The organism is Desulfuribacillus alkaliarsenatis, assembly GCF_001730225.1.
Classification (GTDB): Bacteria; Bacillota; Bacilli; order Desulfuribacillales; family Desulfuribacillaceae; genus Desulfuribacillus; species Desulfuribacillus alkaliarsenatis.
The window spans coordinates 173,014-230,684 of the sequence record NZ_MIJE01000032.1 but is presented as its reverse complement, the minus strand read 5'-3'; the positions used below and the strand labels follow the sequence as shown (position 1 = coordinate 230,684).

Below are 57,671 nucleotides of genomic sequence, written 5' to 3'. Positions count from 1 at the left end.
TGGGTGCGTAGCGCCACAAGGTAGTATTATCTGAGGGTACAGTTCAGAAACATCGCATGTACTGGAACGTTCGAATAAAGCTCCGTCCATGGCTCGATAATATAGAGGTTATTGCAAGTTGTAGTGTTATAGCTAAAGGGATAGGCATGAAACAAACTTCTTCAAAGGAGAATTTTAAAAATAATAGAGAGATATATATAAACATAGTATAGAGCAATTAGAAGAAGTGTGTAAATTTAATAGAGTAATATATAATTAACAAATCAACTAGCTTAGGAGAAACTAATGGAACCTTTAGACCTAATTATTAATGAATTTTTAAAAAGATTTTATATCATATACATAATATTCGGACTATCCATACTTCTTATGGTAGTAACATTTATAATGGTTAGATTAAAACAAACTAATACAAAAATAATAGAAACAAGCACTTCATATAATGAAAAAACATGTCCACAATGTGGTGGAAAGTTAATTCAGAAGAATGGAAAATATGGAGCGTTCATGGGATGTAGTTCGTATCCAAGATGCAAACATACAGCAAGTATCGACTAAAGGAGGCTGAGCACTGTGGATATTGAAAAACATCTTATACTAGTTAAGGGTGAGGACAAAACTGAAGCTATTAGTCATTGTGAAAAGCGAGACGGTCAATGGCATATTCAGTTTCAGAAAGGTAAGACATATACCTATAATTATAATAATGTTCAATGGTTTTCTAATCCACAATTGTTAGATACTACTTCGACACTTGTATATGAAAATGAGCAACCGTTATCTGGTATCCAGAAAATAATAAACTTTGTTGAATATATTAGGATTTGTTTCATATCAGGTTATAAAAAACTATATACCAAAGACGAAATTACAATCGAAAGAAGTCTAAATGATTCAGAAGCCCTTAAAATATTGGAATATCTAAAAAAAGCAGCAGAAAAAATTAGCGTAGGGGATGAAGAAGAGAATAGCTTTCTGTACAAGCAGTATAATAGTTTACAATCTATTAGTCCAAGGTCTGTACTAGCTACCTACTTAAAGCCTAAAGAGCTAAAACGTTCATCTAATCCCCAAACACCGATATTTCCTTTTGGCTTCAATCTAAGTCAGAAGGAGGCAACAGAAAAAGCAATAAACGAGCATATTAGTATCATCGAGGGGCCTCCAGGTACGGGCAAAACGCAGACGATATTAAATATATTAGCAAATGCAGTTATGAATGATAAAACAGTAGCAATTGTATCGAATAACAACGCAGCGACAGCTAACGTAATTGAGAAGCTACACAAATACGGTGTGGACTTTATAGCAGCTTACTTAGGAAATAATGAAAACAAAACAAAGTTTATTACAGGTCAATCGGGAGCGTACCCAGATATGCGTTCTTGGGCAATGGATGACGAGTATTACCAATCACTACAAATGGAAATTGAAGAAAATAGTAAAGAGCTTAATGAAATGCTAGCCATCAAAAACAACGTTGCAAAACTTAAACATGAATTATCGGTTATAACTGTGGAAAAAGAATATTTCGACAAGTATTTTAACGATATGAATGAACTTAAACCTTACCGTAGCTTATATGAGCACACTTCCGACAAAGTCTTAGCCCTATGTATGAATTATCTGCAGCTTGAAAAGCAAGGAGTTCCACTACATCTGCTGCAAAAGATTAAGTATTTCTTTAGCTTTGGTATATTTAATTTCTCGTTCTTTAATAATCAAACGGAAGATATTATAGGATTCTTGCAGAACTATTTTTATGAATTGAAAATATTAGAATTGAAAAAGCAAATTAGTAAGTTTGAAGAACGTCTTGAACGGTACCATTTCAATAAGGCTATGAAGAAATATAGCGAAGATTCGATGAGGCTTTTCAAGGCAAAGCTGGCAAAGATGTACGCTAATATTAAAGAACGACCGATGTTTACTTCTAACTTCACTTGGAAAGGATTTGAAGCATTTATCGATGAATACCCAGTCATAATGAGCACAACCCATTCTTTAAGAAATTGTGCTAATAAGAATTACTTATTTGACTATGTTATCATGGATGAAGCATCGCAGGTTGATATAGTCTCGGGCGCCTTGGCGCTATCATGTGCTAAGAATGCCGTGATTGTTGGTGATTTAATGCAGTTACCCAATGTAGTTCCTAACGAAGTTGCTGAGGAAACCGATCGCATATTTAATACATATAATTTGAACGAGGTGTATCGTTACTCTAACCATAGCATGCTATCTTCCGTTGCAAACTTAATAGAAGATGTTCCAAAGACTCTATTGAGAGAGCACTACCGCTGTCACCCAAAGATAATTGGATTTTGCAATCAAAAGTATTACAATAATGGGCTTGTTATCTTAACGGAAGAAGCTAATCAGGATAAGCCATTAGTGGTATACAAAACAGTAAAGGGAAACCATGCTCGCGGAACGTATAATCAGCGTCAAATCGATGTCATAGTAGAAGAAATCATCCCTGAGCAAATAGGAGATGATACGAATCAGTCGATTGGTATTATTTCGCCATATCGTATGCAAGTCACTAAGCTCTCTGAGCATTTTGATAGCAAAAATATTGAAATTGACACGGTTCATAAATATCAAGGGCGTGAGAAAGATACAATCATCATTTCTACTGTAGTTAATGAAATTAACGACTTTGTTGATAATCCTAATCTGGTAAACGTTGCAATCTCAAGAGCAGTCAAGAAATTAATTATTGTTGTTTCGGATAATGACAAAAATGATAATAGTAATATTGGTGATTTAATAAAATATATTAAATACAACAATTTTGAAATCATTAACAGCAAAGTATACTCCGTATTTGATTTGCTATACCATTGTTACTCTGAGCAACTAAGAGCCATTATGAAAACTAGGAAGAACGTATCAAAGTATCAATCAGAGATATTAATAGATATGCTTATAGAAAAAGTCTTAAGTCAAGATAAGTATAGAAGTCTTGAATATGTTATGCATGTACCGCTAAAAATGCTTTTACGAGATACGAATTTGTTGAACGAAAGAGAACGTCATTTTGCATCGAATGTTTTAACTCATACCGATTTTGTTATTTTCAATAGACTAGACAAAATGCCTGTATTGGTAGTAGAAGTAGATGGGTACAAGTTCCACGATCAAAACCCGGAGCAATTAAAGCGCGATCAAATGAAAGACACAATCTTGGAGAAATATGGTATACCTATTCTAAGGTTAAAGACAAATGAAAGCCAAGAAGAAGTTAGATTAGAAAACAAACTCCATACAATCCATGTTGGGTGAAAAAAGAAAGTCAGGATTTAGATTTTTATTTTGCTAGAGTAGAGAGGAAGTAGACAATGAGTTTTGTTGGTAATATTATATGGCTAGTATTTGGCGGGTTAATAGCATTTATCTTATGGTCTATAGCAGGGCTGATTTTGTGTATAACGATTATTGGGATACCCTTTGGCATTCAATGTTTTAAGATTGCAACATTTGTGCTGTGGCCATTTGGAAAAGAAATAGAGCTTGGCCACTTTGGAGCAGGTGGATTACTTTTAAATATAATATGGTTAATTTTTTTAGGATGGGAACTAGCTCTAGCTCATCTTATAATAGGCGTACTGTTATGCCTAACAATTATAGGTATACCATTTGGACTGCAGCATTTTAAGTTTGCGCAGCTTGGTCTCATACCATTTGGAGCTAGGATACACTATTCTAATATATGAATTTCAGAGGAGAATCGAAGCAAATGAGAGCATCTGTTAGTTTGATAATGGTATTATTTTTGTTATTTTTGACAGCTTGTAATTCAAATAGTGCTATAACAACTATAAAAGACGGAAACTATATACTTGAAAAAACAGATTCAGAGGCAGCTATATCTCCGCAGGTTACCATTTCTGGGAACGATATTTCTTTCAGTTATGATCCGTTAAATAGTTATTTACCAGTTGGTGTTTATACTATAGAGGAGAAAATGTTAACAATGATGACACATGATGGGTTGTATAAGTATGTATTTAATATAGATGGAGATAAGCTTGTTTTTCAGAAAAACATATCATCAGAAGTGAATTTGACAGATTACAGACTTGGAATTAGCATAGCAGATAAAGCAGAATTTAAATTGAAAGAAAATTAAGTTCCATAGGAGTGGGGTATTTTGGCGGGAAAGACAATAGTAATTACGGGAGCTACAAGTGGCATAGGATTAGAGATGACAAAACAGCTTGCAATGAAAGGTCATAAACTAATTATGGCTTGCAGGAATCTAGATAAAGCTAATCAAGTCAAAGAGAAGATTCTTAAAGAATACTCAGAAGCTGATATTGAAATCCTAGAGATTGATATGTCATCCTTTGCATCAATTAGTAGCTTTGCTCAGAATTTCACTGCTAAGTATAATCAACTAGATGTTTTAATTAATAATGCTGGTGTTTTCTGTGATAAACTAGCAACCACTAAGGATGGTTTTGAAATGACTATGGGTGTGAACTATTTGGGCCCTATAGTATTGACTAGGATGCTGCTTCCGACGATTACTAAAACTCCAAATGCCCTTATTATCAATATAACTTCTAAGTCAGCGTTTTATGGTAAAATCAAATTAAATTCGAACATGTTTTCGAGTAAAACCCATGGGTTCAAAGCATATTCGGCATCTAAGCTGGCACAAATACATTTTACCATCGACTTAGCTGAGGAATTAAAAGATACAGGTGTTACTGTCAACGCGGCTTATCCAGGGCGTGTAGCAACTAACATATGGAATGGCGAAACATTTATGATGAAACTTGTTGCACCTATAATGAATCGCAGAAGTATTTCTGCTGAGCAAGGAGCAAAGACTGGTGTGTACTTAGCAATTTCCCCTGAAGTAGCTGGAATTACGGGTAAAATGTTTGATCAAGAACAAAAAGTTGTAGAATACCCACCAATATGTCTGGATAAGGAAATTAGAAAGGAATTAATGATAATAAGTCAAAATGCAATTCAAACTAAAGTATTTAAGTAAAAAAGCCTATTTTTTTTACGAGTATTATTCTATAAAATTAACATGAAAAGTACGGAAGCTTAGCTATCGTACTTTTTTTGAATAAGAATATTACATTGGATGTGTTTTCATATGATTTATACTACGATAGATAATGTAAGATACGGGCAAGTCCTAGGGCGTAATCTGTACACAAAGGATGGCAACGTTTTATTAAGAAGCGGTGTTGTTTTATCGGTGGGATTAATTAGTCGCTTGAAAGAAATTGGTGTTAGTGCAATCTACATAAAAGATGAACGATTTAATGATATTGAAGTGAAAGACTTAGTATCAGAAGAAACTCGCAGAGAAGCAATGAGCAATTTATCGATTGCGGTAGAGAGAGTACAAGCAGGGAAGGATTTTGACATCAATTCATTTAAAAAAACAACGGACAATATAGTTTCTGAGATTATGCAAAATAACAATATATTAGTAAATTTAACTGATATTCGTACAAAGGATAATAAGTTATTCGTACATTCTCTAAACACCTGCATGATATCTGTGCTCATGGGTATACACTTGAAAGTTAGCAATATACAATTAGCGGAACTAGCAATTGGCTCGCTTCTGCACGACATTGGTAAAAGCCTACCTGATATACCAGAAAATGATCACCCTGTCCAAGGTTTTAATATTTTAAGAAAAAAATACGATTTCAATATCGTTACAGCTCATATAGCTCTTCAGCACCATGAACATGTTGATGGTAGCGGTTATCCTAGGGGAGTAAAAGGTGATGAAATACCGTTATTTGCAAAAATTGTTGCTGTTGCTGATTATTTTGATACTCTGCTAGCTAGGGAAGACTTGAAACCATACGAAGCATGCGAAAAAATTATGGCCGAAGCTAATAGTAAATTTGATTTAAATATCATAAACGTGTTCCTGAAATCGGTTTCTATATATCCTACTGGTAGCTGGGTAACACTCACTAACGGAGATATAGGAGTTGTCGTTAAACAGCATAAAGGTTTACCTTCAAGACCTGTGGTGAGAGTATTTAGCGCATCTAGTAAAGAAGGAGATTTAAATTTAGATGATACGGAATTAAAAGACATTGACTTAGCAAATGAAAAAACTATATTTATTAAACACGCAATTACTGAGTAAAATATTTTGTGATGTGGTAAAATTAAGAAGAATAATATAATTATAGATATTGAACGAAGGAGTTGAACTGGAAAATGAAAAAGTATGAGTGTGAAATATGTGGTTATATTTATGATCCAGCAGAAGGGGACCCTGATAACGGGGTTGCACCTGGAACGGCTTTCGAGGATGTTCCTGATGAGTGGTTATGTCCGCTATGTGGCGTGCCAAAATCAGACTTCGAACCAGTGGATGAGTAATTAAGAATTTTAAATATAGTTAAAAGCGCTCGAGTGCGATAGTTTGCTTGAGCGCTTTTGTATGGTAAAAACATGCTCAGTATAGTAAACTGTTGAATAATAATGTTTATCAGTTGAAAGGATATACTGGCTCATGAGTTTTATCGAAAAATACCAAACACTTATTATACTACTCGCGGTTGTAGTTGGTTTATTGTTAGGACAATTAGAGGTGATTACATACTTTTCTCAGCATCTAATAGTACCTGCACTTTTTTTATTATTTTATGGGATGTTTCTATCAATTTCCTTAAGCGATGTAAGGCAAGGGTTCACAAACTCTAAGTTTGTAAAAGTTAGCTTAGCTATTAATTTCCTGTGGACACCGCTCCTAGCTTGGTTACTCGGAGCAATGTTTTTATCTGATCATCCATATCTATGGCTCGGATTTATCATGTTAATGGTGACTCCGTGCACGGATTGGTATGTAATTTTTACGGGAATCGCTAAGGGCAATGTTAATCAGTCATTAGCTATTTTACCGATAAACTTCATATTACAGCTGATACTACTGCCAGTATATTTATATATCTTTACAGGGGTAATGGGTGGCATTGTTTATACTGATTTGATAAAGAGTATAGTAATTGTTTTGCTGATACCATTATTATCTGCGAACATTACACGTAAGCTTTTACATGCAAAAAACAAAAGCGATATTTTAGAAGATAAGCTAATTCCTTTTTTTAGCAAAACAAACATTATTTTTCTGTCATTAGCAATTGCAGCAATGTTTGCATCTCAAGGTTATCAGTTGCTAGAAAATGTAGAAATTTTACTCTTAATGATAATACCGATTCTCTTATTCTTTATTATTAACTTTACAATTGGTCAATTTGTTGGTAGAGCAATGTACCTTGCTCGTGCAGATATAGTTAGCTTAAACTTTACTACTTTGGCGCGTAATTCTCCAGTTGCATTAGGTATTGCAGTAGTTGCATTTCCAGATCAACCATTGGTGGCACTTGCTTTAATCATAGGGCCTTTGTTAGAACTACCAATACTCGCTGTTATAGCGAAGGTTTTATTGCTAATGAATAATTCTAAAAAGCAAGATTTGGCAGCAGATAACAAAAAAGATTAGTAGTATATTAGTTTAAGATAGGGGTAATGAAACTTGGACTGTAGAGAAAACTGTGGCGCTTGCTGCATAGCAATAACTATATCTTCTCCTATGCCTGGTCTGCCAGAAGGTAAAGAAGCGGGGGTGCGATGTCCGCACTTAACAATAGATAAGAAGTGTAAAATATTCAATCTGCCTGAGAGACCAAAAGTATGTAACGACTTAAAGCCTTCGGAAGAAATGTGTGGAGAGTCGTTCGAGGACGCTTTGGCATATTTGAGATATCTTGAACAGGAAACAATGCCAGTTCGATTGAAAAAATGACTTAGCAAATAATTTGTCGTTAACACTAGAAGGGGGCTTGCATATATGAACGACAAAAGGATAATTATTTTACTAGTAACGGTAATGGCCTTGCAGTTATTTACATGGAACAATACTAGAGGCTTAGAAACACAAATTAGGAACTTACAAAATCAAGTACAGAATATCCAAAGCGATGTGTCTCATGAAGTATCGAACATTCGCTATACAGTCCAACAGATGCGTGAAGATGCTAACTGGTGGACCAATCCAGATTTTCAATTTGAAACCCTAGACTCTGGGGAAACTGTTGCAATCGTTAGCTGGCAGCTTAAAGAATATACTGAGGCTGATGAAGTTTACTTTAACTATTCATTTGGCAATGATCAGTCTTTTACTCAAATCAAAGCAGATGAAATTGCTAACGGATATTTTTCAGTTAATATAGAAATTGATGTGCCTAAAGAACCAATCGTAGATATATATATATCACGAATCCTCAATAACGGTTCGCGTGGCACGTCGAATTATCAGGAAGAAGTTATGGAAGAAGCAAAAACGGTAGCATTTACAGAAAATTCTATTATGCAGTATTACGTTTCGTTAGATGATGGACAGAGAATGCTGACGAGTGATGCAGGGCGTTTTGAAATGAGAGATTTACAATATAAGTTATTTGGTTATAAGAATTTGATTATTAGAGAACATAGAAATGTTTTGAGTGCGAATATGTATTTAGACCGATTTGGTTACCAAACAGTTGAGTATAAGATAGAAAGAGCGTATTTAGAGAATCGCAGCGTTACAAATGAAGCTTTAGCACAATGGGAATTTGAGCTACCTTCAGAAACTGATAGATATGGCAGCGCACATAGATATTTTTATTTGCACGATATACCAACTGAAGATTTACAAAGGTTATACCTAGTTTTGGAATACTCTGGTGGCTATGTATTTGAAGAGCAAATAAAGCTTATAGATTAAAGGTAAAATGTAATCTAGTAAATATGTTTTTGCGAGGTGGACAACATCGACAATACAAATCAACTCGTGTTTGTATATGGAACACTGTTAGAGGGAGAGAGTAACCATCACTATATAGCAAACGCAAAAAAAATTGCTAGCAATTCTTGGACGTTTGGCATGCTATATGATACTTGCATGGGTTATCCAGGAATGGTGGCAGATAAAAATCATAAGGTCTATGGTGAACTTTATCAGCTAACAGCACACGAATTAATAAATATAGATGGGCTAGAAGGTTATAGTCCGAATATCGACCCAAAAGAAAATGAGTACCTGCGAGTGATCCAAGACGTATACACAGAACAAGGTATTGTACAGGCCTATGTGTATATTTATAATCAGCCAATTACTGAAAATAAACGCTTAATTCCCTCTGGTAAATGGAAAGAGCGTAAAACAATTATAGATGAAGACCAGGCGTTGCATTACTGTGATATTGAGTATGATAGGAATTTAGAACGAGATTCATATAAGGAATATTATGAAAAAGAATACGAGGAACTACATGAGCGACGAAGATTTATGATTCGTTTTCTTGTGGTCACGGTAATAGTTTTTGCCATTGTAATGATTTTAGGTCCATGGGCACGTGTTTTTCAACTTCCGTCACTAGATTTATTGACAAAGTCAAGGGAGCTAGAAAGAGACCCAGTTGTCCGTGAATGGATGAAGCCTGTTGTTACCATAAATACGCAGAGTAGTAAAGCTACGGGCTTTAATATTGCTGCTGATGGATTGATTGTAACTAATTATCATGTGGTTGAGAATGCTGGCTCTTTGTTTATTACCTTTGACAGTGGACCTATGTATAAGGGTCAAGTGGTGGCAGAATATCCTGACATTGATTTAGCAATAGTGGATATTGATGGACGAGATTTACCAGTTGCTAATCTTTCTTCAGTATTTGAAATTGATACAACCCAGAGAATGATAGTTATAGGGAATCCATTAGGTTTGACACAAATTATTAAAGAAGGACAAGCAATCGGATTATCTAATATAAGGGATTGGGATAGGCCAGTGTTAGTTATTGAAAGTCCAATTTTGCAAGGCAGCAGCGGCAGTCCAGTATTTAACCACAAAGGTGATGTAGTAGCGGTAGTATTTGCTAATGCTGGCATAGTTGAGCGCAGTGGTACAGAAATAATACTAGGCTTAGCAGTACCGATAGATTATTTAAAAGAGCAGGATTACCTGGCAGCTTTGTCGAATGGTGACAGATAGTGAAGTGTGATTAAAAACAATTCTATACAAAAACAGAAAAATGGGGAGATTGACATCATGGGGAATAGAAAACATTTTATAATAACTTGTATTCTAGTTATGAGTCTATTAATTAGTTCGTGGCAGGCTACTTTGGTAGAGGCAGGAGAAACTGTACATGACCGTATAATTAGGGTAGGTTTGCTTTTTGATGAAGGAAGTCATCGTGAGGATGTACCCTATGTAACATTATCTTCTCCTACTGGGCTAGAAATTCAAGAGCTTGCGTCGGGAGAGGTTATGATTAATGCTGCTCCTACGGAGGAGATGATATTTCATTTAAATCAGCATTATGTATTAGTGGCAGAGACTAATAATCTAGATGAAGCTAAATCTATTGATGCTAATTTACAAGCTAGTAATTATAAATCTCTAATTATTGAAGAGAGTTTACTAGGTCAGACTCGCTATCAAGTAGTTGTAGGCTATTATTTTAGCTTTAGTGATGCAGATTCAATTCGAGCAAAAATTAGTAATGAGACAAACTATACCCCAACTGTAAAAGCTGGATATCGTGTTCAGGCTGGATCTTTCATAGAGAAAGAATCTGCCTTAGCACTAATTAATGATTTTAGAAAAGTTGGATTTGTAGCTTACATAGCAATTGTGCCAACTGAGAATAGTGGAGTCAATGGAACTGCTGACTCTAATGGAACTGTAGACTCTGTTGTAGATGCGGAGCCTAATGGGGATATAGAATCCAATGGAGACGTAGAATCTAACGGAAATGTAGAATCTAACGGAAATGTAGAATCCAATGGGAGCAATAACAACGGTGAGATTGCAAATAATAATAAAAACGTAAGATATAAAGTGTTAGTAGGCAATGAAGTAAGTGAAGTAGCTCAGCATAATTTGCGACAAGAATTGACGAGTGCTTTTCCTGGAAGAGAGTTTATATTTCCAAAAAGCACAGACTATATATTGCTAAAACAGGCAGTTGTTAATGGAAATAGGATTAATATTGGAATTATTCCTCAGAGTCGGACGAAATTAAACATAAAGGCGATGTCTGGTAATAGCGTCCCAGTAGTAAAGGTTAATGAACGCTTTAACCGTACTTATCGTGGTAATATTGAGCTATCAACTCTTAATCATAAACTGGCAGTAGTTAATATCTTGCCTATGGATGAATATTTATATGGTGTTGTACCAAGAGAGATGGCAAGTGGTTGGCCTATGGAAGCCCTGAAGGCTCAAGCTGTTATCGCTAGAACATTCGCATTAGGTAGGAGTGGCTGGTCAATTGCCCATGTTGTAGATGATGTCAAGGATCAAGCATACTGGGGGTACTCAATGGAAGCCGCTGATACAAACCAAGCGGTAGATGCAACAAGAGGACAATTATTAAGAACAAACGATGGCAGATTAGTACAAACCTTTTACTCTTCTAATTCAGGGGGAATGACTGCGGAAGGTACTGAGGTTTGGGGTAATGGGATTTCTTATTTAACGGCAAAGGAAAGTCCTTATGATGCGGCAGTATTAGATCGAGTATCAAAATGGTATCATGTAATGCTACAGGATGGCACCTTTGGATATATACATTCTAACTTTGTTAATCCTACCGGTGAATTTAATCAAATAGGTCTAGAGCATGCAGTTATAGAAGGTACAAATGTAAATGTTCGTGCTAACGCTGATATTTATCATACATCTTTGACAAGGGTTAATACTGGAGATAAAGTTGTTATTATTGAGGAATTACATGAAAACAATGCTTACAAATGGAGTAGGGGTCCTTATACGGCTGTTCAAATTAGAGATATGATTAATGCGAATCAACGTTCAACAAATCCAATGATTAATGCACCAGTACTATCGTTGAAGGTTACACAAAGGGGTGACTCAGGCAGGGTAATGCAGGTTCGAGCAAATGGTAATGTCGTAACTGTATCAAGCCCAGACGCCCATAGGTCGTTGTTCCGCGATGGGTCAAGCTTGAGAAGTACTAGGTTTGAGATTGAAGCCCGAGGCGAATATACTATACTCGGTGCTAATGGCAATAAAGTAGATTATCCTCAGTCAGATACTCCTGCTAGTTTATATGTTATAGGCTCGTCGTCTACTACTGGTAGTATGCCTGCTACAGTGAATGGTAGCTCAAATGAATTTGTAATTATTAATCAAAAGGATGAGCTTAGAGTTGCTTCGAAAAGACAAGAGTATGTATTTAATGGCTATGGTTTTGGTCATGGATTTGGTCTTTCTCAATGGGGTGCCTATGGTATGGCAATAGCTCGTGATTCATCGGACAATTTGAAGTATAATTATAAAGATATCCTGTACTATTATTACTCTAATGATGTATACTTAACTCCGATTGAGTAAAAGATTAGAAATATATAGCTATAAATTTAAGAACGGAGAAGTAAAGTGAAAGTACAAGATTTTGATTTTTATCTACCAGAAGAATTAATCGCACAGTCACCGTTATCTGATAGAGCTGGTTCGAGATTAATGGTAGTGGATACAGAAGCAAATAAGATATACGATAAACAGTTTGCAGATTTATACGATTCTATAAAATCGGGAGATACCCTGGTGCTTAATGACACCAGGGTTATTCCTGCTAGATTATTAGGTAGAAGTATAGATACGGGCAGTAAGATTGAATTTCTATTGCTTAAACCATTAGAAGATGACCGTTGGGAGATACTGGTTAAGCCAGGAAAGAAAGCAAAGGTTGGTCGTGTGTTTGAGTTTGGAAACGGGAGCTTAAAGGCAGAAATAATTGACATAACCCCAGCGGGGGGGCGAATTGTACATTTTCAGTACAATGGGATTTTTAACGAGATTTTAGATGAACTTGGAAGCATGCCGTTACCTCCGTACATAACTGAGCAGCTTGAAGACAAGGAGCGCTATCAAACAGTTTACTCGAAATATCGTGGTTCGGTAGCCGCTCCTACAGCTGGGTTACATTTTACTAAGGAAATGCTTGATAGTTTGCAGGATAAAGGGGTTAATATTGCATACGTGACCTTGCATGTAGGATTAGGAACTTTTCGTCCCGTACAGGTAGATGATGTCGAGGAACATGTAATGCACTCTGAATATTACGAAATATCCAAAGACACAGCAGATATAATTAACCGAACCAAAGCCTCTGGAGGGAGGGTTATATCCGTTGGTACAACTAGTACTCGGGTGCTTGAAACAGTAGGACAGTTCGATGGTATAGTAACTGAAACATCGGGCTGGACAGATATTTTTATATATCCTGGCTATAAGTTCAAGGTTGTCGATGGACTATTGACAAATTTTCATTTACCAAAGTCAACTTTAATCATGCTGGTGTCAGCATTTGCAAACCAAGATTTGATATTAAAGGCATATGAACACGCTGTTAGTGAAAGATATAGATTTTTTAGCTTTGGGGACGCTATGCTACTTATGAAAGGAGCGGGTAAGAATGGCCGTAACATATGAATTAGTAAAGACTTGTAAACAGACTGGGGCAAGGGCTGGTATTATTCATACACCAAATGGTTCATTTGAAACACCGATGTTTATGCCAGTAGGCACACTTGCAACGGTGAAAGCTATGAGTCCAGAAGAGCTTAAGGAGATTGGCGCAGGTATTATATTAAGTAATACCTATCATTTGTTCCTGCGTCCAGGACACGATATCGTTAAAGAAGCTGGTGGCTTACATAAATTTATGAATTGGGACCAAGCAATTTTAACTGATAGTGGTGGATTTCAGGTATTTAGTTTAAGTAACTTGCGTAAGATTAAAGAAGAGGGTGTAGAGTTCCGTTCTCACTTAAATGGCGAAAAGTTATTCCTAAGTCCAGAAAAGGCAACTGAGATTCAAAATGCATTGGGCGCAGATATCATTATGGCCTTCGATGAATGTCCGCCATATCCAGCAGACTATGAATATGTCAAGGATTCCTTAGAACGTACAACCCGTTGGGCAAAACGTTGTCTAGATGCCCATAGAAATACTGACAAGCAGGCGCTGTTTGGAATTGTACAAGGTGGCATGTATAAAGACTTAAGAATAGAGAGTGCTAAGCAGCTAGTTGATCTCGACTTCCCAGGTTACGCTATTGGTGGCTTGAGTGTTGGTGAAGAAGCTGATATCATGTATGAAGTGCTAGAATATACTACTCCTGAGCTTCCTAAAGATAAAGCAAGATATTTAATGGGAGTTGGTGCCCCAGAGAATCTAGTAGAGGGTGTAATCAGGGGTATTGATATGTTTGATTGTGTTCTACCTACAAGGATTGCACGTAATGGAACAGTATTTACTAGTAAAGGCAAATTAGTAATCAGGAACGCGCAATATGCAAGAGATTTTCAACCAATAGATAGCGACTGTGCTTGCTATGTATGTAGGAATTATACGAGAGCATATATTAGACACTTAATTAAATGCAATGAAATTTTTGGAATGCGTTTGACAACCTATCATAATTTATATTACCTAATAAACATGATGAAACAAGTCAGACAAGCTATTTTAGAAGACAGATTGGGAGACTTTCAAAAACATTTTTATGCTATTAGGCAGTAGCTTTTAAAAATTTTTATTGATAGTATAAGAATGTTATAATATTATATTTTCTGAAAGGAGGCTATACATATGGAGACATTAATTGGATTATTACCTCTTATAGTGATGTTTGCAATCTTTTACTTCTTGTTAATTCGTCCTCAACAAAAGAGACAGAAGGAACGTAATGCAATGCTTGATGCGTTGAAAAAAGGGGACAAGATTGTTACTTTAGGTGGAATGCATGGGACAATCGTTGAATTAGACGAAGAGTCTATGGTTGTAAAAGTTGCTGAAAATACTAAATTAAAGTTTGAGCGCTCAGCAGCATCGTACGTAAAAAGTGAAGACTAATACGTAAAAACGAAGACTAATATAAAAGGTATAGCATCCATTAATAAGGTGCTATACCTTTTGCTTTAGATTGTATTGTTTTTGACATAAGTAATTATATCATTGAAGTCATTATATGGAATATAGGGGATACCATGCTCTTGGCAGTAAACAGAGAGCTTATCCTTAGCAAAGACAATGTCAGCTACCTCAGAAGCTTGGTAATCGGTATAGCCATCACCGATAAAGGCGACAGGTTGATTTGACTGTTGTTGATATTGTTTAACAATTTGGCTTTTACAAACACCTAAATTAGGTGATTCGTCTGAATGATAGGGAAAGTGTGCTGTCCACCGAGAGTCACAACACACTAGCTGATTAGCAAATATTTTAATTGGCTGATCAATGTATTTACTTAAAATAGTTGTTATTAATAAGAAAAATCCATCACTAACAATAGCATACTCATAATCATTTTGCTTACAAAATTTAATAAATTGTATAAAGCTAGAATCTATTTCCACAGAATTAATTGTTTCAATTAATTCTGGCTCTGTCATGCGCAGCACTTTTAAAATCTCTTTTGTTGCTGCTGGGGTAGATAAGGCTCCGATTTCCCATTGTTCTTCAATTTCATCTGTGCATGAGATTTTGAATTTTTCTATCATAGTTGTGCAGCTGCATTGTTTGCTAATTGTTTTGTCAAAGTCAATTAGGAAGATCATTATAATACCCCTCACTAGCTAGTTAATAAGAGTATTATAACAAAAACTCTGTTAGCGAGCATTAAAGTTGACTCCGACAATTCCGCCAACTGCTCCAATCGATATGCCAATAACAACTTGGATTAATGACTCAACGCTTAAGGTGATACTTGAGAATAACATACTACCAAACAAAACAATCAGTAACATATAAATAAACCCTGTCAATGCGCCTGCATACCAGCCTTTTTGGGATGAACGAAAGCCTGCTTTAAGTGCTCCAATAAGTATGCTAACGATATGGATGGCATATGTTAATGTTGGTAAAGATGACTCTGGTAAGCTTGTAAACTGAACTAATATAATAAGGACTAATAATAAGCTAATAGAAGTCATAAACGCCCAAGTAAAACCAACAAAAATGGGGTTTTTAATAGCCATATACTAAAACCTCCTAAAATATAATGCACTTGTCTATTAATACAAACTATGATGCTGTCCAAAAAATATGATAAAAATTATTGCAAAAACCACTTGCTATGAAAAATTCATGACAAGTGGTTTTTTTTGTTGATTTTATTCATATGTATGTATCGAAGGGGGACGAGAACAGATGATGATACTGGAATTTGCTTTTGCGTTGGCACTTATATTAGCTGGGGCTGAATTATTTACGAACGGTATTGAGTGGTTAGGGAAAAAGCTGAATTTATCTGAAGGTGCAGTTGGTAGTGTTTTGGCTGCCGTGGGTACTGCAATGCCAGAAGCAATTATTCCAATTATTGCTCTGTGGTCATATAGCGGTCAGGCTGCAGTAGAGATAGGAACGGGAGCTATCTTAGGTGCACCTTTTATGTTAAGTACAATCGCTATGTTTGTTGCGGGCATATCTGTATATATATTTTTAAAGAAAAGAAAAAGCGCCCGTCTAAACTTAAATACAGAAATCATGGCTAGAGATTTACGATTTTTTGTTTTTGTATATATGTTTGCAATGCTTGCTGGAGTTGTGCCACATCAAGGCTTTAAATATGGCATCGCTATCTTATTAGTAGCCCTCTATATTTATTATGTTTATCGCACAGTTAGATCAGGGGAGTCGGTTGCCAACCATGAAGTGCCACCTCTGATTTTTGCTAAGAGACAAAGAAACCCACTAACAATTATAGTCTTTTTCCAGGTTATCTTCGCACTCGCAATTATCATTACTGGTGGACATCTATTCGTAGATGCTATTGAAAAAGGAGCGTTATTATTAGGTATTTCCTATTTTGTCCTAGCGACGTTGATTATTCCTATAGCTACTGAACTGCCGGAGAAGTTTAATAGTGTTATCTGGATTAGGCAAGGTAAGGATACGTTAGCGCTAGGCAACATTACTGGGGCTATGGTGTTTCAGAGCTCTTTAATTCCTGCTATTGGAATTGCATTAAGTCCGTGGCAGCTAGAAGGGATTGTATTAATAACTGGATTATTAACTTTAGTCGCAGGTTTTGTGCTGTATGCCCAAATCTCACTGAAAAAGCAATTGACGCCTGGAATCCTAATTTTTAACGGTTTATTTTATCTAGCTTTCATCATTATGGTCTTAACTTATTAGTTATATAGATTAGAAGGGAGTGCAGATATGCTTTCAATTCTGGATTTTGGGGGACTCCAGGTACATATAGCAATTATTATATTTTTACTTACTTATGCGCTAATTATCACAGAAAAACTTAATCGCGCGGTTACAGCTCTAATGGGTGCAGTACTTATGATTATCTTAGGGATAGTTGAGCAGGATAGTGTACTGAAGCATATAGAATGGGGTACAATAGGGCTGCTCATGGGAATGATGATTATTGTTGGGATTACGCAGCAAACAGGTCTGTTCTCGTATATAGCAATAAAGGCAGCCAAGCTTGCTCGTGGCGAACCCGTGTATATATTGTTATCACTTGCAACTTTGACAGCGATATTTTCTGCGTTATTAGACAATGTTACGACGGTACTATTAATCGTACCAGTTACTTTATCCATTACGCGGATATTAAAGATTGACCCAATACCATTTCTAATCACTGAGATAATTGCGTCAAATATAGGAGGTACTGCAACACTAATTGGTGATCCGCCAAATATTATGATTGGGCCAGCAGCTAATTTAGATTTTAATTCTTTTATAATAAATTTAGGCCCTATAAGTTTATTGATCTACATAGTTACAATGACCATCATTTGGTTGATTTATAGAAATAAATTACAGATACCAGATAGTCAAAAGCTTCAAATCACCAGGATAGATGAAAGGAAATATTTAAAGAATATTCCTTTGCTAATAAAGTCTATTAGTGTTTTGTTAATTACAATAACAGGCTTTGTCTTTCATCATACGCTAGGGCTAGAAGCTGCAACTATAGCAATGGCAGGAGCAGTAATACTTATGTGTATAGGTATCGATGACCATGAAGTACATGATATCTTTAACAAAATAGAATGGGTCACAATATTCTTTTTCGTAGGGTTATTTATGCTTGTAGGTACATTAGTTGAAATCGGACTAATTAAGCAATTAGCACTATTAGCCATTGATTATACCCAGGGCGATTTGGAGCGGACAGCAATTCTCCTAATTTGGATGTCTGGTATTTTCTCAGCTACGATTGATAATATTCCTTTTGTGGCTACAATGATTCCATTAATCCAGACAATAGGTGAGCTGGGTGGATTAACCGATATTGAACCACTATGGTGGGCGTTAGCTTTAGGTGCTTGCTTAGGTGGTAATGGTTCGTTAATTGGAGCATCAGCTAATGTTATAGTAGCTGGTATGGCAATGAGGGAAGGAAGAGAAATTACTTACTTAGGATTTCTGAAAATTGGTCTGCCGATTACAATTATCTCATTAGTAATGGCGACTATTTATTTATACTTCGTAATTCTGCCTTAGGTATAAAGTAGTCCTAGGGCTTTTATTATATATCTTTAGTCATGAAGAAAAATGAATCCTTAAGCACATATCAATAACAAACAGCAACGAATACAATAATAGTAACAGAATAGTAAAATTAGGTAATATGATTTTGTGTGAGGGGTGAGAGTATGCTAAGTAAACAACACAAATATGTATTAATACCTGTTGATCTATGCGAAGATGGGAGCATACTAGGTGAAGACGTTTTTACGGAAAGTGGTAAACTTGTACTATCAGAAGGGACAATCCTTACGGCCGAGCTAATAGAAAAATTAATAGCTTTAGGTATATTTACGGTAAGTATTCAAGCCCAGCTTGGGCTTGATGAGAGCAACAACATTTATGTTAACGATAATCATAAGGAAGTTATAGAAAAAGCATATCAAACCTTAGATACGATTATGGGCATGCTTGCGAATCGGAAGCCAGTATCAATAAAAAATCATGAGCAAGAGCTGCAGGATTTACTACAATCTACAATTTCTACGGGAGAAATTATAGATATCCTTAGACAGGTCCAAGCATTTGATGATTATCTTTATAAACATTCCTTGGCTGTTGGTATTTATTCAGTAATGCTGGCGGCATGGCTAAAGCTTGATGATAAAGATATAAAAAACGTTGGGCTAGCTGGTATTTTGCATGACATAGGTAAAACAAAAATTGATAAAGAGCTACTAAGCAAACCCAACTCGTTAACTGGAAGACAACAAGAGATATTAGAGCGGCATGTAAGGTTTAGTCATGATATTGTTAAATTTTGTGGATTTCACGACTCAGGGATGCTAAAAGCCATCCTTCAGCATCATGAACGGATAGATGGAAGTGGATATCCTGAACGGATAAAAGGAAACCTAATTCATCCATTTGCCCATATTGTAGCTGTAGCAGACCGCTATCACAACCTGACAACAGATCAACCAGATAAAAAACGAATTAATCATACTGAGGCATTAAAAGCTCTTAGAAAAGAAGCATTTACATGTTTGGATGCTAAAACTGTACTTACATTCATTGATGGTATGATGGGAAAATATAGCGGTAGATTTTGTAAAATGTCAAATGGTCAATCTGGGAAAGTTGTTTTTATAAATCGAGATGACCCAATTTATCCGATTATTAAAATTGGAAAAGGTGCGGAATCAAAGTATATCGACCTGCGATTTGAAAAAAACTTATCAATACATGAGATATTATAATGCAGGAGCTATTATAAAAAAATTGTGAATCATATCAGTAGTAATTATGAAGCTTTTTTGGTAAACTATCTGTATGAAAAATGGATAGGGAGCTGATAGCTGTGCTGGAGCAATTAAGAGAGATTCCGATTTTTTACAAACTTAGTGATCAAACACTTGAGGAAATTGCGAATAATATCACAATAAAAGATTATCGTGCCGATGAGTTAGTATATTCTGAAGGAGAACCCTCGAATCACATCTATATAGTGGTTAGTGGAAGGGTGAAAATTACTAAAGTAAGTAGTACTGGAAGGGAAAAGATTTTACATATAATACGTGAAAATGAAATGTTTGGTGAGCAAGCATTATTTGAAAATGGCGTAAATCCACATTCAGCAAAGACAATTGAAAAGGCATTACTTTTTCAAATACGCTTGAATACCTTTAAAAAGATTATAGACGAAGACCACGAATGTGCAACAATGCTCCTAGAAGTTATGAATTTAAAGCTCCGCCAAGCTTACAGACAGATAATTAACCTATCATTTAAGGATACATATAGCCGTTTAGCTAGTCGATTATTTAAACTTGCCAGGGATCATGGTATTGAAGAGGAAAAAGGTCTGCTGATAAAAGCAAAATTAACACAGCAGGAGCTAGCAGATTACGTTGGGACGTCAAGAGAAACAATTAGTCGGATTTTATCGGATATGGTCCAAAAGGAAATATTAATAGTAGATCGTCATCGTATATATATCAAGGATTATCAAGCCCTAAAAGAAGTTGCACTTGGCAGTATATAGTACATATACTGTATTGTGGGAATATAACATAAAGTGGATAGACCTCTATTGCATATAGGTTCATTTTGTCGGTCAAAATACCTATAGCTAATGCAGTGGAGGTTTTTATATTATGGAGGATTTATTTGTCAGTGTATATAGAACTTTTTTCATATACTTTTTTATATTGATAATAATGAGGGTTATGGGAAAAAGGGAGGTCGCTAAGTTATCAATTTTTGACTTAGTCGTCTTTATCATGATTGCTGAATTAGCGGCTGTTGGAATAGAGGACACGGATAAACAATTACTAGGAATTATAATTCCAATTACGATGGTCATGTTATTACAAATGCTTTTATCATATATCAGTATGAAAAAAGAGAATGTACGTAATCTGATTGATGGAGAGCCTTCTTTAATAATACAGAACGGTAAAATTAACGATGCAGAAATGAAAAAACAACGTTACGATGTTAACGACTTAATTATGCAATTACATGAAAAACAGATTAAAAACGTCGCTGAAGTAGAGTATGCAATTTTAGAGCCATCTGGTAAGCTGACTGTTTTTCCTAAAGAGACCTCTAGCGGCTCTGGTCAAAATGAACAGGTTAGGGTTATTCGAAGCAAACAGGATGATATGTTAAATATGGAAATCGGCGATATGATGAGCTTATTAAAAGATTCTAACACAATTAAGACTGAAGTCCGCTTTAAAGGGTTGCCGTTAATCCTAGTTTCAGACTGTAAAGTCAAAGAAGAAAACCTTCAACGCATCAACCAGAATCGTTTCTGGTTAAAAAACAAGCTGCAAGAGGCTGGGTTTAAAGAAATTAAAGATGTATATTTCGCAAGTATTGACGAGAATGGTAATTTGTTTGTTGATGGCAAAGATTATTAACGACGTTTTATTAATCGGAAGCGGACAAAATCGTCTAAAGTAATTAGCTTGAATCCAAAAAGCATAATTAAGTACATAATAGAACTGATGCTTATAATAATAACGAGTAAAGCCCACTCTTCGATGTATGAAAAATACCTTGAAATTGCTTGTGAACTAATAAATATAACACCTGCCATGAACAAAAATTTGAGCATGTCTTTTGCAGGATAGGTAAGTGGGTAATACTTACGTGTGCTTCGGATATGTAACAAAGTTACAGTTATAATACCAATACCAATTGCAATTACAGCACCATTGATATTTAAGAGTGGTCTAGTTGCTAAAATATATATGCCAGCAAGTTTGACTATTGCGCCTATTAATGAGTTATACATTGTTTCATTAGCTTTACCAAGTCCTTGTAATATTCCTGCCAATGGTGATTGTAGGTACAAAAAGATGGCGAATGGAGCAAGAATTTGTAAGGAATGTTTTATTTGTGGCTGATTATATAAGACACTACCTAATAGCTCCGCTTGCGTAAATAAAAGTACTGTAAAATAAACACCAATGATTAATGTAAAGTGTATCGATTGCCTAACACGAGTAGCAATTGTCTTTTTGTGTTCTAACGCGTTAGCCTCTGAGATAGACGGTATCAATGTGATCGATAACGAGTATGTAAAAACTGTAGGGAATATTAATAATGGGATAACCATACCAGCAAGCTGACCATAATAAGCCGTTGCGCTATAGGTTGCTATGCCAGCGAGGGCTAAGCTTTTTGCAATAATAATAGGCTCTAAAGCATAAGTTAAAGATCCAATCGCACGGCTAAAGGTAACTGGCACTGCTGTTTGTGCTATGCTATATAATATTTGTCGCCGTGATTGCTTCTGACTTGGAACACTAAAGGTTGACTGAAATGGTTTATTCTTATATTTGAAATAATAAACAAGTAGTACTATAAAACCCATCAATTCACCACATACCATCCCAACCATAGCTCCTGCCGCAGCGTATTCTACACCCATAGGCATCCAGAGGCTAGCAAAATATATAACTGCTGATAGTCGAAATATTTGTTCAAAGACCTGTGAAACTGCCGTTGGATTCATATTCTGTAGACCTTGAAAATATCCGCGCAATATAGAAGAAAGGGCGGCAATGGTAATAATAGGAGCCATGGCTATTAGTGCATAATAGGAGCGTTCGTCCTGTAGAAATGTTTTAGATATATAAGGCGCGTAGATTATTAATAAAATAGTAAATATCGCACTTAAAGTTAAGACAAAAATAATAGATAGGTATAGAATTCGTCTTATTCGTCTTTTGGCATTTATTACCACTGCTTCCGCAACGAGCTTTGATATGGCAATGGGCAACCCGGCTGTAACAATAGTTAGGATAAATACGAGGATAGGAAACGCTAGCTGGAATAATCCCATTCCTTCAGCGCCAATTATTCGGGATAGAAAGATTCTATAAACAAAGCCGAGTACTCTAGCTATTAAGCTGGCAGCAATGAGAATAATTGTCCCTTTTATAAATGTTTGCTTCATAGAAAATACCCCGCTTCAGTTTCGACAGTTTGTACATCATATTCTTGAAACTGATTTGGTATGCTTTTTGTTTACTGACAAAAAACTCTATGCTATACTAAAAATGTTACATATTAGTAGGAGGGAAACAGATGAAGCATATTAAAATTTTAAGTAAGAATTCCTTACAGGATTCTATACATTCAGGCGCCTGTGGTGAATGTCAGACGTCTTGCCAATCAGCTTGTAAAACATCAATGACTGTTGGTAATCAAGTGTGTTTGCAAAAAGATAAAAAATAAGTTAAGACCCATCAATAAAGGGTCTCTTTTTTTGGTTAATTAAGAATTGTTATTTTGGAGGTTACCATGAAGCACTTAGTGCACCAATTTAGATATAAAGATAAATTTCTCGCCTTTGATGTGTGCAGCAATACTTTGTTAGAGCTAGATCTATTGAGCTATAGAGCCTTAGAGTTATATAGCCAGCAGCAATTTTCTATAGATGAGATTGTATTAACTTTGAAAGACCAAGGTTTTACTGAAGGAATAAGTGAAATAAGAGAGACCATAGATGATATTGTTAAACTGCATAAGGACAAAATTTTGTTTTCTGATGAAGCAATACCAGAAGGTTCATTATTTGGTGATGATACTATAATTAAGGCAATGTGTTTACATGTAGCACATGATTGTAATTTGCGCTGTAATTATTGTTTTGCATCAAGTGGCCATTTTGGTGGAACGAGGACAATGTTAGATTTAGAAACTGGGATGGCAGCAATAGATTTTTTAATTAAAAGCTCCAAGGGCCGAAAACACCTTGAAATTGATTTCTTTGGCGGCGAGCCACTAATGAATTTTGATATTGTTAAGCAGCTTGTTGAATATTCGAAGAAGCAAGCAATGCTATATGGTAAAGTTATTAAGCTAACACTTACTACCAATGGCCTGTTACTTACTGACGGTATACGGGAATATTTGAATAATGAGCAGATAAGCTTAGTTTTGAGTCTTGATGGTAGGAAAGAAATAAATGACTCAATGCGACACACCCTAGACGGGAAAAGCTCATATGACGTTATCGTCCCTAACCTGCAAAAGACAGTTGACGGTAGAGACCATGACAATTATTATCTGCGTGGAACATATACGAGTGAAAATCTTGACTTTGCTGAAGACGTTAAGCATATGCGTGACCTAGGTTTTCAATACGTTTCTGTTGAGCCAGTGGTAGCTCCAGAGAACTTGTCATATGCTTTAACAGAAGAGCATGTAGAGCGAATAAAAAAAGAATATGAGCTCTTAGCTGAGGAATATATTAGTAGTCAAGGGACCGCGAAGGAGTTTTCATTCTTCCATTTCCAAGTTGACCTAGATAAAGGGCCCTGTGTTGCAAAACGCCTTTCAGGCTGTGGGGCGGGACATCATTATGTAGCTGTTACACCAGAGGGGGATATTTATCCCTGCCACCAATTCGTTGGGATGAGCGAATTTTTAATGGGTAATGTTAAGCAGGAAGAAGGGATTCAGAGTCCAGAGTTAGTTGCAGAGTTTAAGAATACTAATATCTATGCTAAAGAATTATGTAAAACATGCTGGGCACGATTTATGTGCGCTGGTGGCTGTCATGCTAATGCATATGCATTTAATAAAGATTTGACTAAACCGTATGTAGCTGCCTGTGAAATTACGAAAGCCCGTTTAGAGGCGGCCCTGTATATAAAAGCGATAGAATTATCTAAAGGTTAAAAGGTGATATAATGAAAGAGTTCATGAAAGAGTACATTTATATAATTGTAGACTTTCTTTCGACACTTCCAACAGAGCTAATTGTTATTATTATTGCTGCAATGCCAGTAATTGAACTGCGCGGTGCCATACCAGTTGGTGTTGAACTTGGATTGCCAGTGTTTAAAGCGTGGTATTTAAGCATAATTGGTAATCTATTACCGATTTTGCCGATTCTTTACTTCTTTCAGCCGATTTCTAACATTATGCTACGATTTAAGTGGTATCAAAGCTTTTATAACTGGCTATATAACCGAACTATGCGAAAAAGTGACCGCGTACAGAAATACGGAGCTATTGGACTAATCTTTTTCACAGCAGTTCCATTGCCAACAACAGGTGCTTGGACAGCTTGTCTAGCAGCGATTTTGTTTAGAATACCAATAAAGATGGCATTCGCAGCGATAGCAGCTGGAGTCATATTTGCTGGAGTTATTGTTGCTATACTGAGTGGGATGTTTTTAGGTTAATAAACGTAGGGGGGATTTCTGAATGAATGAGTTTAATGAACAGGAAAGGTTATTGGAAGAAAAAATAGCTGACGATCAGGTAAGTTTAGATGACGAGCCACAAGAGTTAAGTGAAGAAGAACGGAAGTATATTGAAAAGGTTATTGAGGATACCTGCCAGATGAAAGCAGACGAATTGAAATTAATGGGAATCCGCGCCACTGGTAAGCAAGTTTGGCTTTGTGTTTCTAGTAAATATAAAAAAGATTATCCAGAATTTCATCAGGTAGTAAATGACATTTTATCATTAAAATCATCTAAGTTTATGAACTGGTTAATGGTTCAGGCTCAAAAAGGTCTGATTTGACTTTTCTTTTTAAATATAAGTATAATAGTTCTATTGAATTTTTAAGGAGGATACAAAAACAATGGTTAAGTGGAATAAGGTTGTTATCTTTGCAATAGCGACCATTCTCATAATTAGTCTTACTGTAATTGATGCACCAGAAAAGGCGCAGAGAATTACTTTAGGTCTTGATTTACAGGGCGGTTTTGAGGTTTTATATCAAGCTGTTGCCACTGAAGATACTGAGGTAACGAGAGAGATTTTACAAAGTACGGTTCAAGCTATCCAAGAGCGTATAGATAGATTAGGTGTAGCAGAACCAAGCATTGATATTGAAGCTAATAATCGTATACGTGTACAGCTAGCTGGGGTTGAGAACCAGGATGAGGCTCGTGCAATAATTGGAACAACAGCTAAGCTAGAATTTATTGCGCCAGATGGACAGGTTGTAATGACTGGTAATGATATACGCAGTAATGCAAGGTATGTTCCAGATGAAATAGGTAGACCTAACGTTTCAATAACTTTTGAGAATCCTAGATTATTTGCAGAAGTAACTCGCACATATATAGGACAACCAGTTGCTATTGTTCTAGATGGTGAAATAATAAGTAATCCAGTTGTACAAGCTGTTATTACCGATGGTAGTGCAGTTATCACTGGTATGGATACTGTTGCAGAGGCTAATAGATTAGCACTTCTTTTAAACTCAGGGGCACTTCCTTTAGAACTTGAAGAAATTAACTCTACTAGTGTTGGTGCGTCCTTAGGACAGATTGCACTAGAAAAGGGTGTTACATCTGTAACTATTGGTTCTATTTTAATTGTTTTATATATGATTTTCTTTTATAGAATTCCAGGTGTTGTTGCTGTTATATCTTTATTTGCATATATGCTTATTATTGTGAACTTATTTGTAATCTTAGAATTCACGTTAACATTACCAGGGATTGCTGCACTTATTTTAGGTATCGGTATGGCAGTTGATGCTAATATTATTACCTATGAAAGGGTTAAAGAAGAAATCCGAAACGGTAAAACTATTTTATCGTCTGTTATTTCTGGATCTAAGAAGTCCCTATCTACAATATTAGACGCTAATATTACAACGATTTTAGCAGCATCTATTTTATTTGTATTTGGTACAGGTCCAATTAAAGGGTTTGCAGTAACTTTAATTATGAGTATTGTTGTTAGTTTATTGACGGCAGTTTTAGCGTCTAGATGGTTGTTATTGCTCCTTGCCCAGAGTAACTTGATTAAGAAGACAGAGCTTTTTGGGGCGAAAGGAGGAGAATTGAAATAATGCGTTGGGAATGGAATTATGACCTCGTTTCACATCGGAAAAAGTACTTTATTGTTGCATTGGTGATTGTTCTTATTGGCTTTGCTTCGTTAATGATACAAGGGTTAAACCTTGGTGTTGACTTTGTTAGTGGATCTCGTATAGCTGCATATCTAGGTGAGAGCTTTGATAGTCAAGAGATATATGATATATATAATCAGCTTGGCTTAGAGCCAAGTGTGGTTCGGGCTGCAGGAGAAGCTAATGACATAGCCATTGCCAGGTTTGATACAACGGTAGACCATGCGATGCTACCAGAAATTAGAGCAGCATTTAATGAACGCTTTCCTAATTTTTATGATATAGAAGAGAGTAGTGTTTCTCCGCAGGTAGGAGAAGAGTTAGCTCAGAAGGCTATATATTCAGTTATTATTGCATCGCTATTTATCATATTGTACGTATCATTTAGGTTTGAATATCGCTTTGCAGTTGCTGGTATTTTGGCTTTACTGCACGATGCTTTCTTCGTTATTACGTTATTCTCAATCCTTCAGCTAGAGGTGAACTTACCGTTCATAGCTGCTGTACTTACAATTATAGGTTATTCTATCAATGACACGATTGTTGTATTTGACCGTATTCGTGAAAATATGAAGTTTGCAAAAATTAAGTCTGAAAGTGATTTAGAAAAAGTAGCTAACGATAGCTTAATGCAGACAATGACACGTTCAATTAATACTGTATTAACAGTATTGTTTGGTGCCGTGGCTTTGGTAATATTTGGTGGTGAAAGTCTGCGTGAGTTTTCACTAGCGTTAACATTTGGACTTGTTGCAGGTGCTTACTCTTCAATTTTCTTAGCTGCACAGGTATGGCTAGCGTGGAAAGTACGCGATTTTAGGGCAATGAAGGCTAAGCAAGCTTCCTAAATAAATATTATTATCTATGAGACCGCGAATTTAATTATTCGCGGTTTTTTAATAATTATGAAGGAAACAATCGCCTATAAGTCGAATGTAATATATTATAAATTTTTTTTATCATAGGGAGCTGACGTTTATGCAGTGGAGTATAATTTTAGCACTTGCTTTTGCGTTAGTAATTGCAGCATTTGCAGTTGCTAATATGGATACCATAACGGTTAATTTCTTGTTTGGAGAAGCATCTATTCCTTTGGTACTGGTTATCATTGGAGCTACTTTAGCTGGGGCGATTATCATTGCTTCGTTTAATGTTGCCAACCAAATTGCAAGTTATCGAAAAATAAAAAAGCTTGAGGAAGAAGTAGAAACACTCGAAGCTCAGGTGGTTTTTTTAGAAAATAAACTAAAACAAGACGATGGAGTAGATGATGAACTAAATGGAAAATCAGATGAAAGACATGATGAAATGCCAAATGAAGGATTAAATGAAAAATCAAATGAAAAACAAAATGTAAAGATGGATACTAGCTTAGATGTTAACGTGGATGCTGCTCAAGGTGTAGATTCATGGGATAACCTAGAAATGGATTCCGGTGATAAGTTAGATGGATGGTCACAGGATACAGATATGAAACAAAAAAGAGATAACAAAAATATTATAGAGCTTGAGGAAGAGTCCAAATAAAGAGTCGAGTTATTAATTTGAGCTAGAGCCATTAGGCTCTATTTCTTTTCTTTGAGGGCTTACTTTATTGGTTATTTATATTATAATGTAAAGGTTGAAGGGTAGTGATATTGTGTTAAACAGCAGGAAAAAATGGAGATTACCTGACACCTACTATCAAGATGGTTCAATGGCTGAATACATTTTGCGGGAACGAGGCTACACTATACCTGTAGATGATTTTATCACGGTATCTGAGGAAAAGCTTCTATCTCCTTACTTGATGAAAGGTATGAAGAAGGCTGTAAGTCGTATCCAGATTGCGATAGAAAAGCAGGAACATATTTTAATTTATGGAGATTATGATGCTGACGGAGTTACAGCCACTAGCTTATTATATTTAATTCTGAAAGATTTAGGAGCTAAAGTATCGTATTACATTCCAAACCGATTTGAAGAGGGCTATGGATTACATATAGAAGCTATTAAGAAGGCAAAGGTTAATGGTATATCCCTAATAATAACTGTTGATACAGGTATATCGGCAATTACAGAAATAGAATTTGCCAACCAACAGCAAATTGATGTTATTATAACTGATCACCATGAGCCACTTGTAGAAATACCTGATGCCTACTGTATTTTAAATCCCAAATACGCACCCTGTGAGTACCCAGAAGCAAGTCTAGCTGGTGTTGGTGTTGCCTGCAAGCTTGCTACAGCATTATTAGGGCAACTTCCTATCGATTATATAGACATTGTAGCATTAGGAACTGTAGCTGATTTAGTACCTTTAGTTGGGGAAAATCGTATTTTGGTAGCTTTGGGATTGCAAAAGTTGAACCAACAGCCGTCCGTTGGAATGAGTGCCTTAATACAGGTCACAAATCTAAACAATAAGACTATAACTAGCGGACATCTAGGCTTCCAATTAGGACCACGAATTAACGCGAGTGGCAGGCTGGAAACAGCAACAGATTCTGTAGACTTACTTATTTCAGAAGAGCTAGACAAAGCCCTTTTGATTGCAGAAAAGCTACATAATATTAATGAAAAGCGTCAAGCTCTAGTGGACGATACCTACCGACAGGTTGAGGAGATACTGCTAGCAGAAGATCAATATTTAAAGAATAATAACGTAATAGTGTTAGCTAATGAAAATTGGAACCATGGTGTAATAGGTATTGTTGCTTCAAGAATTATAGAAACCTATTATCGACCAGTCATTTTAATTTCCTTAGAAGATGGTATTGGCAAAGGCTCTGCCCGTAGCATAGAGGGTTTCCATATGTTTAACGCTCTACAAGGGTGTGAATCTTTATTAGACAAATATGGTGGACATGCTATGGCAGCAGGGTTGACTATTCAAGCTGAGAATATTCCAATGCTTCGAAATAAACTAAATGAGCTTGCTGGAAATCAGTTAAGTGAAGAAGATTATTTGCCAACAGTAGCTACAGATATAGTACTGACAATACCAGAGGTTGTAATACAACAAACAGAGATTAGTACTGTGGAGCAGCTAGCGCCTTTTGGTATGGGACATGCACAGCCAAAGGTCGTCGTTAGTGGAGCGAAATGTATTGGTCTTCGAACTATTGGTAAAGAGAATAATCATATAAAGTTTACCTTTGGAGCAGGACACTATAAACTAGATGTTATTGGGTTTCGTTGGACTGACAAAATAAGTAGTATAGAAAATACTGAAATATTAGCTGACCTTAGATTTGAATTATTAGGAGATTTATCAATTAACTGCTGGAAAGATAAGCAAAATCCACAGTTGAATTTGCAAGACAGTGTAGTATCTCCAATCCAATTTGCAGAATCTGAAGAACAAGCTAAGAAGATTACAAAGGTTCTACAGGAGCATTTCTTTAATGTCCAATGTATTTCAACAAGCAGTATGCAAGAACAACAGATTTTAAAATTATGTACAGAAATTTATACAGAGAAAGTATATGTAAATCCGTTACAGCACAAGTGTATATACGTAATCATAGTAGACACTAAGGTTGAACAATTGCTACAAAAATCGTATCGACAACCTAATAGAGAAGAATTCTCCACAGTGTACAAAATTATTGCTAGCGAGCAACTGGTTGAGAAGGGGAATTTGATAGATAAATGTGCAAAGCTAGGGATAGCTGAGGAATTCTGCAATTATATATTAGCTGTTTTTGAAGAACTTGAGTTTATAGCCATAAAGAATGCCGAAATAAAACTGTCTGCGAATCCTCAAAAAAGAAAGTTAGAGGAATCGAAGTTTTACTTAGAAATGCTTCGCAAATCGATGATGTTTAAAAAGCACATGAATTATTAAAAAAGCACATGAATTATTAAATGGAGGAGATTACAATGAATCTACATGAAAAAATAAGAAACATTCCTGATTACCCTATAGAAGGTGTTCAATTTAAAGACATTACCACCCTGTTAAAGGATGGTGAAGCACTAAGATATACAATAGATAAAATTACAGAATTCTGCAAAAGCAAACAAGCAGATATAATTATTGGACCTGAGTCAAGGGGCTTTATTCTTGGCACACCAGTAGCATATAATACTGGAGCTGGATTTGTACCTGTAAGAAAACCTGGGAAACTGCCAGCAGAGACGGAACGCGTGGAATATAGTCTTGAATATGGAAGTGACGCATTAGAGATACACAAGGATGCAATTCAGCCTGGTCAAAGAGTAGTTATCTGTGATGATTTATTAGCAACAGGTGGTACAGTGCAATCAGCAGCTAAACTTGTAGAAAATCTTGGAGGAGAAGTAGTAGGAATTGCTTTTTTGATTGAGCTTACATTTTTAGAGGGAAGAAGCAAGATTGATCAATACGATATCTATAGTATTTTAAAATATTAATTTTGCAACTAGCACTATGCATGCTACAATGTAGAGTAATATTTATATGAAAGTTATTTTTTAGAAATAGGTGAGTAATCCCATGAGCTTTGAGGCCCTGTTAGACAAAATAAAGGACTACCAAGCAAATGATATAGAAAGAATAAAATTAGCATATGAAGAAGCGGCACAAGCTCACGAAGGTCAGAAGCGAATTTCTGGTGAAGACTATATTGTGCACCCAGTTGAAGTAGCTATTATTACTGCAGAATTAAAATTAGATGCAGAAGCAATAATGGCAGCTTTATTACATGATGTAGTTGAGGATACACCTACTACACTAGAGGATATAGAGAAGAAGTTTGGTAAAGAAGTAGCTATTCTAGTCGATAGTGTTACTAAATTATCTAAAATCAAGTTCCGCTCGAAAGAGGAGCAACAGGCCGAGAATTTACGTAAGATGCTATTAGCGATGGCGAAGGACATTCGGGTTTTATTAATAAAATTAGCTGATCGCCTGAATAATATTCGTACGTTAAAGCCGTTGCCGCCAGAAAAACAGAAGCGCATAGCCAGAGAAACATTAGAGATTTTTGCGCCTTTAGCCCATCGATTAGGTATATCGACTATTAAATGGGAGCTCGAAGATATTTCGTTTCGATATTTAGAGCCTAGTCAATATTATAAGATAGTGAACCTTATGACACAAAAGCGTAAGGATAGAGAAAACTTCATAGAAACAATAAAAAGCGATTTGAAATCTCGTCTAGAACAAATGGAGATTGAAGCAGATATATCTGGGCGGCCTAAGCATATATATAGTATTCATCGGAAAATGGTAAATCAAAATAAACGCTTTGATGAAATCTATGATTTACTTGCTGTGCGCGTCATTGTAGATAATATTAAGGATTGTTATGCAGTTTTAGGTGTCGTGCATACTATATGGAAGCCCATGCCAGGAAGGTTTAAAGACTATATTGCAATGCCTAAGGTTAATATGTACCAATCACTACATACGACAGTAGTTGGACCACAGGGTAAGCCTTTTGAAATTCAAATTCGCACATGGGATATGCACCATACAGCAGAATTTGGGATTGCTGCTCATTGGGCGTATAAGGAAAATAAAAAGATTCAAAGTAGCAATTTAGAGCAGAAAATAGCTTGGTTTAAAGAGCTATTGGATTTACAGCAGGATTTGAGTGATGCTAACGAATTCGTAGAGAACATAAAGCTAGACCTATATGCTGATGATGTGTTTGTGTTTACGCCAAAGGGCGATGTATTTGAATTACCTGTGGGGTCCGTGCCGATCGATTTTGCTTATCGTGTGCATACCGATGTAGGGAACGCGACTGTAGGAGCTAAGGTTAATGGACGAATCGTACCATTAGATTATCGATTGAAAACAGGGGATATTATTGAAATTTTGACATCGAAACAAAGCTTTGGTCCTAGCCGCGATTGGCTTAAAATTGCACAGTCAAGCCAAGCTAAGGCGAAAATCCGTCAGTGGTACAAAAAACAAAAGCGTGATGAAAATATCCATAAGGGTAAGGAACTGTTAGAGAAGGAAATAAAAAAGCTTGGTTTTGAGCCAGGTCAATTTTTAACTAGTCAGCAGTTGGCTGATATTAGTAGAAAATTCAATTTCGCTACAGATCAGGATTTGTTTGCGGCTATTGGCTATAATGGTATTAGTGCTCAACAAGTTGCTATGAGGCTAACTGAAAAGCAACGGCATGAACAGGCGAAGGAAGACTCTATAACCGCAATTGTTGATAATAGTAAATCGCAAGCAATGTTTAAGAAACGGAAAAAGCAGCCACATGGAGTACGTGTAAAAGGTGTAGATAACTTATTAGTACGTTTTTCGAAATGCTGTAGCCCAGTTCCAGGTGATGACATTATCGGTTATATTACCAAAGGACGAGGAGTTTCTGTACATCGCACAGATTGTGCAAACGTTAAAAATGATGAACATCAAGAACGCATAATACCCGTAGAGTGGGAAAGTGAAACAGAATCATCTTACACGGTGGATTTGGAGATTATTGGTTTAGATAGACCTATGATTTTAAATGAGGTTATGCAAGCAGTATCAGAAACAAAGACAGATATAAACGCTGCTTCTGGTAAAGGCGATAGAAATAAGCGAGCAATTATGCACCTTACAATATCAATTCGAAATGTAGAACATCTGCGAACAATAGTAGAAAGAATTAAAAAAGTGCGCGATGTATACTCAGTTAGAAGAGTTATGCAGTAACAGACTATTAAACAATTGAAAGGGTGAAGGGATATGATTATCCATAAGTTTCCTATTGGTCCAGTTGAGGCAAATTGTTATATTGTAGCAAAGGAAAAAAACTCGGAAGGGTTTATAGTTGACCCTGGAGGATTAGAGCTAAATCAAATCATCCAAACTATAGAAGAAGATAACATTAAGGTAACGCACATACTACTAACTCACGGGCATTTCGATCATATTCTGGGTATTGATGAACTTCGTAAGCATACTGGAGCAAGTGTATGTATTCACGAGCAGGACCAGAACAAATTAACAGAAGCTAATGATAATCTTTCAACTTACATGGGAGCAGGCTATAGCTTTAAGCCAGCTGAAAAGATTTTACAAGACGGAGAAGTTATAGAGGTTGGTAATATGCAAGTGAAGGTATTACATACTCCTGGACATACTCCAGGTGGAGTATGCTATTACATTGATAATAGACTGTTTAGTGGTGATACTCTTTTCGCAGGTTCGGTAGGTCGGACAGATTTTCCTGGCGGCTCAATGAGACAATTAATGACATCAATTCAAGAAAAGCTGTTAGAGTTACCAAAGGACACACTAGTATATCCTGGACATAACGAAGATACTACAATTGAACATGAAATGAAGCATAATCCATACATTTCTTCAAGGGTCTTCTAAAAATCTATTGCAAATTGCTTCTGAATATGATAAACTATATCTTGTCGCTATTTATTTAGTGCTTGATGGAGTGATGGCCGAGTCGGCTGAAGGCGCTCGCCTGCTAAGCGAGTATACGATTTATAGTCGTATCGAGGGTTCGAATCCCTCTCACTCCGCCAAGGTATATCTATACGAGTATTGTGAGCAGTCGCAGTACTACATTGAAAAGTGTAGTGTTGAGGAAAGTCCACGCTCGCCTAAGCTGTGATGCTTAGAGTTTGGGTGCCTGACGAAAAAATAAGTCAGGGCAGTATGAAAGTGCTGACGGCGGTGAAATGGACTCACTGAGTTCAGAATAGCCTGAAAGTGCCACAGTGACGAAGTCCTTTTGGCGACAAAAGGAGTGGAACGAGGTAAACCCCACTTGCGAGAAACCTAAATTATGGTAAGGGAGCTATCCGGAGGGAATAAGAACTGACGGATGGATTGAATAATGGATTTGCGACAAATTCGTTATTTGATAGATAGATGGCTGCTACCTCAGAAATGAGGTACAGAACGTGGCTTATAGCAATACTTGTAGATCTGGTTCGGTAGCTCAGTCGGTAGAGCAGTGGACTGAAAATCCACGTGTCGGCGGTTCGATTCCGTCCCGAACCACCATTTTTTTTATTCGCTTGAATAAGCGAGGGTGGTGGAATGGCAGACACGCAGGCTTGAGGGGTCTGTGTCGCAAGACGTGAGGGTTCAAGTCCCTTCCCTCGCACCAATTCCTCATATGATTATTAAACCCATCAAATTTAGATGGGTTTTTTTACGTTTTTTGGTGGAATCTTAATGTATAACAAGTAAGTATTTATACTTGTTATTATAGTATAATTCTTATAATATAAAGATAGCAGTACTAGTGAATTATAGGAGTGGTAAATATGGATTTTTTCAAGGGCATTAAAGGACGGTTAGCAATTATTTCAATTATACCGATTGTCTTATTTATACTGTTTAGTTTTGTCTTTACAATTCCTAATATTAAATCAGACTTACTAAACGAGAAACAAATACAGACAAAAGATATGGTAGATATTGGGGTTTCGTTGCTTGAATACTATTATGAGCGAGAGCTTAGTGGAGAGTTAACTAGAGAAGAAGCACAGTTGGGGGCGATACAGTCAGTTCGTGCATTGCGTTTTGGAGACGAACTACTGGATTACTACTGGATTAATGACTACCATCCAAATATAGTAATGCATCCATTCAGACCAGATTTAGAAGGTCAGGATGTTTCTGGAGTTAAGGATACTGAAGGACTTGCGCTTTTTGTAGAGTTTGTAAATGTTGTTAATCAAGAAGGTGCTGGTTACGTTCCGTATCATTGGCAATATTATGATGACACAAACAGGGTAGAGCCGAAAATTTCTTATGTTGCTGGCTTTGAACCTTGGGAGTGGATTATTGGAACTGGAGTCTACGTAAATGATGTGAATGAAGTATTTGCGGAGCGCAGAAGTATCAATATAGTGTTCATTATAGGAATCACTATTATTAGTTTGTTAGCGGCGTTTTTGTTTGCGAATAGATTGATTATTAGACCAGTTGCTGATGTAACTGAAATTGGCTCTAGGATGGCTGAAGGTGATTTTACACACAATATACCAGACGGTATACTTAGACGAAATGACGAAATCGGTAAGCTTGGGCATGTGTTTCTGGTGATTAAAAATAGTATGAGTGAGGTACTGACTAATATTCAGGCTAACGCAGATAAAGTAAATAATGCTTCTGTTGAATTATCGCAAAGTGCAGAAGAAACTACTAATGCTACAAATAATATGTCAATTGCTATAGATCAGATTGCAGATGGTACAGAAAATCAAGTCGTAAGCTCACAGGAAACATCGAAAGCGATGGAGGAAATGGCTCATGGAATTGGGCGTGTAGCAGAAACTTCAGGTACGATTGCGGATGCTGCACGTGCAATGATTGATCGCTCGAATATAGGTAAGGAATCTGTAAATCAAGCAATTAGCAAAATCACTGACATAGAAAAAGACACATCATCTACATCTGGTATTATAGCGACACTTGATAAAGACTCTGAAGCAATCGGAAATTTCATTAAGATAATTGAAGAAATATCTGAACAGACGAACCTATTAGCACTTAATGCAGCGATTGAAGCAGCAAGAGCAGGAGAAGCGGGTAAGGGATTTGCAGTAGTGGCAGATGAAATACGAAAACTAGCTGATCAGACTTCGAATTCAACGAAGGAAATCTATAATCTGGTTGGTAACATCCAATCAAACACTGGGCTCGCCGTTGATGCGATGAATAAGAATCAAACAAATGTTAAAGATGGAATTGAAGTTATATCAGAACTAGAAGAAGTTTTCAAGGATATTATTGAATCAGTTCGTGGAGTAGCCAATGATATTCAAGAAATGGCGGCGGTGGCTGAACAGATGTCAGCTGGTTCTGAAGAAGTTAGTGCTTCAACGACAGAATTAACGAATATAGCCAAAGATACATCGCAAAGCATTCAGAGTATAGCTTCAGTTGCAGAAGAACAACTTGCAGCCATGGAGGAAATCTCAAGTTCTGCTCATATGCTATCTAATATGGTAGATGATTTGAACTCTTTAGTATCGAAATTTAAAGTATAGTAGCATGACATACAGTAAAGTCTGCAGTTAATGTAAACAAAGCGACGGTATTACAATCGAGTAAGAGGATTGTAATACCGTCGTTTTTATAACTTGTAAGAATAGATTAGTTAAAATATCTGATGACCCCTTGGAAAATCCCTTCTGCTACTTGATCTTGAAATTGTCTAGTTCTTGATAGAAGTTCATCGTTATAATTACTTAGAAAAGCTGCTTCTACCAGTATAGATAATTGAGGGTTCTCCCTTAAAACATAATAATTACCTTGCCTAGCACCGAGGTTTTGTAATCCATTATGTTTAACAATTTCCTGTTGTACAACTCTTGCGAAATCTGCATCATTGCCATTTCGGCTATAATGATAAACTATCGTACCATTAACTAAAGGATTATGATTTGTGTTGTAGTGGATACTGATAAATGCATCAGCTCTATGATTACTACTAATTGCAACGCGTTGCGATAGGCTTAAAAAACGATCAGTGTTTCTAGTCATAACGACATTTGCTCCTGCTGCTTTTAACTTGCTTTCTAAAAGTAAAGCAGTTGACAAAGTTAAATCTTTCTCTAAGCTTCTAAAATGCGAACCGATAGCGCCTGCATCAATTCCCCCGTGCCCAGGATCGACTACAATGGTCTTTCCTGCTAGTAAACCTGCAATAGAACGGTCATTCGCGGAGCCTTCAATCCCTACTGCTTGTACAACCCAACTAGCGACAAAACCCTTCTGAGAGTTAGATAAGATAATCTCATACCAAGTGCCGTGTGTGCTAATAATATTAAAGGTATCACCTTCATTAGCACTTTTTATAATGCTGTAGTTCGTGCCAGGGCCAGAGCGAATGTTAATTCCTGTTTTTGGTATTATAACCTGCGGAACGTGACTTATTGATTGGTTTTTAGTAGTGATTGTTACGAATTGGCTAGCAATCCAGCCTTCGCTGCCGTTAAAAGATATTTTTAGCCATTCACCTTGCTGTTCTATAATCTCTACTGTTTCACGCATTGATAACTTACCCATTATTTGCTCGGAGGTATTAGGACCTGCCCTTACGTTTAATATATTGACGTCTACAGTAGCATGCTTAACTTCTTTTACTTCTTCTTGATTGCCATCGATACTGTCACTAGCTCCATCCCCATTATTAGAGCTAGGGTCAGTGCCATTGCTAGCATTATCGTCTATGTTATTACCATTATTATCAGCCATATTATTGTCGTTAATATTATTTGGAGTATTAGCATCTGTATTGTTGTTAGTAGCAATTTCTTGTGCGTAATCAGATGCAATCCAGCCTGTAGTATTATCAAAGGTTATCTTATACCAGCCATCTTTAACATCAATAAGTGTAACCTGTTCACCTCTGCTTAGTTTAGCTAGGATGGTGGCGCTGGTAGTTGGTTCAGCTCGGACGTTAAGTATACTGGCAGTTATTGTAACGTATTTATTACTAGCTACTACTTCGGTATTTTTATTAGCTATTCGAACAAAGTTAGTTGAAACCCAGCCACTATGCTGTGAATTAAGCTGAATTTTTAACCATTCTCCCTGTTTCTCAACTAGGGGATAAAACTCCGTTGGTCTTATAGTGCCAAGAACTGGGAAGGATAAGCTAGGTCCTGTTCTAACGTTTAATGTTGCGACAGTCGATTCTACGACTTGTATTGAAGTGGTTTCTTGCTGTAATACTGGTTCTTTAACACTTACAAGCCAGCTAGCAATCCAGCCTTCTTGATTATTGAGTGGTATTTTATACCAACGGTCTTTTTCTTCTATTATAGTATGTATAGAATTTTTTGGTAAGGTACCAATTATATTATGTTCAGTGCCAGGACCACTACGGACATTTATGGTATTTACATCAATGTTAGCTTGTTTTTTATTTGCAGCCTCTAAATACGTGAATGTAAATAAAAGTATAAAAATGGTCATAATAAAAAATGACCGTATGTATAGCTTCATCGAAGTCATCCTCTCGGTTGTTTTTCTCTACAATAACATTTTACTATAATAAGGAGGTTTCAGGCTATGAGAATTTCAAAAAAACATAATAATGTAACAAGGCAAAATATTACATTTTCAAATGTTGAACACCAAAACACTAACTCCTATGAAGAGTTTTATAATCATAATTTAGGTCCAGATTTTTTTGATACACGACTATGGACTGAGAGTATACTTAAGGAAAAATAGGAAACAATTGACCGACATCTAAATAAGCGTTACAATATGTTGCGACTAGGGGGAATTACCGTGAGCATAGATGTTTATTTAGATGAAATAGCCCAGGAAGCAATAGTGGAAATAAAAAACCTACATAAAGCTTTGTACGGAACAGAGCTTAGTGTTGTAGACTATGTCAGTCATAATTGTTTATCACTAGAAATAGAAGAATGCGATAATCTAAGACTAGGAATGGCAAATTATAAACAAGGAAACCTTGAGCTGGTATTAGCATTTAATGAAAATAAGACATTAAAGCAAAATGTCGCTCGCTTATTCGTTTTAGCCATATTCAAAATAAGTCCAGAAATAAAGGACATACTTCCATGGGGGATTTTAACTGGTATACGTCCACTAAAACTATATAGAAAACTAACTGAAGCATATAAATCTCAAGAGCTAGCGAAAAAAGATTTAAATGAGTTCTATCTATTGTCCGATGAAAAGATAAGGCTATTAGAAGAAATATATAATATGCAAGCGCCAATCTTAGCTAACTATAAAAATGAAAAATATATTAGCTTATATATTGGGATTCCTTATTGTCCTACTAGATGTAGCTATTGTACGTTTCCTTCCTTTACAGTAAAACATAATGAAGAAGTAAAACGCTTTACAAAAGCACTATTGAGGGAGTTACGTTGGATATTAGAGCTGATTGAAGAATATTCGGTTAAAGTAGCGGCAATTTATATTGGTGGCGGAACACCTTCAACCTTATCTGCCTCAGAAATTCATGAGATCCTTAATCTACTATCTAAGTACATTAATTTTGAGGAAGTGGAAGTAACATTTGAAGCTGGTCGTCCAGATACTATTACTGATAAAAAGCTCCATGTCTTGAATAGCTACGGAGTACAGCGTATAAGTATAAACCCACAAACTTTTAATAATGAAACTCTTAAAAGAATTGGTAGGCATCATACAACTGCAGATGTGATTAAGGCATATGAATTAAGTAAAGGGATGTTTAAGTATGTTAATATGGATTTCATTATAGGACTTCCTGGTGAGTCGATTGAAGATTTTCAGAAGACATTAGCATATGCAAATCAGCTTCAGCCTGAATCAATAACAATACATACTCTTTCTATAAAAACTAAGGCTAAAATTAAAGATGAAATAACAGCTGCGAACCTTAAATTACTGCCAGTAAAAGATATGATAGATTATTCGAAAACATGGGCACAGGAAAATGACTATAAACCTTACTACATTTATAGACAAAAAAACATCGCAGGCAACTTTGAAAATATAGGTTATAGTAAGCTTGGTAGTCATTCTATCTATAATATCTTAATCATGGAAGAAGCGATGTCTATTATAGGTGTAGGCTGTGGAGCCGTGAGTAAGCTCAAAGAAATAGATACAGGTGTTATAAAACGGGTGGCTAACCCTGTAAATCCAGACTACTATGTGAAAAATATCGACAAGATTATACAAAATAAGCAAAATCAAATAGTAAATGTATTGACAAAATTATGTTAATACATGTATGATAACCAATGATGTAATTCTGTAATTACAACACAAAAAAACTATCTAAATAGTAAAAGAGAACTATCAATCAATGATGTAGTAAAGAGAGTAGTGTGCTTGGCTGAAACACCTACCTACAAGGTTAGATAGTGGACACTCTTATTTATCTAGCTCGAAGTTGAGCCGACTCACCATACGTTACATGGTCTAAAAGTGAGTGTTTTTTAACACTAACTAGGGTGGCACCACGGGTAAAAAGCTCTCGTCCCTATACCAAGGGATTAGTGCTTTTTTTTATGGAGTTTTATTTGACTGATACATAATTAGAAGGGGGTTTTATAGTGACTAAGATGATAAATACGCCTCGAGGGACGTATGACATATTGCCAGAAGAAGCAAAAAAATGGCAATTACTAGAGAATACTTTGCGGAAATGGTGTAAACGTTATCAAATACAGGAAATACGTACGCCTATATTTGAATACACAGATTTATTTCAGAGAGGTGTAGGAGAAACTACAGATATAGTGCAAAAGGAAATGTTTACTTTTTCTATTAAGAATAAAGAAAACAGTGATAAAGATGATATTAAATCCTTCACCTTAAGACCAGAAGGCACTGCATCAACTGTGAGAGCATTTATCAATAACAAGCTATACGGTCAACCTCAACCGACAAAATTATTTTATATGGGTCCAATGTTTCGTTATGAACGACCACAGGCTGGTAGGAATAGACAGTTTAGTCAATTTGGTATCGAGGTCTTTGGTTCAGATCATCCTAGCATTGATGCAGAGGTAATCTCATTTGCAAATCATATCTTTAAAGATTTAGGTATTAAAAATGTCCGCTTAGAGATTAACAGTGTTGGCTGTCCTACATGTCGTCAACAGCATAAGGAAATAATGATGAACAAATTAGCAGAGGTAAGGGAAGAACTATGTACTGATTGCGATAATCGTTTTGAACGTAATCCTTTGAGGATTTTAGACTGTAAAAACGAAGCTTGTAAGCAGCTAACACAGGATGCACCTTTGTTAAGTGATCATTTATGTAGTGATTGCGATGAACACTTTAAAAGTGTGCAAAAGTATTTATTGGCACTAGAAATTCCTTTTCACATAAACCCTAGGCTAGTGCGTGGCTTAGATTACTATACGCAGACAGCCTTTGAATTTATGGAGGATAGTATTGGCGCTATGAGTACGATTTGTGGGGGCGGACGCTACAATGGGCTGGTAGAGCAACTTGGTGGACAAGATACCCCTGGAATTGGTTTTGCAATTGGTTTGGAAAGACTATTGCTAGCTTTAGATAATAATAAAACAACGATTGAAGATGATTATGGCATCGATGTTTATGCAATTGCTTTAGGAGAAGAAGCTCATGTAGCTGTTTTAAAAATGATAGACCAGCTTCGGGAGCACGGTTTGGATTGTGAAAAAGATTTTCTAAATCGAAGTATGAAAGCACAGATGAAGGCGGCTAATCGTCTTAAAGCTAAACATACAATCATTGTTGGGGAAGCTGAACTAGCTGATAACAAAGCAATTATTCGTAATATGGAAACAAGTGAGCAACAAGCTATTAGTTTTGACGGAGTAGTAAACTATTTATTGGGAGGAAGCAAATAATGGCAACAACTTTAACGAGAACACACCAATCAGGTAAATTACGAGAAGAGCATATAGGACAAGAGGTAATTCTTAATGGATGGGTAAGCAAAAGAAGGGATTTAGGTGGTCTGATTTTTGCTGATTTAAGAGATCGTTCTGGGATTGTTCAAGTGGTGTTTAATCAGGATTTCTCTGAAGACGCTTTTAAACTAGCAGATTCACTGCGCTCTGAATTTGTTATAGCAGTAAAGGGCAAAGTAATCTTACGTGACCCAGAAACGGTTAATCCTAATTTGGCTACTGGAACTATCGAGGTACAGGTAACAGAATTAGAAATAATGAATGCGGCAAAAAACCCACCATTCTTTATCCAAGATGATATTGATGTTGAAGAGAATATTCGTTTGAAACACAGATATTTAGATTTGCGTAGACCTGAGATGCTTAATAATTTTCAGGTACGTCATAAGGTTACAAAGGTAATTCGCGACTATTTGGATACAAATGAATTTATGGAAGTGGAAACTCCAATGCTGACGAAGAGTACTCCAGAAGGGGCGCGTGATTATCTAGTACCAAGCCGTGTGCAGCCTGGATCGTTTTTTGCTCTACCACAGTCACCACAGCTTTTTAAACAGCTATTAATGGTTGCTGGATTTGAGAAATACTTTCAAATTGCCCGCTGTTTCCGTGATGAAGACTTAAGAGCTGATCGTCAGCCTGAGTTTACACAGGTGGATATTGAAATGTCGTTTATGACATTAGAGCAATTCCAAGCAATGATGGAAGAAATGATGGCAAAGGTGATGCAAGAAGTTAAGGGTGTTGAAGTACCACTACCATTCCCAAGACTTACCTATCAAGAAGCAATGTCTAGGTACGGTTCAGATAAACCAGATACTAGGTTTGAACTTGAATTGGTTGATATTACAAGTATCGCAGCAGAATGTAGCTTTAAAGTCTTTAATGACATTGCATCTAAGGGTGGTTTGGTTAAAGGAATTAATGCTAAAGGCTGTGGAGATTTTAGTCGTAAAGATATCGATGATTTAACTAGCTTTGTAGCTCGTTATGGAGCTAAAGGCCTTGCTTGGATGGTTGTTACTGAGGATGGAATTAAGAGTCAAATAGCTAAATTCTTTAGTGAAGACGAGATAAAGCAAATTGTAACTGCCTTTGAAGGTGAGCCAGGTGACTTGTTGATGTTCGTTGCTGACAAGCCTAAGGTCGTCTATGACTCGTTAGGAAATCTTCGTCTGTTATTAGGCAAGCAATTAAAATTAATTGATGAATCAAAATATAACTTTTTATGGGTGACTGATTTCCCACTACTTGAATGGGATGCTGATGAAAAGCGCTACGTAGCATTACACCATCCGTTCACAATGCCTCTAGATAGCGATTTATCTTTATTAGATAGTGAACCTGAAAATGTAAAGGCAAAAGCCTACGATATGGTACTTAACGGCTATGAAATAGGTGGCGGTAGTATGCGTATTTATCAAAAGCAAATTCAAGAGAAAATGTTCTCACTCCTAGGATTTTCTGATGAAGAAGCTAAACAAAAATTCGGATTTTTATTAGAAGCATTTGAATATGGTACACCTCCACATGGTGGAATGGCTTTAGGATTAGACAGACTTGTGATGATTTTGACTGGACGTCAATCCTTAAGAGACTGCATTGCTTTTCCAAAAACAGCGAGTGCAACGTGTCAGCTTACGAATGCACCTAATGAAGTAAGTGCGAAGCAACTTAAAGAACTACACATTAAGACTACAAGCATTAACATAGATTAGTGTAAACTTTAATTATATTAACTAGGCGTAATTAGATGGAGAACTAGTTAGTCTAATCATGAATAACTAACTAGACCACTATCTAATGAGCTTGCTTGCTAGTTAAAAAGTATTGTATAATTTTAGCGCTGTTTAACGAAGTTTTTAAGAGGAGGTCATTGAGGGTGTCACTTATGCTTGCGGTATTAGCGCCGTTTATATTGGCCCTATTTATACCCGCACTTTACAAGTATGTCAGGCAAGTGCATACAGGATGGTTTGTACTGCCGTTGCCAGTAATTTTGTTTGCTTTTTTGTTTCAGTATATTCCAGGCGTAGCCAATGGCGAGCCATATACTTTTTCAATTCCGTGGGCACCATCTTTGGGGATTAACTTTACATTATATGTTGATGGTTGGAGTTTGCTTTTTGGTTTATTAATTACGGGAATTGGAGCGTTAGTAGTATTATACTCCATCTATTACTTGTATAAAGACAAGGAAGCTTTAAACACTTTCTATGTATATTTATTGATGTTTATGGGAGCTATGTTAGGTGTTGTTTTCTCAGACAACATGGTCGTGCTTTATGTGTTCTGGGAGTTAACTAGCTTATCATCATTCTTATTAATCGGTTATTGGTATCATCGGGAAAAATCGATTTACGGTGCACAAAAATCCACAATTATCACGATTTTCGGTGGATTTGCTATGTTAGCTGGATTTGCGATGATGTACGTTATGACTGGTACGTTCAGTATTAGGGAAACGATTGCAATGGCAGGTAATATTGTTGATCATCAACTGTTTATACCTGCGATGATTATGATATTACTAGGCGCGTTTACAAAATCTGCTCAATTCCCATTCCATATCTGGTTACCTGATGCTATGGAAGCACCAACTCCGATTAGTGCGTACCTACATTCAGCAACTATGGTAAAGGCAGGTTTATATCTAGTAGGACGTATGACGCCAATATTTGCTGGTATTCCAGAATGGTTCTGGATAGTTTCTAGTTTCGGTATTTTTACACTCTTGTGGGGGTCGTTCTCTGCAGTAAAGCAGACAGACTTGAAATCGATTTTAGCGTATTCAACAATAAGTCAGTTAGGGCTAATTATGTCGTTGTTAGGCTTAGGTTCTGCAGCATTATATTTTGGGTATGGTGATGAGTCATTGCTATATACCACTGCAATTCTTGCAGCAGTATTCCATTTGTTTAACCATGCGACGTTTAAAGGTAGCTTGTTTATGGTTGTCGGTATTATTGACCATGAGACAGGTACCCGTGATATACGAAAGCTAGGCGGTTTAATGACAATTATGCCTGCGACATTTACACTGGCTGTCATAGGTTCAGCAGCAATGGCTGGGTTACCACCATTCAATGGCTTTCTAAGTAAGGAATACTTCTTTACTGGAGTAGTTAATGCATCTAGGCTAGATATATTTAATATGGATACTTGGGGTATGCTATTCCCAGTTATAGCTTGGGTTGCAAGTGTCTTTACCTTTATATATTGCGCTACAATCGTCTTTAAGACCTTTACTGGAAAACTCCAAAGAGAAAAACTTGATAAAGAGCCACATGAAGCTCCAATTGGCATGTTAATTCCTCCGATTGTGCTTGCATCATTAGTTGTAATAACAGGATTCTTTCCAAGTTTGTTGGAATATACAATCATTGAGCCAGCAATGGCGGCGATTTTACCTGGATTATTGGGACCAACAGAAACCTTCTATGTTAATATTTATTTTTGGCATGGTTGGACAATTGAGTTATTTATGACTATCGGTGTTGTAGTTATGGGTACATTGATGTACAACACATATAAATATTGGGATCGAATTTATTTCTTCATGGAAAAACGTGATCCGGTTAACAACGTTTATGATAATGCTATGATTGGTCTTGTTAAAGGTTCAACAGTAGTAACGAGAATTCAAATGACAGGGTTATTACGTGACTACTTTACGTATATGATTACTTTCATGTTAATCCTGTTGACATATTCACTCATACGTTTTGACGCTATCGCTTTAGATACAAGTCAATTTGCTCCAATATCGATCTATCTTTGGGCAGTGACTTTAGTTATTGTTATATCAACAATTGCAATACCGTTTATTCAACAGCGGGTGACGGCAATTATTGCAGTTGGAGCCATAGGATTTATGTTAGCACTTTTATTTGTTGTGCTACGTGCGCCAGATCTTGCATTAACGCAACTATTAGTAGAAACAGTTATGGTTGTATTGTTCCTGCTCTGCTTCTATCACTTGCCAGAGCTGCGCCGAGAGTCCTTTACTCCAATATTTAAGTTTACTAACTTAGTTATTTCAATAGCGGTTGGTGTAGTAATAACAATAACTGCATATAGTGCATTAACCTTAGGGAATCAAGCAGATTTCCAGCCAATTTCACAATATTTCATTGAAAACTCTTATAAGCTAGCTGGCGGTTTAAATATGGTTAACGTCATACTAGTTGATTTCCGTGGACTTGATACCTTGCTTGAGGTGCTTGTGTTAGGAATTGCAGCACTTGGAGTTGTGACTATGATTAAACTACGGATGACAGGGAGGGAGGATGTATGAAGCGAAACAATGTAATGCTACACACAATTACAAAAATCGTTACTTTTATCATCCTTGCGTTTTCTGTATACCTGTTCTTTGCAGGTCATAACAATCCAGGTGGTGGATTTATAGGTGGGTTAATGACTGTTTCTGCATTACTATTGATGTATGTATCATTTGATAGGAAAACAGTCGATTATATTATTCGTATTAATTTTCCAAATCTGATTGCTGTTGGGTTGCTGATATCAATGGGCACTGGAATTGTATCGATGCTTTTTGGAGATGCTTATTTGACACAATATTTTGACTACTTTCAGCTACCAATTCTAGGCGAGACGGAATTAACTACAGCTCTTCCGTTTGACCTTGGAATTTACATGGTAGTTGTAGGGGTAGCGATGCTAACAATCTTAACAATCAGGGGGGACGCATAGCATGGAACTATTAATGTCCCTACTTGTTGGAATTTTGTTCACCGTTGGAACCTATATGATTTTAACTAAAAGTATTTTGCGTGTAGTATTAGGTTTGATTCTTATGTCGCATGGTGCCCACTTGCTATTGCTAACGATGGCGAGACTAAAGCAAGGAGCGCCTCCGTTATTAGGGGAAGCAGCGGCTGCATATGCAGACCCACTGCCGCAGGCGCTAATCTTAACAGCCATTGTAATTAGCTTTGGGGTAACGGCATTCCTACTTGTACTATCGTATAGAACATATAAAGAACATAAGACAGACGATCTTGAACAGCTAAGGGGGAGTGACGATGAGTAATTTAGTAGTATTGCCGATACTGATACCCTTTTTTGTCGGGGTCATCCTGATATTCTTTGTGAATCACTCCCGAATTCAACGTACCATTAGTAGTATAGGGGCTCTATCTATCTTAGCTTCTGCATTATATTTGGCACATGTTGTTTTTTATGGAGGCATTAAGACATTAGAACTTGGTAACTGGCCTGCACCATTTGGGATTGTTTTAGTTGCTGATATTTTTGCGACTATGATGGTTGTTTTAGCATCAATCGTTGGGGTTGTGTGTCTGTTCTTCGCCTTTCAAACGATTCATACGATTCGAGAAAAGTATTACTTTTACCCGTTTTACTTCTTCTTACTGACAGGTGTAAATGGTGCGTTTTTAACAGGTGACCTTTTCAACCTATTTGTATTTTTCGAAGTAATGCTGATTTCTTCATATATATTAATTGTTATCGGTGGCACTAAATATCAGTTGCGGGAATCATTTAAATATGTGGCAATTAACGTCTTTGCTTCAATTCTCTTTATTGTTGGGGTAGCATACATCTACTCAATTACTGGGACATTGAATCTAGCGGATATTGCTGTACGCGTTGCAGAATTACAACAACAAGGGGTATTGAACACCGTTGCTATGTTATTCCTGGTTGTCTTTGCAATGAAAGGGGCATTATTCCCACTATATTTCTGGTTGCCTAGATCTTATTATGGACCACCAGCAGCAATTGCTGCGTTGTTTGGAGGTTTATTGACTAAGGTTGGGGTATATGCGATTATACGTACATTTACATTAATATTCGTCCATGAGCCAGGTTTCACACATAATGTTATTATATTCCTAGCTGCGGGGACGATGTTCTTTGGAGTATTAGGGGCAGTTGCAAGCTTTGATTTTAAGCGGATCCTGTCTTATCATATAATTAGTCAGATTGGTTATATGATTATGGGTTTAGGTATTTATACACCATTAGCGCTCGCGGGAGCTATATATTATATTGCCCATCACATCATAGTAAAAACAGCGCTGTTTTTGACCTGTGGTGCAACACAGTATGTAACTGGACAGACTGAGCTTAAGAAAATGGGTGGCGTGATGAAAACACATCCTTGGCTTTCTTGGGTATTCTTTATAGCAGCCATATCATTAGCTGGGATTCCTCCATTGAGTGGATTCTTCAGTAAATTTGCCTTAATCTTAGCTGGTTTTCAAGAAGAGCGTTATTTCATAGTGGCTGTTAGCTTGATAGTTGGACTATTAACATTGTTCTCCATGATGAAGATTTTCACATATGTTTTCTGGGGAGAACAAAAGATGGATGATACAGAGGCTCGTAAGATAAGTACTCGCAAAGTCCTATTGCCGATAATTCCACTAATCTTCTTGACGATAGTATTAGGACTAGCAGCTGAACCAATATTTCAATATTCATTAGCTGCAGCTAACCAAATTCTTGATCCTTCGAATTATATTGAGTCTGTATTGGGAATAGACTATGAAGTTGTAAGGAACCTAAACCGCTAAGGTGGCTAGTAAGGAGTCGATAAAATGGCGTTTCAAATAGTATTAAATATAGTTCTAGCTGTAATATGGATGTTATTAGTACAAAGCTATACCTTTGTTGATTTTGTAATTGGATATTTTATTGGTGTATTATTACTATGGTTTTTGCAACGGTTTTTATCTGCAAAATTTTACTTCCATCGTGTCATTGCCATGCTAAAGCTGTTTTTGCTGTTCTGTAGAGAATTGACATTGTCAAATATAGATATTGCTAGAACAGTACTTATACCGAGGCTAGATATATGCCCAGGCATCGTTGCTTTCCCAACTAGGCTTCGTTGTGATTGGCAGATAACATTGTTGGCAGCTCTGATTTCACTAACACCGGGGACATTATCGATGGCATTTTCTGATGATGGTCGGACGATATATATTCACTCCATTCATGTGCCTGATAAAGACGAAAAAATCCGAGAGATTAAAGAAACATTTGAAAAGGCAATTATGGAGGTGACCCATTAATGCTTGAAGCTGCATTATCAATAGCGTTATTTCTACTAGCTATATCGATAGTCCTTTGTCTTTACAGAGTAATTAAAGGCAACTCTATGTCAGATAGAATTGTAGCCCTTGACACAATAGGACTAAATCTTATAGGTTTTACAGGCATAAACATGATACGCCAAGGTACACTTGCTTATGTTGAAGTTGGGTTAGTAATTGCGATTTTAGCCTTTATTGGCTCTATTGCCCTGGCTAAGTATGTGGAAGGAGGAACTGTCATTGACTGAGTTTATAATTAGTTTTTTCTTGCTACTCGGTGCAATTTTCAGCGTTTTAGGTTCCCTAGGACTATTACGACTTCCAGACGTATATGCCCGTTTGCATGCTGCAACTAAGACAGTGACTTTTGGGATTATAAATATCATGATTGCTGTTTTTCTATACTTCGCATTAGTGCATAGTGTTTTTAGCTTTAAAGTATTACTAACTATAGTGTTTGTATTTTTGACGGCACCTGTTGCTGCTTTTATGATTTCACGTTCTGCCTATAGAATTGGAGTTCCACTATGGGAAAAATCTATACAAGATGATTTAAAAGAAGCTATAGAAGAAGGAAGAGAAGTAAATAGTATAAAAAAGGATATGGAATCTACTTCCTAAAGCGTGCATCTTTTCATATTGCACGAACAAACTGCTATATGCTATACTTAGTATAGAAAAAATAGCCCTACAATGCTAGTGAATACCGACGTTTTGAGCCAACACTTTTACTACGGGAGTTTGCGTCTTGTCATGGCTGGGATGCCCACATCGAGGGGACCTCAAAAGTGATAAGTAGAACACCCACCTGCTGAGGCAGGTTCAAAACCCAGGGACACGGCAAAGCGGGGCTTTTTTTTTTGCTTAATTCCTACAAATTTGCTATGATATAAGTGATGTTTTAATGACTTTTATAGGAGGTGTAGTTTTTGTTACACCGTTTTTCACGAACTGAATTGCTAATTGGCAAGGACGGAATGGAGCGTTTGCAAAATAGCACAGTTGCTGTAATAGGCATAGGAGGTGTAGGATCATACACCGTTGAAGCGTTAGCACGTTCTGGGGTAGGCCATTTAATTTTAGTAGACGATGACGATATATGTTTAACCAATATTAATAGGCAACTCCACGCCCTTCAGAGCACAGTTGGCAAACAAAAGGTCGAAGTAATGAAGGAAAGAGTGTTACAAATAAACCCAAAGGCTAAAGTTACTAGCTTACAGATGTTCTTAAATAATGAAACAGGGGAACAGGTATTTTCGTTGCAGCCAGATTATATTGTAGATGCAATTGATACCATTTCATCGAAAATATCTTTAATAGAAGCATGTACTATTCGTAAGATACCTATTGCTGTAAGCATGGGTGCAGGAAATAAGCTTAATCCAGCAGGCTTTGAGATTGCTGATATTTCGAAAACGTCAGTTTGCCCAATGGCCAAAGTATTACGTAAAGAGTTAAAGAGAAGGGGAATTGCTAAGGGTGTAAAAGTCGTTTATTCAAAAGAACAGCCAATTAAGCCAATTGCTAGTGAGGAGGCCTCTTGCGCAGTGGGGTGTATATGCCCGCCTACAGCAAGTAGGACATGCACTGTAAAAAGACAAATTCCTGGCAGTATCTCCTTTATTCCTTCGATAGTAGGGTTAATGCTAGCAGGAATAGTTGTTAATGACCTGTTAGTTGAAAAAACTGGGGTGTAGTTTAGTGGATGATTTATTTACATATCAGCATAAGGTTAATGGTATAGATACGCTTGCTCCTTTAGCATCTAGAATGCGACCTAGAGATTTTGCAAGCTTTGTTGGTCAGGAGCATATAGTCGGTGAAGGGAAGCTGCTTCGTCAAGCAATCGAACTTGATAGAGTAACAACTTTAATACTTTATGGTCCTCCTGGTACAGGAAAAACTACATTAGCAGAAATCATATCTAACAAAACCAGCTCATACTTTGTGAAATTGCACGCTGTAACGGCAGGTGTCAAGGATATAAGAGAAGTGACACAGCAAGCTAAAGACCGTAAAGTGCTAGAGCAACGGAAAACAACACTGTTTATTGATGAGATACATCATTTTAATAAATCGCAGCAAGACGCGCTTTTACCATTTGTAGAGGATGGTACTATTATTTTGATAGGAGCAACTACAGAGAATCCATTTTTTGAAGTAAACTCAGCTTTATTATCTAGATCTATGGTTTTCACACTTAAACTACTTACTGAAGATGAGCTTAACAGAGTCATGGAGTTAGCGTTACATGATGATACTAGGGGATACGGTTCACTGACAATAACTATCGATGATGATGCTAGAAAACATATTATTTCATACGCAGATGGTGATGCAAGACGTTTACTTAATGCGGTGGAGCTAGCGGTAGCTACAGCTTCGCATAATGACCAAGGAGCTATACATATTACTTTGACTGTTGCTGAGGAATCAATCCAGCGTCGCGCAGTTAAGTACGATAAACAGGGTGATCAGCACTATGATACGATTTCGGCGTTTATAAAGTCTGTTCGAGGCTCTGATCCAGATGCGGCCGTTTACTGGTTAGCGCGAATGATAGATGCTGGTGAAGACCCACGTTTTATAGCGCGTAGGATTGTGATATTAGCTTCTGAAGATATTGGAAACGCAGATCCCAATGCATTGGCAGTGGCAATATCGGCGTTTCAAGCATTCGAGCTAGTTGGAATGCCTGAGGGAAGGATACCATTAGCCCAAGCAGTGACATACTTAGCAGCAGCTCCAAAAAGTAATGCAGCTTATATAGCAATTAACAAAGCTTTATCTGATGTTAAAGAACTTGGCTATGATGAAGTTCCAACCCATCTGCGTGACGCAAGCTATAAAGGTGCTCATCAGCTAGGTCATGGCCAAGACTATTTATACCCGCATAACTACGATAATCACTACGTTAACCAGACATATTTGCCCAGCAAACTTGAAGGCAAACTTTACTATAAACCCTCAGACAATGGGTTTGAAAAAGATATAAAAGAATATCTGAATAGTATTAATAGAAAGAGATAAGTGGATGATAAACTATAGACGAATTATCTTACAATGGGTTATATTTTTCGTAGGAATTATGGTGATGAGCTACGGGATTGTTTTAACAATAGTAGCTAACTTAGGGGTATCACCTTGGGATGTATTTCACCTCGGGCTTGCTAATACAACCCCTCTAACTCCTGGTATGGCAGTTCAGGTTACAGGAATAATTATTGTAATTATAGTATGTTTTTTAATGAAGAGGTATCCTCAAATAGGTACAATCCTAAATATGATTTTTGTCGGTGTTTTTATAGATGTGTTTTTACTATTGCCTGTGACACCTACAGGGGAAAATTTATTTCAACAATTAGCTATACTTGTTATTGGTACTGTGTTGTTTGGTGTGGGGGCAGGAATTTATATTTCAAGTAATCTTGGTGCAGGACCTAGGGACGGTTTGGTTCTTGTTTTGAATATTAAAAAAGGCTGGTCGATTGGCAGGATTAAAACTGTAATGGAGCTATCAGCATTAGGTTTTGGAGCTTTATTAGGAGGGCCAGTAGGCGTTGGCACAGTTATTATTTCGTTAACAATTGGTCCAATTATGGGTTTTAATATTGAATATTGGAAGGGCTTGCTAGGCAAATATACAGAAGAGGTGAAGTCGAATGAAGTTGTCAACGAAAGGTAGATACGGACTTACTTTAATGATTGATTTAGCAATGAATTTTGGGGAGGGGCCTGTTTCTTTGAAAAACATTGCTGAACGCCATGATTTGTCTGATCATTACCTTGAGCAGCTAATCGCTCCATTAAGAAATGCTGGGTTAGTTAGAAGTATTAGAGGTGCCTATGGAGGATACGTATTATCGAAGGAACCAAAGGACATTACTGCTGGTGATGTGATTCGTGTTTTAGAAGGGCCTATTGGGCCAGTAGAATGTATTGCAGAAAGTAACGCTTCATCTTGCGATAAGTTTAATACATGTGTAAAAAAAGACTTATGGACGCGTTTGCGCGACAGTATGATTGAAGTCCTAGACTCAACCACCCTTGCTGACCTTGCGAAAGAGAACGAAGGTAAGCAAGATTGTTTCATGTTTTATATCTAATATAATTATAGAAGGTGATATATTGATATACCTCGACAATGCTGCTACCACTCCTTTGTATCCAGAAGTTAAAGAGCATATGGTAGAGCATATTAATTCAGATAGCTTTGGTAACCCTTCTAGTGTTCATAGGGCTGGAAGGAAAGGAAAAGCATTACTTGAAGATGCTAGGGAACTGATAGCGAACACCATTAATGCTACGCCAGGTGAAATTATATTTACGGGAAGTGGCACTGAGAGTATCAATAGCGCAATTATAGGCACAGCGTACGCCAATATATTACGTGGCAAACATATCATTACTTCTGCAGTTGAGCATCACGCCGTACTTAATACATGTGAATATTTAGAGCAACAAGGTTGGGATGTAACATATTTACCTGTAGATAGTAAAGGATGGGTTAATCCGCAGCATGTTCTTGAGGCAATACGCAAGGACACAATCTTAGTATCGATTATGTATGTTAATAACGAAGTAGGAACAATTCAAGCGATTGAAGAAATAGCGAGAGTTACTAGCAGATATAATATTACTTTGCATTCTGATATGGTACAAGCGTATGGCAAGCTAAAAATCGATGTAAAATCGTTGCCTGTTGATTTAATAAGTGTATCTGCCCATAAGATTCATGGACCAAAGGGAGTTGGACTACTGTATATTAAACAGAAATTAGCTTGGAGTCCATATATATTCGGAGGAAAACAAGAGCGGGGAAGACGGGCTGGAACAGAGAATATGCCAGGCATCTTAGGATTTGCTAAAGCAGCTGAGATTACATACAATAAACTTGATGCAACGAGCAGATATCTTCAAGGCTTGAAGGATACGTTTATTAATGTATTAAATACACATTTAGACAGTAGTAAATATACTCTAAATGAAGCTGACAAAGTGATACCATCGATACTCAATATTAGCTTTAAGGGAATAGATGCTGAGAGCTTGCTGATAGCATTAGATTTAGCATCTATAGCTTGCTCACATGGTTCAGCCTGTACTTCAGGATCGTTAGAGCCCTCACACGTTTTAGAGGCGATGGGTTTAGATAAGGAGTCAATTCAAGGAGCACTTCGATTTAGCTTTAGCGAATTAAACAATAGGGAAGAAATAGAAACCGCAGCACTAACGGTTGCTAACTTAGTTAAGAAAATGCAAAAATAATAAAAGGACTGGATATGATTGAAACAAACTGTTGTAGTTGCTATGAGTGGTGGTGTCGATAGTTCTGTAACTGCCATTCTTCTAAAAAATCAAGGATACAATGTAATAGGTATTACTATGAGACTATATTCTCCAGACGACCCTTTAGAAGAAGCGAACTTAGTAGGAGGATGCTGTTCTCTAGACTCTGTAAACGATGCAAGGAGAGTCTGTGAAAGCCTAGATATTCCATTTTATGCTGTAAACTATAAAGAAGAGTTTGAGCGTTTAGTAATAGATTACTTCCAAAGGGAATATGAAAAAGGTAGAACACCAAACCCTTGTATAGCCTGTAACATTCATATGAAATATGACTTGCTCTTAAAAAAAGCTCTGGATTTAGGTGCTGACTACTTAGCTACAGGGCATTATGTGCGACGTTGGTACCATGAAGAGAAAAAAAGATACGTCTTAGCTCGAGCAGTTGATGAAAAGAAAGATCAGTCATATGTTCTATATAATTTGACTCAGGAGCAGCTTAAGCACACGCTCTTTCCCCTAGGAGATTTCGAAAAAACTAGGGTGCGTGAAATGGCTAAAGAATTTGGCTTAACAGTACATAACAAACCAGATAGTCAAGAAATATGCTTTATACCAAACGACGACTATAAACAATTTATTGAAAAACGCTCAAACAAAGTCATAAAAGAAGGTTATTTTTACGATACCAAGGGCAGGGAAATAGGGAGACATAAAGGTATTCCTTATTACACCATCGGTCAGAGAAAAGGCTTAGGCTTGGCCCTAGGATACCCTGCATATGTAGTTGATATTATACCTGACAAAAACATTGTTATTATCGGTTCTAATGAAGATGTATTTGACAAAGGTCTACTTGCCGAAGAGCTTAACTGGATTAGCATTCCTGGCATAGAAATAGGTGAAGAGCTAGAAGTAGAAGTAAAAATACGTTCTGCGGCAAAGCCATCAAAGGCAAAAATCAAAAAACTAAAAGATAATCAAGTGCAGGTGATTTTTCAAAAGCCAGAAAGGGCTGTAACTCCAGGTCAAGCAGTTACCTTTTATGATAATGAAGGCCTGGTAATCGGTGGCGGTGTCATCGAGAGTCGAATCAGATAAGTGAAAATGGGAGAGTGCTAGGGATATGAAAGAGATTGCAGACAAATATACTAAGATTGCATTTAAAGCAATAGAAGCAGTTATAGTTTTGCTGCTTTTAATCGCAATTGTACTTACAGGTAAAGAGATTGCTCTTACTGTTTGGTATAAGTATCAGAACGGGCTGCTAATCGATAACTTTAAAATTATACTGTCTGAAATATTACTACTTGCTATAGGTATTGAGATGGCCGCTTTGATTATTAAGAAGAATTTGTATTTTGTAATTGACATTTTAATCCTAGCAGTTGCCAGGAAGCTGATTGTATATGAAGATAGTGTTGAGCTTTTTATAAGCATTGCTGGCATTATGTTGCTATTATTAGCGAAGATTTATTACCACAAAAAAGTTTCCTTTAAAGACCTAGAGCGTGAAAAAGAGATTGAACGTGGCCCGACAATTTCAACTTAAGAAAACACTTATTAAAAATACATTATAAAAATTGTTATAAAAACACCTTTGCTTAGAGTAGGAAGCAAGGGTGTTTTTTTCATATTCTTGGGAAGAATATATTACAAAATGCAAAGCTAAAGGACTGGTCTTAAACATGAAAAGAGCTTCTGATGTGATAGGTTTACCGATAGTATGTGTGTGCACTGGCAATCAGATTGGTGTCGTTAAAGACATAGCCTGTGATCCTGAATCGAATGTATTCGGGATAATCATTGAACCTAAAACACTATTTAATAAAGGTAAAGCTATTCTCTTAGAAGATGTAACAGCTATTGGTAAAGACGCAGTTACTGTCTATTTAGATAACATTGCTAAGTCTGTCGAAGAAATGCAGAAGAAAACTGATGAGTTGTTACGAGGTTTATATTACTCTGAAAAACTTCGTGGAATCAAAGTACTCACAGCTAACGGCGTTGAATTGGGAATTGTGGAAGATGTTTACTTTGATGAAGAATTGGGGACAATTGTAGGGTACGAGCTTTCTGAAGGGGTAGTGGCAGATATTACTGAAGGTCGCAAATACCTCCCAAAACCAGACCACTTAACAGAAGGCAAGGATATATTAATTGTCCCAAGATCAGCTATTGATGAAGTAGAGGACTTAGGATAAGGAGGCATAATTATGGAGAATTTAAAATGTCCATTTTGTTATTCTAAGGATATCGGTAAAATTGGTACTAACCAGTATTACTGCTGGGATTGCTTTTTTGAATTCGGTATAAAAAACAATATAATTACTTTATATGAAGTGGATGAGGAAGGACAATTAATTGCTTTAGAAAAAATTGAGCAATGATTAATAAGATAAGCATATACTAGTACAAACGCTGCCCATAAAATAAAGAGGTGATACTATATGTATCCCAATTGGTTGAATAAAAAAAGTCTGCAGGTATTAGTCTATATTATCTTAGTGCTACTTGTCATACTGTTATTACAGCAAGCAAGGCCTGTCCTATCTGGTATCTTTTCTATTATTAAAGGTGCTTTTTTGCCGTTTGTTGTTGCAATAATTATTGCGTATCTCTTAAATCCGTTGGTTAATTTTTTACATCAGAAAGGATTTTCTAGACTTGTAGCCGTACTGTTTATATATACGGTTAGCATCCTATTAATCATTTGGTTCCTAGTAGCCTATATACCTGCTTTTGTTATACAGCTAAAGGAATTCATTGAGCATTTACCAGACATTTTAGTTAGTGTAGAAGGATGGATTAATCCATTTTATCAGAATCTCTATGTGCTACCAGAGAGTGTACAACTAGGTATAGAGTCATCTTTTATAAAAGTAGAGCAAGGAATTACTGAACAAATATCGAATCTGTTCACATTTATTGGGAACAGCTTGACTAAAATCATAGCCTTTGTTGTAGTCCCTTTTGTAGTTTTCTATATGCTTAAGGATTTACAGGTGCTAGAAAACTTCCTAATAACAATTGTGCCCAAGAAAT

The 57,671-nt window shown here is 36.6% G+C and carries 57 protein-coding genes, 3 tRNA genes and 2 other RNA genes (1 of these 62 running past the window's edge); 58 read left to right on the top strand and 4 right to left on the bottom strand.

All coding sequences use genetic code 11. The features are described from left to right. Positions 1–285: 285 nt before the first annotated feature. The 15 genes from BHF68_RS15860 to yajC all read left to right on the top strand — a co-directional run bounded on the left by BHF68_RS15860 (position 286) and on the right by yajC (position 14,933). A complete protein-coding gene (locus tag BHF68_RS15860; RefSeq protein WP_069643866.1) occupies positions 286–558 on the top strand; it encodes a topoisomerase DNA-binding C4 zinc finger domain-containing protein in 273 nt (90 codons plus the stop codon). Positions 559–573: 15 nt separating this feature from the next. Beyond that, positions 574–3,288 carry an AAA domain-containing protein gene (locus BHF68_RS11850; RefSeq protein ID WP_069643865.1) on the top strand — a complete coding sequence of 905 codons (2,715 nt, stop codon included), beginning with the start codon at positions 574–576 and terminating at the stop codon, positions 3,286–3,288. 56 nt (positions 3,289–3,344) lie between these two features. Next, the gene (locus BHF68_RS11845; protein WP_069643864.1) at positions 3,345–3,719 is read left to right on the top strand and encodes a YccF domain-containing protein; all 375 of its coding nucleotides are present in this window, start codon (positions 3,345–3,347) and stop codon (positions 3,717–3,719) included. A gap of 23 nt (positions 3,720–3,742) precedes the next feature. Continuing rightward, entirely contained in the window at positions 3,743–4,135 is a 393-nt protein-coding gene (locus tag BHF68_RS11840; protein ID WP_069643863.1) for a hypothetical protein, read from the top strand. A 21-nt stretch (positions 4,136–4,156) separates the two neighbouring features. Further along, complete coding sequence (locus BHF68_RS11835) at positions 4,157–5,008, top strand: SDR family NAD(P)-dependent oxidoreductase (RefSeq protein WP_069643862.1); 852 nt, start codon at positions 4,157–4,159, stop codon at positions 5,006–5,008. Positions 5,009–5,119: 111 nt separating this feature from the next. Then, positions 5,120–6,142, top strand: a complete 1,023-nt coding sequence (locus BHF68_RS11830; protein WP_069643861.1) for an HD-GYP domain-containing protein — start codon at positions 5,120–5,122, stop codon at positions 6,140–6,142. Positions 6,143–6,216: 74 nt separating this feature from the next. After that, positions 6,217–6,381 (top strand): rubredoxin, encoded by a 165-nt coding sequence (gene rd, locus BHF68_RS11825; RefSeq protein ID WP_069643860.1) that lies wholly within the window; start codon positions 6,217–6,219, stop codon positions 6,379–6,381. Positions 6,382–6,514: 133 nt separating this feature from the next. Then, positions 6,515–7,504, top strand: a complete 990-nt coding sequence (locus tag BHF68_RS11820; RefSeq protein ID WP_069643859.1) for an arsenic resistance protein — start codon at positions 6,515–6,517, stop codon at positions 7,502–7,504. A 33-nt stretch (positions 7,505–7,537) separates the two neighbouring features. Next, positions 7,538–7,807, top strand: coding sequence for a YkgJ family cysteine cluster protein (locus BHF68_RS11815; protein WP_069643858.1), 270 nt, complete (start codon positions 7,538–7,540; stop codon positions 7,805–7,807). A 45-nt stretch (positions 7,808–7,852) separates the two neighbouring features. Next, positions 7,853–8,770 carry a hypothetical protein gene (locus BHF68_RS11810; protein ID WP_069643857.1) on the top strand — a complete coding sequence of 306 codons (918 nt, stop codon included), beginning with the start codon at positions 7,853–7,855 and terminating at the stop codon, positions 8,768–8,770. Positions 8,771–8,806: 36 nt separating this feature from the next. Beyond that, positions 8,807–10,036 (top strand): trypsin-like peptidase domain-containing protein, encoded by a 1,230-nt coding sequence (locus BHF68_RS11805; protein WP_084019402.1) that lies wholly within the window; start codon positions 8,807–8,809, stop codon positions 10,034–10,036. Between the two features lie 57 nt (positions 10,037–10,093). Further along, the gene (locus tag BHF68_RS11800; RefSeq protein ID WP_069643855.1) at positions 10,094–12,406 is read left to right on the top strand and encodes a SpoIID/LytB domain-containing protein; all 2,313 of its coding nucleotides are present in this window, start codon (positions 10,094–10,096) and stop codon (positions 12,404–12,406) included. Positions 12,407–12,451: 45 nt separating this feature from the next. Further along, complete coding sequence (gene queA / locus BHF68_RS11795; RefSeq protein ID WP_069643854.1) at positions 12,452–13,507, top strand: tRNA preQ1(34) S-adenosylmethionine ribosyltransferase-isomerase QueA; 1,056 nt, start codon at positions 12,452–12,454, stop codon at positions 13,505–13,507. Beyond that, the gene (gene tgt / locus BHF68_RS11790) at positions 13,491–14,600 is read left to right on the top strand and encodes a tRNA guanosine(34) transglycosylase Tgt (RefSeq protein ID WP_069643853.1); all 1,110 of its coding nucleotides are present in this window, start codon (positions 13,491–13,493) and stop codon (positions 14,598–14,600) included. The genes queA and tgt overlap by 17 nt, the downstream gene beginning before the upstream one ends. Before the next feature lie 69 nt (positions 14,601–14,669). Then, the gene (gene yajC, locus BHF68_RS11785) at positions 14,670–14,933 is read left to right on the top strand and encodes a preprotein translocase subunit YajC (protein WP_069643852.1); all 264 of its coding nucleotides are present in this window, start codon (positions 14,670–14,672) and stop codon (positions 14,931–14,933) included. Between the two features lie 65 nt (positions 14,934–14,998). On the opposite strand, the gene BHF68_RS11780 is transcribed toward yajC, so the two are convergent. Together BHF68_RS11780 and BHF68_RS11775 are read right to left on the bottom strand one after the other, a co-directional pair. Beyond that, positions 14,999–15,637, bottom strand: coding sequence for an MtnX-like HAD-IB family phosphatase (locus BHF68_RS11780; RefSeq protein WP_069643851.1), 639 nt, complete (start codon positions 15,635–15,637; stop codon positions 14,999–15,001). A 51-nt stretch (positions 15,638–15,688) separates the two neighbouring features. Continuing rightward, positions 15,689–16,057 (bottom strand): TIGR04086 family membrane protein, encoded by a 369-nt coding sequence (locus BHF68_RS11775; protein WP_069643850.1) that lies wholly within the window; start codon positions 16,055–16,057, stop codon positions 15,689–15,691. 172 nt (positions 16,058–16,229) lie between these two features. On the opposite strand from BHF68_RS11775, the gene BHF68_RS11770 reads away from it, so the two are divergent. The 5 genes from BHF68_RS11770 to BHF68_RS11750 all read left to right on the top strand — a co-directional run bounded on the left by BHF68_RS11770 (position 16,230) and on the right by BHF68_RS11750 (position 21,439). Further along, positions 16,230–17,216, top strand: coding sequence for a sodium:calcium antiporter (locus BHF68_RS11770; protein WP_069643849.1), 987 nt, complete (start codon positions 16,230–16,232; stop codon positions 17,214–17,216). Positions 17,217–17,243: 27 nt separating this feature from the next. Then, positions 17,244–18,548, top strand: coding sequence for an ArsB/NhaD family transporter (locus BHF68_RS11765; protein WP_069643848.1), 1,305 nt, complete (start codon positions 17,244–17,246; stop codon positions 18,546–18,548). A gap of 152 nt (positions 18,549–18,700) precedes the next feature. Next, on the top strand, positions 18,701–19,771 hold the full coding sequence (locus tag BHF68_RS11760; RefSeq protein WP_069643847.1) for an HD-GYP domain-containing protein: 1,071 nt from the start codon (positions 18,701–18,703) through the stop codon (positions 19,769–19,771). A 101-nt stretch (positions 19,772–19,872) separates the two neighbouring features. Continuing rightward, positions 19,873–20,556, top strand: a complete 684-nt coding sequence (locus BHF68_RS11755) for a Crp/Fnr family transcriptional regulator (RefSeq protein ID WP_176719931.1) — start codon at positions 19,873–19,875, stop codon at positions 20,554–20,556. Positions 20,557–20,668: 112 nt separating this feature from the next. Continuing rightward, positions 20,669–21,439, top strand: coding sequence for a YetF domain-containing protein (locus BHF68_RS11750; protein ID WP_069643845.1), 771 nt, complete (start codon positions 20,669–20,671; stop codon positions 21,437–21,439). Here BHF68_RS11750 and spoVB read toward each other — a convergent pair. Beyond that, positions 21,436–22,983: a stage V sporulation protein B gene (gene spoVB / locus BHF68_RS11745; protein WP_069643844.1), complete on the bottom strand. Its 1,548-nt coding sequence runs from the start codon at positions 22,981–22,983 to the stop codon at positions 21,436–21,438. The genes BHF68_RS11750 and spoVB overlap by 4 nt on opposite strands. Before the next feature lie 131 nt (positions 22,984–23,114). Here spoVB and scfA point away from each other — a divergent pair, with 131 nt between their 5' ends. The 16 genes from scfA (at position 23,115) to BHF68_RS11670 (ending at position 36,852) form a co-directional block, all read left to right on the top strand. Then, positions 23,115–23,264 (top strand): six-cysteine ranthipeptide SCIFF, encoded by a 150-nt coding sequence (scfA, locus tag BHF68_RS11740; RefSeq protein ID WP_069643843.1) that lies wholly within the window; start codon positions 23,115–23,117, stop codon positions 23,262–23,264. A gap of 66 nt (positions 23,265–23,330) precedes the next feature. Beyond that, positions 23,331–24,713, top strand: coding sequence for a thioether cross-link-forming SCIFF peptide maturase (gene scfB / locus BHF68_RS11735; protein WP_069643842.1), 1,383 nt, complete (start codon positions 23,331–23,333; stop codon positions 24,711–24,713). 11 nt (positions 24,714–24,724) lie between these two features. Continuing rightward, on the top strand, positions 24,725–25,222 hold the full coding sequence (locus BHF68_RS11730) for a COG2426 family protein (RefSeq protein ID WP_245669671.1): 498 nt from the start codon (positions 24,725–24,727) through the stop codon (positions 25,220–25,222). A 22-nt stretch (positions 25,223–25,244) separates the two neighbouring features. After that, positions 25,245–25,568 (top strand): post-transcriptional regulator, encoded by a 324-nt coding sequence (locus BHF68_RS15170; RefSeq protein ID WP_084019401.1) that lies wholly within the window; start codon positions 25,245–25,247, stop codon positions 25,566–25,568. Positions 25,569–25,629: 61 nt separating this feature from the next. Beyond that, on the top strand, positions 25,630–26,853 hold the full coding sequence (gene secD, locus BHF68_RS15165; protein WP_084019400.1) for a protein translocase subunit SecD: 1,224 nt from the start codon (positions 25,630–25,632) through the stop codon (positions 26,851–26,853). Beyond that, on the top strand, positions 26,853–27,761 hold the full coding sequence (secF, locus tag BHF68_RS15160) for a protein translocase subunit SecF (protein ID WP_084019399.1): 909 nt from the start codon (positions 26,853–26,855) through the stop codon (positions 27,759–27,761). The genes secD and secF overlap by 1 nt, the downstream gene beginning before the upstream one ends. Before the next feature lie 130 nt (positions 27,762–27,891). Beyond that, positions 27,892–28,440 carry a LapA family protein gene (locus BHF68_RS11715; protein ID WP_069643841.1) on the top strand — a complete coding sequence of 183 codons (549 nt, stop codon included), beginning with the start codon at positions 27,892–27,894 and terminating at the stop codon, positions 28,438–28,440. Between the two features lie 112 nt (positions 28,441–28,552). Continuing rightward, the gene (recJ, locus tag BHF68_RS11710) at positions 28,553–30,742 is read left to right on the top strand and encodes a single-stranded-DNA-specific exonuclease RecJ (RefSeq protein ID WP_069643840.1); all 2,190 of its coding nucleotides are present in this window, start codon (positions 28,553–28,555) and stop codon (positions 30,740–30,742) included. A gap of 35 nt (positions 30,743–30,777) precedes the next feature. Continuing rightward, the gene (locus BHF68_RS11705) at positions 30,778–31,290 is read left to right on the top strand and encodes an adenine phosphoribosyltransferase (protein WP_069643839.1); all 513 of its coding nucleotides are present in this window, start codon (positions 30,778–30,780) and stop codon (positions 31,288–31,290) included. A gap of 82 nt (positions 31,291–31,372) precedes the next feature. After that, positions 31,373–33,541 carry a RelA/SpoT family protein gene (locus BHF68_RS11700; protein ID WP_301553636.1) on the top strand — a complete coding sequence of 723 codons (2,169 nt, stop codon included), beginning with the start codon at positions 31,373–31,375 and terminating at the stop codon, positions 33,539–33,541. A gap of 33 nt (positions 33,542–33,574) precedes the next feature. Then, positions 33,575–34,210, top strand: a complete 636-nt coding sequence (locus tag BHF68_RS11695; RefSeq protein WP_069643837.1) for an MBL fold metallo-hydrolase — start codon at positions 33,575–33,577, stop codon at positions 34,208–34,210. Between the two features lie 67 nt (positions 34,211–34,277). Continuing rightward, positions 34,278–34,371, top strand: a tRNA-Ser gene (locus BHF68_RS11690). Between the two features lie 17 nt (positions 34,372–34,388). Next, positions 34,389–34,765, top strand: an RNA gene (gene rnpB, locus BHF68_RS11685) — RNase P RNA component class B. A 14-nt stretch (positions 34,766–34,779) separates the two neighbouring features. Next, positions 34,780–34,855: transfer RNA gene (locus BHF68_RS11680), tRNA-Phe, on the top strand. Between the two features lie 22 nt (positions 34,856–34,877). Continuing rightward, a tRNA-Leu gene (locus tag BHF68_RS11675) sits at positions 34,878–34,961 on the top strand. A gap of 160 nt (positions 34,962–35,121) precedes the next feature. Further along, positions 35,122–36,852 (top strand): methyl-accepting chemotaxis protein, encoded by a 1,731-nt coding sequence (locus tag BHF68_RS11670; protein WP_069643836.1) that lies wholly within the window; start codon positions 35,122–35,124, stop codon positions 36,850–36,852. Positions 36,853–36,958: 106 nt separating this feature from the next. Here BHF68_RS11670 and BHF68_RS11665 read toward each other — a convergent pair whose 3' ends face one another. Beyond that, positions 36,959–38,815 (bottom strand): N-acetylmuramoyl-L-alanine amidase family protein, encoded by a 1,857-nt coding sequence (locus BHF68_RS11665; RefSeq protein WP_069643835.1) that lies wholly within the window; start codon positions 38,813–38,815, stop codon positions 36,959–36,961. A 66-nt stretch (positions 38,816–38,881) separates the two neighbouring features. Between BHF68_RS11665 and BHF68_RS15405 the strand changes: the two genes are divergently transcribed. The 22 genes from BHF68_RS15405 to BHF68_RS11565 form a co-directional block, all read left to right on the top strand. Further along, on the top strand, positions 38,882–39,046 hold the full coding sequence (locus tag BHF68_RS15405; RefSeq protein WP_176719930.1) for a hypothetical protein: 165 nt from the start codon (positions 38,882–38,884) through the stop codon (positions 39,044–39,046). 60 nt (positions 39,047–39,106) lie between these two features. Continuing rightward, a complete protein-coding gene (hemZ, locus tag BHF68_RS11660) occupies positions 39,107–40,564 on the top strand; it encodes a coproporphyrinogen dehydrogenase HemZ (protein ID WP_069643834.1) in 1,458 nt (485 codons plus the stop codon). Positions 40,565–40,905: 341 nt separating this feature from the next. Beyond that, positions 40,906–42,189: a histidine--tRNA ligase gene (hisS, locus tag BHF68_RS11655; RefSeq protein ID WP_069643884.1), complete on the top strand. Its 1,284-nt coding sequence runs from the start codon at positions 40,906–40,908 to the stop codon at positions 42,187–42,189. Further along, the gene (aspS, locus tag BHF68_RS11650; RefSeq protein ID WP_069643833.1) at positions 42,189–43,970 is read left to right on the top strand and encodes an aspartate--tRNA ligase; all 1,782 of its coding nucleotides are present in this window, start codon (positions 42,189–42,191) and stop codon (positions 43,968–43,970) included. The genes hisS and aspS overlap by 1 nt, the downstream gene beginning before the upstream one ends. Before the next feature lie 173 nt (positions 43,971–44,143). After that, positions 44,144–46,549: a Na+/H+ antiporter subunit A gene (locus BHF68_RS11645; RefSeq protein WP_069643883.1), complete on the top strand. Its 2,406-nt coding sequence runs from the start codon at positions 44,144–44,146 to the stop codon at positions 46,547–46,549. Then, entirely contained in the window at positions 46,546–46,968 is a 423-nt protein-coding gene (locus tag BHF68_RS11640; RefSeq protein ID WP_069643832.1) for a Na(+)/H(+) antiporter subunit B, read from the top strand. Before BHF68_RS11645 ends, BHF68_RS11640 begins: the two co-directional genes overlap by 4 nt. Before the next feature lies 1 nt (position 46,969). After that, on the top strand, positions 46,970–47,308 hold the full coding sequence (locus BHF68_RS11635; RefSeq protein WP_069643831.1) for a Na(+)/H(+) antiporter subunit C: 339 nt from the start codon (positions 46,970–46,972) through the stop codon (positions 47,306–47,308). Then, entirely contained in the window at positions 47,301–48,815 is a 1,515-nt protein-coding gene (locus BHF68_RS11630; protein WP_069643830.1) for a Na+/H+ antiporter subunit D, read from the top strand. The genes BHF68_RS11635 and BHF68_RS11630 overlap by 8 nt, the downstream gene beginning before the upstream one ends. Before the next feature lie 24 nt (positions 48,816–48,839). After that, positions 48,840–49,316 carry a Na+/H+ antiporter subunit E gene (locus tag BHF68_RS11625; protein WP_069643829.1) on the top strand — a complete coding sequence of 159 codons (477 nt, stop codon included), beginning with the start codon at positions 48,840–48,842 and terminating at the stop codon, positions 49,314–49,316. After that, on the top strand, positions 49,316–49,585 hold the full coding sequence (locus BHF68_RS11620) for a Na(+)/H(+) antiporter subunit F1 (RefSeq protein WP_069643828.1): 270 nt from the start codon (positions 49,316–49,318) through the stop codon (positions 49,583–49,585). Before BHF68_RS11625 ends, BHF68_RS11620 begins: the two co-directional genes overlap by 1 nt. Beyond that, a complete protein-coding gene (gene mnhG / locus BHF68_RS11615; RefSeq protein ID WP_301553635.1) occupies positions 49,578–49,958 on the top strand; it encodes a monovalent cation/H(+) antiporter subunit G in 381 nt (126 codons plus the stop codon). Before BHF68_RS11620 ends, mnhG begins: the two co-directional genes overlap by 8 nt. A 61-nt stretch (positions 49,959–50,019) precedes the next feature. Beyond that, positions 50,020–50,193: non-coding RNA, 6S RNA (ssrS, locus tag BHF68_RS11610), on the top strand. Between the two features lie 73 nt (positions 50,194–50,266). After that, positions 50,267–51,037, top strand: a complete 771-nt coding sequence (locus BHF68_RS11605; protein ID WP_069643826.1) for a tRNA threonylcarbamoyladenosine dehydratase — start codon at positions 50,267–50,269, stop codon at positions 51,035–51,037. Between the two features lie 4 nt (positions 51,038–51,041). Beyond that, complete coding sequence (locus BHF68_RS11600) at positions 51,042–52,370, top strand: AAA family ATPase (RefSeq protein WP_069643825.1); 1,329 nt, start codon at positions 51,042–51,044, stop codon at positions 52,368–52,370. Between the two features lie 4 nt (positions 52,371–52,374). After that, positions 52,375–53,025 carry a YczE/YyaS/YitT family protein gene (locus BHF68_RS11595; protein ID WP_069643824.1) on the top strand — a complete coding sequence of 217 codons (651 nt, stop codon included), beginning with the start codon at positions 52,375–52,377 and terminating at the stop codon, positions 53,023–53,025. Continuing rightward, positions 53,003–53,446 (top strand): cysteine metabolism transcriptional regulator CymR, encoded by a 444-nt coding sequence (cymR, locus tag BHF68_RS11590; protein ID WP_069643823.1) that lies wholly within the window; start codon positions 53,003–53,005, stop codon positions 53,444–53,446. Before BHF68_RS11595 ends, cymR begins: the two co-directional genes overlap by 23 nt. A 22-nt stretch (positions 53,447–53,468) precedes the next feature. Continuing rightward, positions 53,469–54,608, top strand: a complete 1,140-nt coding sequence (locus BHF68_RS11585; RefSeq protein WP_069643822.1) for a cysteine desulfurase family protein — start codon at positions 53,469–53,471, stop codon at positions 54,606–54,608. Positions 54,609–54,626: 18 nt separating this feature from the next. Continuing rightward, a complete protein-coding gene (gene mnmA / locus BHF68_RS11580; RefSeq protein WP_069643821.1) occupies positions 54,627–55,727 on the top strand; it encodes a tRNA 2-thiouridine(34) synthase MnmA in 1,101 nt (366 codons plus the stop codon). Positions 55,728–55,752: 25 nt separating this feature from the next. Next, positions 55,753–56,178 carry a hypothetical protein gene (locus BHF68_RS11575; RefSeq protein WP_069643820.1) on the top strand — a complete coding sequence of 142 codons (426 nt, stop codon included), beginning with the start codon at positions 55,753–55,755 and terminating at the stop codon, positions 56,176–56,178. 136 nt (positions 56,179–56,314) lie between these two features. After that, complete coding sequence (locus BHF68_RS11570) at positions 56,315–56,830, top strand: PRC-barrel domain-containing protein (RefSeq protein WP_069643882.1); 516 nt, start codon at positions 56,315–56,317, stop codon at positions 56,828–56,830. A 12-nt stretch (positions 56,831–56,842) separates the two neighbouring features. Beyond that, positions 56,843–57,016 carry a YrzR-like zinc ribbon domain gene (locus tag BHF68_RS15400; RefSeq protein WP_176719929.1) on the top strand — a complete coding sequence of 58 codons (174 nt, stop codon included), beginning with the start codon at positions 56,843–56,845 and terminating at the stop codon, positions 57,014–57,016. Positions 57,017–57,076: 60 nt separating this feature from the next. Further along, positions 57,077–57,671, top strand: the 5' portion of a protein-coding gene (locus BHF68_RS11565; protein WP_069643819.1) for an AI-2E family transporter. Its footprint extends 479 nt past the window's final position; only the first 595 of its 1,074 coding nucleotides appear in the window; the start codon lies at positions 57,077–57,079; its stop codon lies off the right edge, out of view.

What these genes read in the sequence shown, in the direction of transcription:
- BHF68_RS11840 (WP_069643863.1), top strand. Translation starts at nt 3,743, where the DNA reads ATGAGAGCATCTGTTAGTTTGATAATGGTATTATTTTTGTTATTTTTG.
- BHF68_RS11705 (WP_069643839.1), top strand. Translation starts at nt 30,778, where the DNA reads ATGAATCTACATGAAAAAATAAGAAACATTCCTGATTACCCTATAGAA.
- rd (WP_069643860.1), top strand. Translation starts at nt 6,217, where the DNA reads ATGAAAAAGTATGAGTGTGAAATATGTGGTTATATTTATGATCCAGCA.
- BHF68_RS11630 (WP_069643830.1), top strand. Translation starts at nt 47,301, where the DNA reads ATGAGTAATTTAGTAGTATTGCCGATACTGATACCCTTTTTTGTCGGG.
- BHF68_RS11665 (WP_069643835.1), bottom strand. Translation starts at nt 38,815, where the DNA reads ATGAAGCTATACATACGGTCATTTTTTATTATGACCATTTTTATACTT.
- scfA (WP_069643843.1), top strand. Translation starts at nt 23,115, where the DNA reads ATGAAGCATATTAAAATTTTAAGTAAGAATTCCTTACAGGATTCTATA.
- BHF68_RS15405 (WP_176719930.1), top strand. Translation starts at nt 38,882, where the DNA reads ATGAGAATTTCAAAAAAACATAATAATGTAACAAGGCAAAATATTACA.
- BHF68_RS11830 (WP_069643861.1), top strand. Translation starts at nt 5,120, where the DNA reads ATGATTTATACTACGATAGATAATGTAAGATACGGGCAAGTCCTAGGG.
- secF (WP_084019399.1), top strand. Translation starts at nt 26,853, where the DNA reads ATGCGTTGGGAATGGAATTATGACCTCGTTTCACATCGGAAAAAGTAC.
- BHF68_RS11715 (WP_069643841.1), top strand. Translation starts at nt 27,892, where the DNA reads ATGCAGTGGAGTATAATTTTAGCACTTGCTTTTGCGTTAGTAATTGCA.
- BHF68_RS11775 (WP_069643850.1), bottom strand. Translation starts at nt 16,057, where the DNA reads ATGGCTATTAAAAACCCCATTTTTGTTGGTTTTACTTGGGCGTTTATG.
- BHF68_RS11575 (WP_069643820.1), top strand. Translation starts at nt 55,753, where the DNA reads ATGAAAGAGATTGCAGACAAATATACTAAGATTGCATTTAAAGCAATA.
- spoVB (WP_069643844.1), bottom strand. Translation starts at nt 22,983, where the DNA reads ATGAAGCAAACATTTATAAAAGGGACAATTATTCTCATTGCTGCCAGC.
- BHF68_RS15170 (WP_084019401.1), top strand. Translation starts at nt 25,245, where the DNA reads ATGAATGAGTTTAATGAACAGGAAAGGTTATTGGAAGAAAAAATAGCT.
- BHF68_RS11730 (WP_245669671.1), top strand. Translation starts at nt 24,725, where the DNA reads ATGAAAGAGTTCATGAAAGAGTACATTTATATAATTGTAGACTTTCTT.
- BHF68_RS11625 (WP_069643829.1), top strand. Translation starts at nt 48,840, where the DNA reads ATGGCGTTTCAAATAGTATTAAATATAGTTCTAGCTGTAATATGGATG.
- BHF68_RS11800 (WP_069643855.1), top strand. Translation starts at nt 10,094, where the DNA reads ATGGGGAATAGAAAACATTTTATAATAACTTGTATTCTAGTTATGAGT.
- BHF68_RS11810 (WP_069643857.1), top strand. Translation starts at nt 7,853, where the DNA reads ATGAACGACAAAAGGATAATTATTTTACTAGTAACGGTAATGGCCTTG.
- BHF68_RS11700 (WP_301553636.1), top strand. Translation starts at nt 31,373, where the DNA reads ATGAGCTTTGAGGCCCTGTTAGACAAAATAAAGGACTACCAAGCAAAT.
- scfB (WP_069643842.1), top strand. Translation starts at nt 23,331, where the DNA reads ATGAAGCACTTAGTGCACCAATTTAGATATAAAGATAAATTTCTCGCC.
- BHF68_RS11750 (WP_069643845.1), top strand. Translation starts at nt 20,669, where the DNA reads ATGGAGGATTTATTTGTCAGTGTATATAGAACTTTTTTCATATACTTT.
- BHF68_RS11695 (WP_069643837.1), top strand. Translation starts at nt 33,575, where the DNA reads ATGATTATCCATAAGTTTCCTATTGGTCCAGTTGAGGCAAATTGTTAT.
- secD (WP_084019400.1), top strand. Translation starts at nt 25,630, where the DNA reads ATGGTTAAGTGGAATAAGGTTGTTATCTTTGCAATAGCGACCATTCTC.
- tgt (WP_069643853.1), top strand. Translation starts at nt 13,491, where the DNA reads ATGGCCGTAACATATGAATTAGTAAAGACTTGTAAACAGACTGGGGCA.
- hisS (WP_069643884.1), top strand. Translation starts at nt 40,906, where the DNA reads ATGATAAATACGCCTCGAGGGACGTATGACATATTGCCAGAAGAAGCA.
- BHF68_RS11645 (WP_069643883.1), top strand. Translation starts at nt 44,144, where the DNA reads ATGCTTGCGGTATTAGCGCCGTTTATATTGGCCCTATTTATACCCGCA.
- BHF68_RS11845 (WP_069643864.1), top strand. Translation starts at nt 3,345, where the DNA reads ATGAGTTTTGTTGGTAATATTATATGGCTAGTATTTGGCGGGTTAATA.
- BHF68_RS11635 (WP_069643831.1), top strand. Translation starts at nt 46,970, where the DNA reads ATGGAACTATTAATGTCCCTACTTGTTGGAATTTTGTTCACCGTTGGA.
- BHF68_RS11770 (WP_069643849.1), top strand. Translation starts at nt 16,230, where the DNA reads ATGATGATACTGGAATTTGCTTTTGCGTTGGCACTTATATTAGCTGGG.
- BHF68_RS15860 (WP_069643866.1), top strand. Translation starts at nt 286, where the DNA reads ATGGAACCTTTAGACCTAATTATTAATGAATTTTTAAAAAGATTTTAT.
- BHF68_RS11620 (WP_069643828.1), top strand. Translation starts at nt 49,316, where the DNA reads ATGCTTGAAGCTGCATTATCAATAGCGTTATTTCTACTAGCTATATCG.
- BHF68_RS11765 (WP_069643848.1), top strand. Translation starts at nt 17,244, where the DNA reads ATGCTTTCAATTCTGGATTTTGGGGGACTCCAGGTACATATAGCAATT.
- cymR (WP_069643823.1), top strand. Translation starts at nt 53,003, where the DNA reads ATGAAGTTGTCAACGAAAGGTAGATACGGACTTACTTTAATGATTGAT.
- yajC (WP_069643852.1), top strand. Translation starts at nt 14,670, where the DNA reads ATGGAGACATTAATTGGATTATTACCTCTTATAGTGATGTTTGCAATC.
- BHF68_RS15400 (WP_176719929.1), top strand. Translation starts at nt 56,843, where the DNA reads ATGGAGAATTTAAAATGTCCATTTTGTTATTCTAAGGATATCGGTAAA.
- aspS (WP_069643833.1), top strand. Translation starts at nt 42,189, where the DNA reads ATGGCAACAACTTTAACGAGAACACACCAATCAGGTAAATTACGAGAA.
- BHF68_RS11570 (WP_069643882.1), top strand. Translation starts at nt 56,315, where the DNA reads ATGAAAAGAGCTTCTGATGTGATAGGTTTACCGATAGTATGTGTGTGC.
- BHF68_RS11595 (WP_069643824.1), top strand. Translation starts at nt 52,375, where the DNA reads ATGATAAACTATAGACGAATTATCTTACAATGGGTTATATTTTTCGTA.
- BHF68_RS11760 (WP_069643847.1), top strand. Translation starts at nt 18,701, where the DNA reads ATGCTAAGTAAACAACACAAATATGTATTAATACCTGTTGATCTATGC.
- BHF68_RS11780 (WP_069643851.1), bottom strand. Translation starts at nt 15,637, where the DNA reads ATGATCTTCCTAATTGACTTTGACAAAACAATTAGCAAACAATGCAGC.
- BHF68_RS11820 (WP_069643859.1), top strand. Translation starts at nt 6,515, where the DNA reads ATGAGTTTTATCGAAAAATACCAAACACTTATTATACTACTCGCGGTT.
- BHF68_RS11640 (WP_069643832.1), top strand. Translation starts at nt 46,546, where the DNA reads ATGAAGCGAAACAATGTAATGCTACACACAATTACAAAAATCGTTACT.
- BHF68_RS11670 (WP_069643836.1), top strand. Translation starts at nt 35,122, where the DNA reads ATGGATTTTTTCAAGGGCATTAAAGGACGGTTAGCAATTATTTCAATT.